56 protein-coding genes (1 of these 56 cut by a window edge) are annotated in these 55,339 nt (G+C 69.8%); 26 read left to right on the top strand and 30 right to left on the bottom strand.

Going from position 1 to position 55,339, the window contains the following annotated elements; translation table 11 throughout:
• The first annotated feature begins 72 nt into the window (after positions 1 to 72).
• Positions 73 to 378 carry a hypothetical protein gene (locus ACKOQ4_RS09965; protein WP_526291335.1) on the top strand — a complete coding sequence of 102 codons (306 nt, stop codon included), beginning with the start codon at positions 73 to 75 and terminating at the stop codon, positions 376 to 378.
• A gap of 103 nt (positions 379 to 481) precedes the next feature.
• On the opposite strand, the gene ACKOQ4_RS09970 is transcribed toward ACKOQ4_RS09965, so the two are convergent.
• From ACKOQ4_RS09970 to ACKOQ4_RS09980, 3 genes are read right to left on the bottom strand one after another with little or no spacing between them, the layout of a single operon-like run.
• Entirely contained in the window at positions 482 to 970 is a 489-nt protein-coding gene (locus tag ACKOQ4_RS09970; protein ID WP_526291337.1) for a hypothetical protein, read from the bottom strand.
• A gap of 20 nt (positions 971 to 990) precedes the next feature.
• Complete coding sequence (locus ACKOQ4_RS09975) at positions 991 to 1,791, bottom strand: 1-acyl-sn-glycerol-3-phosphate acyltransferase (protein WP_526291339.1); 801 nt, start codon at positions 1,789 to 1,791, stop codon at positions 991 to 993.
• A gap of 28 nt (positions 1,792 to 1,819) precedes the next feature.
• Positions 1,820 to 3,658: an AMP-dependent synthetase/ligase gene (locus tag ACKOQ4_RS09980; RefSeq protein ID WP_526291341.1), complete on the bottom strand. Its 1,839-nt coding sequence runs from the start codon at positions 3,656 to 3,658 to the stop codon at positions 1,820 to 1,822.
• 326 nt (positions 3,659 to 3,984) lie between these two features.
• Here ACKOQ4_RS09980 and ACKOQ4_RS09985 point away from each other — a divergent pair, with 326 nt between their 5' ends.
• A complete protein-coding gene (locus ACKOQ4_RS09985) occupies positions 3,985 to 4,515 on the top strand; it encodes a GNAT family N-acetyltransferase (RefSeq protein ID WP_526291343.1) in 531 nt (176 codons plus the stop codon).
• On the opposite strand, the gene zapE is transcribed toward ACKOQ4_RS09985, so the two are convergent.
• Positions 4,512 to 5,585, bottom strand: a complete 1,074-nt coding sequence (gene zapE / locus ACKOQ4_RS09990) for a cell division protein ZapE (RefSeq protein ID WP_526291345.1) — start codon at positions 5,583 to 5,585, stop codon at positions 4,512 to 4,514. The two genes, ACKOQ4_RS09985 and zapE, sit on opposite strands and share 4 nt — an antisense overlap.
• On the opposite strand from zapE, the gene ACKOQ4_RS09995 reads away from it, so the two are divergent.
• The 5 genes from ACKOQ4_RS09995 to ACKOQ4_RS10015 are packed head-to-tail and all read left to right on the top strand — an operon-like array spanning position 5,584 to position 11,084.
• A complete protein-coding gene (locus ACKOQ4_RS09995; RefSeq protein ID WP_526291347.1) occupies positions 5,584 to 6,345 on the top strand; it encodes a pyrimidine reductase family protein in 762 nt (253 codons plus the stop codon). The genes zapE and ACKOQ4_RS09995 overlap by 2 nt on opposite strands.
• A 32-nt stretch (positions 6,346 to 6,377) precedes the next feature.
• The gene (locus tag ACKOQ4_RS10000) at positions 6,378 to 7,946 is read left to right on the top strand and encodes an alpha/beta fold hydrolase (RefSeq protein ID WP_526291349.1); all 1,569 of its coding nucleotides are present in this window, start codon (positions 6,378 to 6,380) and stop codon (positions 7,944 to 7,946) included.
• Between the two features lie 54 nt (positions 7,947 to 8,000).
• Positions 8,001 to 9,230 carry an arabinofuranan 3-O-arabinosyltransferase gene (gene aftC, locus ACKOQ4_RS10005; RefSeq protein WP_526291471.1) on the top strand — a complete coding sequence of 410 codons (1,230 nt, stop codon included), beginning with the start codon at positions 8,001 to 8,003 and terminating at the stop codon, positions 9,228 to 9,230.
• Positions 9,227 to 9,643: a peptide-methionine (R)-S-oxide reductase MsrB gene (msrB, locus tag ACKOQ4_RS10010; RefSeq protein WP_526291351.1), complete on the top strand. Its 417-nt coding sequence runs from the start codon at positions 9,227 to 9,229 to the stop codon at positions 9,641 to 9,643. Before aftC ends, msrB begins: the two co-directional genes overlap by 4 nt.
• Before the next feature lie 31 nt (positions 9,644 to 9,674).
• Positions 9,675 to 11,084: an HNH endonuclease signature motif containing protein gene (locus ACKOQ4_RS10015; protein WP_526291353.1), complete on the top strand. Its 1,410-nt coding sequence runs from the start codon at positions 9,675 to 9,677 to the stop codon at positions 11,082 to 11,084.
• Here ACKOQ4_RS10015 and ACKOQ4_RS10020 read toward each other — a convergent pair.
• From ACKOQ4_RS10020 to hemE, 4 genes are read right to left on the bottom strand one after another with little or no spacing between them, the layout of a single operon-like run.
• Positions 11,081 to 13,348 carry a putative bifunctional diguanylate cyclase/phosphodiesterase gene (locus tag ACKOQ4_RS10020; RefSeq protein ID WP_526291355.1) on the bottom strand — a complete coding sequence of 756 codons (2,268 nt, stop codon included), beginning with the start codon at positions 13,346 to 13,348 and terminating at the stop codon, positions 11,081 to 11,083. The two genes, ACKOQ4_RS10015 and ACKOQ4_RS10020, sit on opposite strands and share 4 nt — an antisense overlap.
• Positions 13,345 to 14,049, bottom strand: a complete 705-nt coding sequence (hemQ, locus tag ACKOQ4_RS10025; protein WP_526291357.1) for a hydrogen peroxide-dependent heme synthase — start codon at positions 14,047 to 14,049, stop codon at positions 13,345 to 13,347. The genes ACKOQ4_RS10020 and hemQ overlap by 4 nt, the downstream gene beginning before the upstream one ends.
• A gap of 5 nt (positions 14,050 to 14,054) precedes the next feature.
• Positions 14,055 to 15,392, bottom strand: a complete 1,338-nt coding sequence (locus ACKOQ4_RS10030) for a protoporphyrinogen oxidase (RefSeq protein WP_526291359.1) — start codon at positions 15,390 to 15,392, stop codon at positions 14,055 to 14,057.
• A gap of 11 nt (positions 15,393 to 15,403) precedes the next feature.
• Complete coding sequence (gene hemE / locus ACKOQ4_RS10035) at positions 15,404 to 16,453, bottom strand: uroporphyrinogen decarboxylase (RefSeq protein ID WP_526291361.1); 1,050 nt, start codon at positions 16,451 to 16,453, stop codon at positions 15,404 to 15,406.
• Positions 16,454 to 16,589: 136 nt separating this feature from the next.
• Here hemE and ACKOQ4_RS10040 point away from each other — a divergent pair, with 136 nt between their 5' ends.
• A complete protein-coding gene (locus ACKOQ4_RS10040; RefSeq protein ID WP_526291473.1) occupies positions 16,590 to 17,126 on the top strand; it encodes a DUF3000 family protein in 537 nt (178 codons plus the stop codon).
• 1 nt (position 17,127) lies between these two features.
• Positions 17,128 to 18,396, top strand: coding sequence for an HRDC domain-containing protein (locus tag ACKOQ4_RS10045; protein WP_526291363.1), 1,269 nt, complete (start codon positions 17,128 to 17,130; stop codon positions 18,394 to 18,396).
• On the opposite strand, the gene dxs is transcribed toward ACKOQ4_RS10045, so the two are convergent.
• Genes dxs through ACKOQ4_RS10065 form a run of 4 tightly spaced genes read right to left on the bottom strand, consistent with a single transcriptional unit; the run spans position 18,393 to position 24,835 of the window.
• Positions 18,393 to 20,300: a 1-deoxy-D-xylulose-5-phosphate synthase gene (dxs, locus tag ACKOQ4_RS10050; RefSeq protein ID WP_526291365.1), complete on the bottom strand. Its 1,908-nt coding sequence runs from the start codon at positions 20,298 to 20,300 to the stop codon at positions 18,393 to 18,395. The two genes, ACKOQ4_RS10045 and dxs, sit on opposite strands and share 4 nt — an antisense overlap.
• 9 nt (positions 20,301 to 20,309) lie before the next feature.
• Positions 20,310 to 21,647 carry a Na+/H+ antiporter NhaA gene (nhaA, locus tag ACKOQ4_RS10055; protein WP_526291367.1) on the bottom strand — a complete coding sequence of 446 codons (1,338 nt, stop codon included), beginning with the start codon at positions 21,645 to 21,647 and terminating at the stop codon, positions 20,310 to 20,312.
• Between the two features lie 15 nt (positions 21,648 to 21,662).
• Positions 21,663 to 22,847, bottom strand: coding sequence for a class I SAM-dependent RNA methyltransferase (locus tag ACKOQ4_RS10060; protein WP_526291369.1), 1,185 nt, complete (start codon positions 22,845 to 22,847; stop codon positions 21,663 to 21,665).
• Positions 22,844 to 24,835 carry an amino acid permease gene (locus ACKOQ4_RS10065; protein WP_526291371.1) on the bottom strand — a complete coding sequence of 664 codons (1,992 nt, stop codon included), beginning with the start codon at positions 24,833 to 24,835 and terminating at the stop codon, positions 22,844 to 22,846. The genes ACKOQ4_RS10060 and ACKOQ4_RS10065 overlap by 4 nt, the downstream gene beginning before the upstream one ends.
• A gap of 95 nt (positions 24,836 to 24,930) precedes the next feature.
• Here ACKOQ4_RS10065 and ACKOQ4_RS10070 point away from each other — a divergent pair, with 95 nt between their 5' ends.
• Positions 24,931 to 25,602, top strand: coding sequence for a potassium channel family protein (locus ACKOQ4_RS10070; protein WP_526291373.1), 672 nt, complete (start codon positions 24,931 to 24,933; stop codon positions 25,600 to 25,602).
• Complete coding sequence (locus ACKOQ4_RS10075; RefSeq protein WP_526291375.1) at positions 25,599 to 26,258, top strand: potassium channel family protein; 660 nt, start codon at positions 25,599 to 25,601, stop codon at positions 26,256 to 26,258. Before ACKOQ4_RS10070 ends, ACKOQ4_RS10075 begins: the two co-directional genes overlap by 4 nt.
• Here ACKOQ4_RS10075 and ACKOQ4_RS10080 read toward each other — a convergent pair.
• Together ACKOQ4_RS10080 and ACKOQ4_RS10085 are read right to left on the bottom strand one after the other, a co-directional pair.
• Positions 26,255 to 26,848: a DUF3159 domain-containing protein gene (locus ACKOQ4_RS10080; protein WP_526291475.1), complete on the bottom strand. Its 594-nt coding sequence runs from the start codon at positions 26,846 to 26,848 to the stop codon at positions 26,255 to 26,257. The two genes, ACKOQ4_RS10075 and ACKOQ4_RS10080, sit on opposite strands and share 4 nt — an antisense overlap.
• 71 nt (positions 26,849 to 26,919) lie before the next feature.
• The gene (locus ACKOQ4_RS10085) at positions 26,920 to 27,291 is read right to left on the bottom strand and encodes an OB-fold nucleic acid binding domain-containing protein (protein ID WP_526291377.1); all 372 of its coding nucleotides are present in this window, start codon (positions 27,289 to 27,291) and stop codon (positions 26,920 to 26,922) included.
• A 96-nt stretch (positions 27,292 to 27,387) separates the two neighbouring features.
• Between ACKOQ4_RS10085 and ACKOQ4_RS10090 the strand changes: the two genes are divergently transcribed.
• Positions 27,388 to 28,083 carry an alpha/beta fold hydrolase gene (locus ACKOQ4_RS10090; RefSeq protein WP_526291379.1) on the top strand — a complete coding sequence of 232 codons (696 nt, stop codon included), beginning with the start codon at positions 27,388 to 27,390 and terminating at the stop codon, positions 28,081 to 28,083.
• 34 nt (positions 28,084 to 28,117) lie between these two features.
• Here the strand turns inward: ACKOQ4_RS10090 and ACKOQ4_RS10095 are convergent, their stop codons facing one another.
• Positions 28,118 to 28,885, bottom strand: a complete 768-nt coding sequence (locus ACKOQ4_RS10095) for a DUF3710 domain-containing protein (RefSeq protein WP_526291381.1) — start codon at positions 28,883 to 28,885, stop codon at positions 28,118 to 28,120.
• Positions 28,882 to 29,346: a dUTP diphosphatase gene (gene dut, locus ACKOQ4_RS10100; RefSeq protein WP_526291383.1), complete on the bottom strand. Its 465-nt coding sequence runs from the start codon at positions 29,344 to 29,346 to the stop codon at positions 28,882 to 28,884. Before dut ends, ACKOQ4_RS10095 begins: the two co-directional genes overlap by 4 nt.
• Positions 29,347 to 29,371: 25 nt before the next feature.
• Here dut and ACKOQ4_RS10105 point away from each other — a divergent pair, with 25 nt between their 5' ends.
• The gene (locus tag ACKOQ4_RS10105) at positions 29,372 to 29,848 is read left to right on the top strand and encodes a DUF3093 family protein (RefSeq protein ID WP_526291385.1); all 477 of its coding nucleotides are present in this window, start codon (positions 29,372 to 29,374) and stop codon (positions 29,846 to 29,848) included.
• A gap of 7 nt (positions 29,849 to 29,855) precedes the next feature.
• On the opposite strand, the gene ACKOQ4_RS10110 is transcribed toward ACKOQ4_RS10105, so the two are convergent.
• Entirely contained in the window at positions 29,856 to 30,158 is a 303-nt protein-coding gene (locus ACKOQ4_RS10110) for a DUF4193 family protein (RefSeq protein WP_526291387.1), read from the bottom strand.
• Between the two features lie 163 nt (positions 30,159 to 30,321).
• Between ACKOQ4_RS10110 and cei the strand changes: the two genes are divergently transcribed.
• The gene (gene cei / locus ACKOQ4_RS10115) at positions 30,322 to 30,972 is read left to right on the top strand and encodes an envelope integrity protein Cei (RefSeq protein ID WP_526291389.1); all 651 of its coding nucleotides are present in this window, start codon (positions 30,322 to 30,324) and stop codon (positions 30,970 to 30,972) included.
• A gap of 9 nt (positions 30,973 to 30,981) precedes the next feature.
• Here cei and ACKOQ4_RS10120 read toward each other — a convergent pair whose 3' ends face one another.
• Positions 30,982 to 31,809: an inositol monophosphatase family protein gene (locus ACKOQ4_RS10120; protein ID WP_526291391.1), complete on the bottom strand. Its 828-nt coding sequence runs from the start codon at positions 31,807 to 31,809 to the stop codon at positions 30,982 to 30,984.
• 100 nt (positions 31,810 to 31,909) lie between these two features.
• On the opposite strand from ACKOQ4_RS10120, the gene ppgK reads away from it, so the two are divergent.
• The 4 genes from ppgK (at position 31,910) to ACKOQ4_RS10140 (ending at position 37,174) form a co-directional block, all read left to right on the top strand.
• Complete coding sequence (gene ppgK / locus ACKOQ4_RS10125; protein ID WP_526291393.1) at positions 31,910 to 32,686, top strand: polyphosphate--glucose phosphotransferase; 777 nt, start codon at positions 31,910 to 31,912, stop codon at positions 32,684 to 32,686.
• Between the two features lie 482 nt (positions 32,687 to 33,168).
• Complete coding sequence (locus ACKOQ4_RS10130) at positions 33,169 to 34,752, top strand: RNA polymerase sigma factor (RefSeq protein ID WP_526291477.1); 1,584 nt, start codon at positions 33,169 to 33,171, stop codon at positions 34,750 to 34,752.
• Positions 34,753 to 35,000: 248 nt separating this feature from the next.
• On the top strand, positions 35,001 to 36,140 hold the full coding sequence (locus ACKOQ4_RS10135; protein WP_526291395.1) for a PE-PPE domain-containing protein: 1,140 nt from the start codon (positions 35,001 to 35,003) through the stop codon (positions 36,138 to 36,140).
• 47 nt (positions 36,141 to 36,187) lie between these two features.
• On the top strand, positions 36,188 to 37,174 hold the full coding sequence (locus tag ACKOQ4_RS10140; RefSeq protein WP_526291397.1) for a PE-PPE domain-containing protein: 987 nt from the start codon (positions 36,188 to 36,190) through the stop codon (positions 37,172 to 37,174).
• Positions 37,175 to 37,191: 17 nt separating this feature from the next.
• Here ACKOQ4_RS10140 and ACKOQ4_RS10145 read toward each other — a convergent pair whose 3' ends face one another.
• Entirely contained in the window at positions 37,192 to 38,034 is an 843-nt protein-coding gene (locus tag ACKOQ4_RS10145) for a YjiK family protein (protein ID WP_526291399.1), read from the bottom strand.
• 126 nt (positions 38,035 to 38,160) lie between these two features.
• Complete coding sequence (locus tag ACKOQ4_RS10150) at positions 38,161 to 38,529, bottom strand: DUF952 domain-containing protein (RefSeq protein ID WP_526291401.1); 369 nt, start codon at positions 38,527 to 38,529, stop codon at positions 38,161 to 38,163.
• 138 nt (positions 38,530 to 38,667) lie between these two features.
• On the opposite strand from ACKOQ4_RS10150, the gene ACKOQ4_RS10155 reads away from it, so the two are divergent.
• Both ACKOQ4_RS10155 and ACKOQ4_RS10160 read left to right on the top strand, forming a co-directional pair.
• Positions 38,668 to 38,859, top strand: a complete 192-nt coding sequence (locus ACKOQ4_RS10155) for a DUF7455 domain-containing protein (RefSeq protein ID WP_526291403.1) — start codon at positions 38,668 to 38,670, stop codon at positions 38,857 to 38,859.
• 38 nt (positions 38,860 to 38,897) lie between these two features.
• Entirely contained in the window at positions 38,898 to 39,854 is a 957-nt protein-coding gene (locus ACKOQ4_RS10160) for a YhjD/YihY/BrkB family envelope integrity protein (RefSeq protein ID WP_526291405.1), read from the top strand.
• Here ACKOQ4_RS10160 and ACKOQ4_RS10165 read toward each other — a convergent pair.
• Positions 39,841 to 40,080 carry a DUF3039 domain-containing protein gene (locus ACKOQ4_RS10165; protein WP_526291407.1) on the bottom strand — a complete coding sequence of 80 codons (240 nt, stop codon included), beginning with the start codon at positions 40,078 to 40,080 and terminating at the stop codon, positions 39,841 to 39,843. The genes ACKOQ4_RS10160 and ACKOQ4_RS10165 overlap by 14 nt on opposite strands.
• A gap of 94 nt (positions 40,081 to 40,174) precedes the next feature.
• Here ACKOQ4_RS10165 and ACKOQ4_RS10170 point away from each other — a divergent pair, with 94 nt between their 5' ends.
• The 3 genes from ACKOQ4_RS10170 to ACKOQ4_RS10180 all read left to right on the top strand — a co-directional run bounded on the left by ACKOQ4_RS10170 (position 40,175) and on the right by ACKOQ4_RS10180 (position 42,446).
• Positions 40,175 to 40,573 (top strand): DUF3099 domain-containing protein, encoded by a 399-nt coding sequence (locus tag ACKOQ4_RS10170; RefSeq protein ID WP_526291409.1) that lies wholly within the window; start codon positions 40,175 to 40,177, stop codon positions 40,571 to 40,573.
• A 136-nt stretch (positions 40,574 to 40,709) separates the two neighbouring features.
• Positions 40,710 to 41,669 (top strand): sigma-70 family RNA polymerase sigma factor, encoded by a 960-nt coding sequence (locus ACKOQ4_RS10175; RefSeq protein ID WP_526291411.1) that lies wholly within the window; start codon positions 40,710 to 40,712, stop codon positions 41,667 to 41,669.
• An 81-nt stretch (positions 41,670 to 41,750) separates the two neighbouring features.
• A complete protein-coding gene (locus ACKOQ4_RS10180) occupies positions 41,751 to 42,446 on the top strand; it encodes an iron-dependent transcriptional repressor DtxR (RefSeq protein ID WP_526291413.1) in 696 nt (231 codons plus the stop codon).
• On the opposite strand, the gene ACKOQ4_RS10185 is transcribed toward ACKOQ4_RS10180, so the two are convergent.
• Positions 42,443 to 43,498, bottom strand: coding sequence for a DUF4192 family protein (locus ACKOQ4_RS10185; RefSeq protein WP_526291415.1), 1,056 nt, complete (start codon positions 43,496 to 43,498; stop codon positions 42,443 to 42,445). The two genes, ACKOQ4_RS10180 and ACKOQ4_RS10185, sit on opposite strands and share 4 nt — an antisense overlap.
• Positions 43,499 to 43,718: 220 nt before the next feature.
• Here ACKOQ4_RS10185 and ACKOQ4_RS10190 point away from each other — a divergent pair, with 220 nt between their 5' ends.
• Positions 43,719 to 44,678 (top strand): proteasome assembly chaperone family protein, encoded by a 960-nt coding sequence (locus ACKOQ4_RS10190; protein ID WP_526291417.1) that lies wholly within the window; start codon positions 43,719 to 43,721, stop codon positions 44,676 to 44,678.
• Here the strand turns inward: ACKOQ4_RS10190 and nrdR are convergent.
• Together nrdR and ACKOQ4_RS10200 are read right to left on the bottom strand one after the other, a co-directional pair.
• On the bottom strand, positions 44,675 to 45,130 hold the full coding sequence (nrdR, locus tag ACKOQ4_RS10195; protein ID WP_526291419.1) for a transcriptional regulator NrdR: 456 nt from the start codon (positions 45,128 to 45,130) through the stop codon (positions 44,675 to 44,677). The genes ACKOQ4_RS10190 and nrdR overlap by 4 nt on opposite strands.
• Before the next feature lie 55 nt (positions 45,131 to 45,185).
• Positions 45,186 to 45,656, bottom strand: coding sequence for a LysM peptidoglycan-binding domain-containing protein (locus ACKOQ4_RS10200; protein ID WP_526291421.1), 471 nt, complete (start codon positions 45,654 to 45,656; stop codon positions 45,186 to 45,188).
• A gap of 246 nt (positions 45,657 to 45,902) precedes the next feature.
• On the opposite strand from ACKOQ4_RS10200, the gene lexA reads away from it, so the two are divergent.
• Entirely contained in the window at positions 45,903 to 46,583 is a 681-nt protein-coding gene (gene lexA / locus ACKOQ4_RS10205) for a transcriptional repressor LexA (protein ID WP_526291423.1), read from the top strand.
• 2 nt (positions 46,584 to 46,585) lie between these two features.
• Here lexA and ACKOQ4_RS10210 read toward each other — a convergent pair whose 3' ends face one another.
• The 6 genes from ACKOQ4_RS10210 to ACKOQ4_RS10235 all read right to left on the bottom strand — a co-directional run bounded on the left by ACKOQ4_RS10210 (position 46,586) and on the right by ACKOQ4_RS10235 (position 53,972).
• On the bottom strand, positions 46,586 to 48,565 hold the full coding sequence (locus ACKOQ4_RS10210; protein ID WP_526291479.1) for an LGFP repeat-containing protein: 1,980 nt from the start codon (positions 48,563 to 48,565) through the stop codon (positions 46,586 to 46,588).
• A gap of 223 nt (positions 48,566 to 48,788) precedes the next feature.
• Positions 48,789 to 49,949, bottom strand: a complete 1,161-nt coding sequence (locus ACKOQ4_RS10215) for an acyl-CoA dehydrogenase family protein (RefSeq protein WP_526291425.1) — start codon at positions 49,947 to 49,949, stop codon at positions 48,789 to 48,791.
• Between the two features lie 88 nt (positions 49,950 to 50,037).
• Positions 50,038 to 51,456: a GTPase HflX gene (gene hflX / locus ACKOQ4_RS10220; protein ID WP_526291427.1), complete on the bottom strand. Its 1,419-nt coding sequence runs from the start codon at positions 51,454 to 51,456 to the stop codon at positions 50,038 to 50,040.
• 16 nt (positions 51,457 to 51,472) lie between these two features.
• A complete protein-coding gene (gene dapF / locus ACKOQ4_RS10225; RefSeq protein ID WP_526291429.1) occupies positions 51,473 to 52,345 on the bottom strand; it encodes a diaminopimelate epimerase in 873 nt (290 codons plus the stop codon).
• A gap of 8 nt (positions 52,346 to 52,353) precedes the next feature.
• Complete coding sequence (miaA, locus tag ACKOQ4_RS10230; RefSeq protein ID WP_526291431.1) at positions 52,354 to 53,265, bottom strand: tRNA (adenosine(37)-N6)-dimethylallyltransferase MiaA; 912 nt, start codon at positions 53,263 to 53,265, stop codon at positions 52,354 to 52,356.
• Entirely contained in the window at positions 53,262 to 53,972 is a 711-nt protein-coding gene (locus ACKOQ4_RS10235; RefSeq protein ID WP_526291433.1) for a class III extradiol ring-cleavage dioxygenase family protein, read from the bottom strand. Before ACKOQ4_RS10235 ends, miaA begins: the two co-directional genes overlap by 4 nt.
• Before the next feature lie 101 nt (positions 53,973 to 54,073).
• Here ACKOQ4_RS10235 and ACKOQ4_RS10240 point away from each other — a divergent pair, with 101 nt between their 5' ends.
• Positions 54,074 to 55,339, top strand: partial view of a DUF349 domain-containing protein gene (locus ACKOQ4_RS10240; RefSeq protein ID WP_526291435.1) — the 5' portion only. The gene runs 117 nt beyond the window's last position; the window shows 1,266 of its 1,383 coding nt (coding positions 1–1,266); its start codon is at positions 54,074 to 54,076; its stop codon lies off the right edge, out of view.

A 55,339-nucleotide genomic window follows, 5' to 3' on the forward strand; every position in this document is an offset into this window, starting at 1 on the left:
CCCCCTTACCCCCCGCCCATCGCTGGAGTTGAATGGTAGGGACGCTCAGTCACTCGAACGGAGGAGTTCATCGTGGGGAACCTGACCCGAGGTATCGGTCTGGCAATCGGCACGACAGCCCTGGTCGGTATGACCCTGGCCGGCTGCGGTAAGGACGAGGGCAAGGACAACAAGGAGAAGCCGACCGAACCGGCCAAGAGTTCGAGCATGCCTTCGCCCTCGGCCAGTTCGCCGGCCCCGCAGCCCGGCGGGCAACCGCCGTCGCCGACCGAGAAGGCGCCGACGCTGACACCCGGCGGCCCGAACTCCTTCACGCCGTCGGTCCTGGCGCCCCCTGCACCGACCGCCCTGCCGGGCAACGTCGTCACCGGTCAGTAGTGCGCGACACCACAGGGCGATATCCCCGCGCGTGTAGTCCGTTTGACCGACGATGGCGCGTCGGCCCGTCGTGCCATCCCCCCGTGCTCGGCGGGCCGACCCGCTACGCCGTCTCCCACAGGCAATTGCCGGCCAGTTCGGCGTAGAACAGACTCGGCAGCATCCGGACCTGCATGGGCCTGCCCGGTTCGCCCTCGAGGACCTGCGGCGGCGCCAGTACTCCTGCCTCCACCACGGTGGTCTGCGTGACACGGCATGACGACTCGGGGTCCAGCGGCGTCGCCGTCCAGTCTCCGGAGGACAGATCGGGATTGCGCATGCCCTGGCCGTGCAGGGTGATGGGCGGTCCGTAGCTCAGCCAGGTGTCGTTGGGCGGGAACGGTGTCTGCACCGGCACCCAGGTGTGGGCCGGCCCGGACTGCCGGCAGGCCACGTAGGTCGTCTGGTCGTCCAACAGCGTCATGGCGCCGTCGAACTCCGCCGGGCACATCGCGCCCGCCTGAGGCGGGGTCTGGTCGGGCACCGGGTCCGCGAGGGCAACACCGGGAGCCATCACCCAGGTGGCGATCACCAAGCTGATTAAAACCCGCACGCCACAAACAGTACGACGGGTCAGCCGATGATCGGCAGCCGCCGGCGCCGGGCCATCCGGTCGAGTTCGGCCTGCATCACCCTGCGGATCCGGCCGTCGACCTTCTCGATGTCGGGATCGGGGCCCCACCGGGCCACGACGTCGATCGGGTCCAGCACCTGGCTGACGATCTTCGACGGCAGCGGCATGTTGACCGGAACCAGCACGCTGAGCCCGAACGGGAATCCGAAGGACACCGGAAGGATGTCGGTGTGCAGTAACCGGCGCTCCAGCTTGTCCAGTCGCAGAGCCCGCGCCAGCCAAGTCCCCCGGCTCAGGTACATCTGGGTCTCCTGGCCGCCGATCGACACCACCGGGACGATCGGGGCCCGCGCCGCCGCCGCGGTGCGCACATAGCCCGTGTGCCCGGCGAAGTCGATGGTGTTCTCCACCATGGTCGGCCGGTAGACCTCCCGGTCCCCGCCCGGGAACACCAGCACCGCGGCCTCGTCGGCCAGCGCCTCCGCGGCGTGCTCGGGGGTGGCCCGGATGATCCCCAGATGCGGGAGGAACTCGGCGGCCGGGCCGTGGAAGAGCGAGTCGTGCCCCAGCACATAGAGCGGCCGCTGGTAGCCGAAGCGGCCGTAGAAGTCGACCGCGAAGATCGCGAAGTCGGGGGTCGTCAGGCCACCGGAGTGGTTGCCCACCAACAGACATCGGCCCGGCGGGATGCGTTCAAGTCCCCGAACCTGGGAACGGTGGTAGACCTTGACCACCGGGCGCAACAGGTCGGCGACGTGCCGAGTCAGGCCGGGATCCCACCGCCCGACCTGGGATGTCATCGTGACCTGGTCCGGGCGGCCGGCCGGGCTAGGCGTACAGGCTGTCGATCGTGTCGTGGAAGTTGTCCACCACGACCTTGCGCTTGAGCTTGAGGCTCGGCGTCAGGTCGCCGGACTCCACGGTCAGTTCGCGGTCGATGATGGCGAACCGCTTGACCTGCTCCCACCGGTTGAGGTGCTTGTTGAGTTCCTCGACGTATCCGGCGACGGCGTCGTAGGTCTTCGGGTCCCGCGCGATCTCGGAGAAGGACTTGTCGCCCAAGCCGTGCGAATCGGCCCATTCCCTGGTGCCGTCGGCGTCCAGGCTGACAAGCGCCACGCAGTACGGCTTACCCTCGCCGTAGACGATGATCTCGCTGGCGAACGGGCAGATCCCCTTGAAGTGGGCCGAAATCGCCGACGGCGCAACGTATTTGCCCTGCGCAGTCTTGAACATGTCCTTCTTGCGGTCGGTGATCCGCAGGAAGCCTTCGGCGTCGAGTTCGCCGATGTCACCGGTGTGGAACCAGCCGTCGGCCTCGATCGCCTCCGCGGTCGCCTCGGGCATGTTGTGGTAGCCGTTCATGATGCCCGGACCCTTGAGCAGAATCTCCCCGTCCTCGGCGATCATGACGTCGGTCTGCGGGAGCGTCCAGCCGACGGTGCCGAAGCGGTAGGCGGTGGGCCGGTTGATCGAGGAGGCCGCCGAAGTCTCGGTCAGACCGTAGCCCTCGAGGACCACGACTCCGATGGCGTCGAACCACTGGGCGATCTCGCGGTCCAGTGCGGCCGACCCCGAGATGAAGAACCTCAGACGCCCCCCGAAGCGTTCACGGATCTTGGACAGCACCAGCTTGTCGGCCAGCTTGTGCTGGGCGGCCAGCACCGGGGAGACCCGCTCGCCGGCCTGTTTGGCCCGGGAAACCTGCAAGCCGACGCCGATGGCCCAGTCGAACATGCTCTTCTTGAGCCCGCCCTCCTTGACCATTGTCTCGTTGATGCGGCTGTGCACCTTCTCGAAGATGCGCGGCACCGCACCCATGATGGTGGGCCGGATCACGGCGAGGTTCTCGACGATCTTGTCGACCCGGCCGTCGACCACCGTCGGGAAGCCGATCGCCAGCGGCAGTGCCAACATCACCTTGCCGAAGGAGTGCGACAGCGGCAGCCACAGGTAGTTCAGATCCTTGTCCGACAACACGCCCAGGGCGTCCATGGCTGCCGCGGTGTAGGTCCAGGACTGCTGCAGCAGCCGCACGCCTTTGGGCTTTCCGGTGGTGCCGGAGGTGTAGATCAGGGTGGCCAGCTGGTCGGGGCGGATGGCGTCGATCCGGTCGCTGACGGTGGAGGGCTCCTCGGAGAGCAACTCCGCACCGAGCGCCTCGAGTTCCTTGAGGGTCATCACCCAGTCCCCGTCGCCGTCGCCGTCGATGACGACGATCTTCTCCACCGCCGGGACCTCGTCGCGGTGGGCGCGCAGCTTGTCGACCTGTGTCTGGTCCTCGGCGATGACGATGCGGCTGCCCGAGTTGGCCACGATGTAGGCGACGTCCTCGGCGTTGGTGCTCGGGTACACGGTGGTGGTGGCCGCGCCCGCCGCCAGGATCCCGAAGTCGGCCACCACCCACTCGTAACGGGTGCCCGAGGCCAGCGCCACCCGATCCTCGGGATGGATGCCCAGCGCGACCAGCCCGGCGGCGATGTTGTCCACCCGGATTCCCAGTTGCTGCCAGGTCACTCCTTCCCAGCCGCCACCCTTGGGGTAGCGGAACGCCTCGGCGGTGGGTGTCGCCGCGACACGCGCGCGGAACATCTCCGGAACCGAGCCGAGCCGGGAGTCGATCCTGCCGATGTCGAGGCGTTCTTGGGATTTATGCAGGCCTGCCATGGCCCGAGTCTATGAAACGCCCGTCCGGCCGGTTGACGCGACGCCCCTAATCGGGGTCCGGCGGCGGGACACCCGGCGCGGCGACGCAGGTACCGGTGACTCCGTCCAGCAGCGTGCCCGTTGGGCACCACCCCGGCACACACTGGAAACCAGGGGTCTGGGCGTCTTCGTGCTGACCGATCGGACAGCCCTGATCGACCGGGCCCGGGGAGGCCGGCGGGAGACCGAAGAGGACTGCGGCGGCGAGGGCGGCCAACACCTGCCCGATGCTAGCGACGGGCCGGGAGCCCCGGGCGCAGGCGCACCGGTGTGCCAGCATGACTGAGATGGCGATCTCGGTCTCCCCCGCCGGCGGCGCGGACGCCGCGGAAATCGCCGATCTCGCCGCGGCGACGTTCCCGTTGGCCTGCCCGCCGTCCGCGGCAGCCGACGACATCGCCGCGTTCGTCGGCGCGCAACTGTCGGCGCGATGTTTCGGCGACTATCTCGCCGACCCCGACCGAGTCGTGCTGATCGCCTCAGACGACGGCCGGATGGTCGGCTACACCATGCTCGTCCGCGGCATCGGCGAGGATCCCGGAATAGCCCGCGCGGTCCCGCACCGTCCTGCCGTGGAAGTGTCGAAGATGTACGTCGCGGCCGGCCACCACGGCACCGGGGCGGCCGGCGCGCTGATGCGGTCCGGGATCTCCTGGGCCGCCGGCGACGGGGCGGCGGCGGTGTGGCTCGGGGTGACCCGCACCAACGCGCGCGCGCAACGCTTCTACAGCAAGCACGGATTCGCCGTGGCGGGGACGCGGACCTTCAGGCTGGGTTCGGCGCTCGAAGACGACTTCGTGATGGTGCGCGCACTCTAGGCGGCGGCGCCGGCGCTGGTCAGCGCCAGCAGCCGGGAGGTGGCCCGAAGGTATTTCTTGCGGTACCCGCCGGCGAGCATCTCCTCGGAGAAGATGGCGTCGAGCTTCTCCCCCGACGCCACCACCGGAATACCCGCGTCGTAGAGACGGTCGGTCAGCGACACCAGCCGCAGGGCGACGCTCTGGTCCTCGATGCGGTGCACCCCGGTGATGTGCACCGCCGATACCCCCTCGATCAGGGTGAGATAGCGCGACGGGTGCATGGTCGCCAAGTGCGCGCACAGCGCGTCGAAGTCGTCGATCGTGGCACCGGGCAACCGCCCGGCGCTCGCCCGCACCTCCTCGTCGGACAACGGCTGCGGGGCCGGCGGCAGACCGCGATGCCGGTAGTCCGGCCCCTCGATCCGCACGGTGGTGAAAATGCTTGCCAGCGTGTTGATCTCGCGCAGGAAGTCCTGCGCGGCGAACCGTCCCTCGCCGAGTTGCTCGGGCAGCGTGTTGGAGGTGGCCGCGATCGAGACGCCACGCTCGACGAGCTGCGAGAGCATCCGCGAGATCAGTGTGGTGTTGCCCGGGTCGTCCAGTTCGAACTCGTCGATGCAGACGACGGTGTAGTCGGCGAGCAGGTCGATGCACTCGACGAACCCGAACACCCCGGCCAGCTGGGTCAGCTCGCCGAAGGTCGCGAATGCCCTGGGGTTCGCGGCCGTGTCGGGCAGCCGCCAGAACGCCGATGCCAGCAGATGGGTCTTGCCCACCCCGAAACCGCCGTCGAGGTAGAGCCCGACACCCGGCAGCGGTTCACGCTTGCCGAACATCCTGCGCCGGCCGGCGCGGCGGCGAACCGCCTCGTCGCAGAAACCCACACACGACACCACCGCGGCGGCCTGCGAAGGCTCCTGCGGATCCGGCCGGTAGCTCTCGAAGCTCACATCGGCGAACGTCGGCGGCGGCACCAGTTGGGCGATCAGCCGCTGCGGCGAGACTGTCGGGTATCGGTCCACCAGATGCCCGGCCATTTCAGGACTGTATCGACGCGCGCGCGGGCGCCGTGTTGCAATCGTCGTCATGGACGACGCCGACGCAGTCCGGCTGCAACTGCTGGAGGGCTCGGCGCCGGTGAGCGACGACGACCTCCGGCGGCTCTACGCCTATCCGGGCGGGCGTGTGGTGCGGGGCAACGCCATTGCCAGCCTCGACGGCGCGGCCGCAACCGGAGGCACCTCGGGCGGCCTCGGCGGTCCGGGCGACCGCCGGTTGTTCGCGCTTCAGCGCGAGTTGTCCGACGTGGTCGTCGTCGGCGCGGGCACCGCCCGGGCCGAGAACTACGGCGGCGCCCGGATGACGGTGGCCCAGCGCCGGCGCCGGCAGTCCCGCGGTCAGAGCGAGGTTCCGCCCATCGCGCTGGTAACCCGCTCGGCGTCCCTCGAGCGCGACCTGCCGGTGCTGACCGGAAGCGAGACGCCGCCGTTGGTGATGACCTGCGGCGATTCGGTGACAACCGGGCGTGAACGGGTGGGCGCTTCGGCCGAGGTGGTGGACTGCTCGGGCCGCGACGCGGCCCGGGTCGATCTGGGGGTGCTCGTGGAACGGCTGGCCGAGCGCGGACTGTTTCGGGTGCTCTGCGAGGGCGGACCCAGCCTGATGGGTGCATTCGTCGCCGCCGGGCTGCTCGACGAGTTGTGCCTGACCACCTCCCCGATGCTGGTCGGCGGCCCGGCCGCCAGGATCTCCTCCGGCGGACCCGACCTGCCCGCCCGGATGCGCCGGGCGCACGTGCTGGCCGATGACGAGGGCTACCTCTACTCGCGCTACGTCCGCGTGAACTAAGGTCCCGGCCGCGGCTCGCTACTGTGGTGGGCATGCGTCGGCAGGCTCGGACCAGGACCGCGGTCACCGCGGGTGTCGCGGTGCTGACGTTTCTCACCGGCTGCGCTCCCGGTTTGGCCGCCAACCCGAAGTTCGCCACCGATTCGGCGAGCAACCCCGGCGCCGCCCCGACGACCGGCAACTCCGCCGCGGGCGCACCGGAGTTCCTCGCACCGAAAAGCGATCTGGTGTGGAACAACTGCAGCGCCAAGGGATTCAGGGATGCCGGCGCCAAGCCGATGCCCGGGGTCTCGCTGGAGTGCGCCGAGTACGAAGCCGATCTCGACCCGGTGACGGGCGCCACCGGCACCGTCACCATCGGCGCCATGCGGGCCCGTTCCGCGCAGACCCCGCCGGATGCCTCGCCACTGGTCTTCACCACCGGCTCGGACCTGCCCTCGTCACTGCAGCTTCCGGTCTGGCTGACCCGCTCGGGCGGCGACGTGCTGGCCCAGCACCCCATCGTGGCGGTGGACCGTCGCGGTATCGGACTGTCCAGCCCGATCGACTGCCGCGACGAGTTCGACCGCAAGCAGATGCGCGATCAGGCCCAGTTCGATCCGGGCGACGACCCGGTGGCCAACCTCGGGGCGGCCACGCTGACGGCGACGACCGGTTGCACCGACGCGCTGGCCCCGGGGGATTCGGCCTACGACAACGCCCGCGCCGCCGAGGACCTCGAGCGTCTGCGCAGCACCTGGGAGGTCCCGGCGCTGGCCCTGGTCGGCATCGGCAACGGCGCCCAGGTGGCACTGGCCTACGCGGGCTCGCACCCGGAGAAGGTCGCCCGTCTGGTGCTGGACTCCCCCGTCCCGCCCGGCGCCGGCGCCGAGGCGTTCGCCGAGGATCAGGTCAAGGCCCAGCAGAGTTCCCTCGACGCGTTCGCCGCCCAGTGCTCGGCGGCCAACTGCGTGCTCGGGCCCGACCCGAAGGGCGCCGTCGACGCGCTGCTGTCGGCCGCCCGGGCGGGACGCGGACCCGGCGGGCTGTCGGTGGCAGTGCTGACCGACGCCATCACCACCGCGCTGGGCTATCCCTCCGGTGACCCGATCACCAGCACCGTCAAACTCGCCGACGCGCTGGCAGCCGCCCGCGGCGGCGACATCAACCAACTCAACAGCCTGGTCAACCAGGCCAATGCGTTGCGTGGCACCGACGGCCAGTTCGTCAACTCCTGCAGCGACTCGCTCAACCGGCCCAGCCCCGACCGGGTCCGCGAACTCGTCGTCGCCTGGGGCAAGACCTACCCGCAGTTCGGGACGGTGGCGGCGCTGAATCTGGTGAAGTGCCTCAACTGGCCCAGTGGCACGGCACCCAAGGATCCCAAGGACCTCAAGACGAACGCCCTTCTGCTGGGTGTGCAGAACGATCCGATCGCCGGGTCGCAGGGGGTGGCCGCGGCGGCGGCGACGATGCTCAACGCCGGCGCCACCAGCAAACGGGTGATGTGGCAGGGCACCGGTCACGGCGCCATGATCTACACGTCGTGCGCGATGCCGCCGTTGCTGTCCTACCTCGGCAGCGGCGCCCTGCCGCAGACCGACACCTTCTGCCCCGCCTGACCGGCGCGGCCGCCCGGCCGGTGTACGGTGCGGATCGTGGCACGAAACGGCCCGATGAGCACCCAGGACGTGGTGCGGACGGCATTGTGGCCGATCGCGATCATGTCGATCATCCACCGCAGTTACGTGCTGACCTCCAATGGCTACATCACCGATGACTGGGCGCCGGTCTACTGGGCGCTGCGGCACTTCCGCGCGGGCGAACCCGTCTACACCGACGTTTTCGTCGAGGTCGACCCGCACTACCTCTACCCGCCCGGCGGGACCCTGCTGATGGCCCCGTTCGGCTACTTCGACAGCATCTTCGCCGCCCGCAACTGGTTCATCGTGCTCAACACCGTCGCCATCATCGCCGCCTGCTGCCTGCTGGTGCGCCTGTTCAAGTTCGCGCTGAGTTCGGTTGCGCTGCCGGCCCTGCTGGCGGCGACGTTCGTCACCGAGTCGGTGACCAACACTCTGGTGTTCACCAACATCAACGGCTGCATCCTGCTGTGCGAGGTGCTGTTCTTCCGCTGGCTGCTCGACGGCCGGGTGAGCCGGGAGTGGTTGGCGGGCATAGCTATCGGGCTCTCTCTGGTGGTCAAACCGGTGCTGGCCGTTCTGCTGCTGCTGCCGCTGCTCAACCGGCAGTGGCGGGCACTGATCGCGGCGGTGGCGATGCCGGTCGCGTTCAATGTGGTGGCCTGGCCGCTGGTGGTCGACCGCGGCAGCTTCATCCACCGCACGCTGCCCTACATCCTGTCCACCCGGGACTACTTCAACTCCTCGGTGCTGGGCAACGGGGTGTACTACGGACTTCCGATGTGGCTCATCACGGCGCTTCGGCTGATGTTCCTCGCCCTTGCCGTCGGCAGCCTGTGGCTGCTGTACCGCTACTACGCCAAGCGCGATCCGTTCTTCTGGATGCTCACCTCCTCGGGCGTGCTACTGATCGCCTCGTGGCTGGTGCTGTCGCTGGCACAGGGCTACTACTCGATGATGTTGTTCCCGTTCCTGATGACGGTCGTGCTGCCGAACTCGGTGCTGCGCAACTGGCCGGCCTGGCTTGCCACCTACGGGTTCTTGACGCTGGACCGCTGGCTGATGTGGCGCTGGCCCACCACCGGCCGCTTCCTGGAATACATGAAGATCACCTACGGCTGGTCGCTGATGCTGATCGTGGTGTTCTGCGTGCTCTACTTCCGCTACCTCGACGCACGCTCCGACGACCGGCTCGACGACGGGATCGACCCCGCGTGGATGACTCGCCGTCCACCCGCGGACCGCGCTAGCGTTGACGCGTGAGCACGACACCCAGGCTTCAGCTGTCCGACGACGAGTGGCGCCGGCGGCTGTCCCCGGCCGAATTCCATGTGCTGCGCCAGGCCGGAACCGAGCCGCCGTTCACCGGCGAGTACACCGACACCAAGACCGACGGCGTCTACCAGTGCCGCGCGTGCGGCGCCGAACTCTTCCGCAGCACGGAGAAGTTCGAGTCGCACTGCGGATGGCCGTCGTTCTTCGACCCGGCCGACTCCGAGGCGGTCATCCTGCGAACGGATGACTCGATGGGCATGCGCAGGGTGGAGGTGCTGTGCGCCGCCTGCCACAGCCACCTCGGCCACGTCTTCAGCGGGGAGGGCTACCCGACCCCGACCGACCAGCGGTATTGCATCAACTCCATCTCACTGAATCTGATTCCGGACACAACGCCCTGATCTGTCGGACCCGTGGGCCATAATCGAACACATGTTCGATACTGCGATCCATGAGCACTGGGATCCGCCCGATACCCCCGGGTCGAGGTCAATCATCGAGGGCATCTGCGACGCGGGCCGCTCGGAGAACCGGGCCGCCGCCCGCCGGCTCGGATTGATCGGGGAACTGTTCGAGATGAGGCGCCTCGAGCGCGGCGAGGAGGAGCACTGGGCGGTGGACACCTGGGCCGCCACCGGTGCCGAGATCGCCGCCGCCCTGCGCATCAGCGTGGGCAGGGCGGGCAGCTACATCAGCTACGCCCGGGCCATGGGCCGACTGCCCGGAGTGGCCGCGGTTTTCGCCGCGGGCGACATCGACATGTCCGCCTTCCAAGCCATCGTCTACCGCACCGACCTGATCACCGACGACGCCGTGATGGCAGTCGTCGATGAACGCATCGCCGAGTGGGCGGTGGGCCGGCCGTCGATGAGCCGTACCAGGCTGAGCCGGGAGATCGACGGCATCATCGCCGCCTACGATCCGGATGCCGTCCGGCGGACCAGCGAGCGTGCCCGCGGCCGCGACGTCACGATCTGGGACAACAAGGACGGGACGGCTGACGTTTCCGGACGGTTGTTCAGCGCCGACGCCCATCTGCTCGACAAACGTCTCGATCAACTGGCCGATACCGTCTGCACGGCCGATCCCCGCTCACGCGACAACCGGCGAGCTGATGCAATGGGCGTCCTGGCTACCGGTGGCGACAGGTTGATGTGCCGCTGCGGACAGTCCCAGTGCCCGGCAGTCGCACCCACCCGTTCCGGGGTGGTCATCCACGTCGTCGCCGAGCAGGCTTCTCTGGAGGGCCGTTCACAGCGGCCGGCCTATCTCATGGGCGCGGACAGCCTGATCTCCGCGGAGGTGCTACGCGAGTTGGCGGCCACCGCCAAGCTCCGACCCCTGATCCATCCCGCCGAGGATGCCCCCGAGCCCGGCTACCGGCCCTCTAAGGCCTTGGCCGACTTCGTCCGAGCCCGGGACCTGACCTGCCGGGCACCGGGGTGTGACCGGCCGGCGATCGACTGCGACCTCGACCACACCATCCCCTATCCCCGGGGCGCCACATGCGCGTCAAACACCAAGGCGCTCTGCCGTTTTCATCACTTATTGAAAACGTTCTGGGGCTGGCAGGACCTCCAGCTCCCGGACGGCACCGTGATCTGGAGGCTTCCAGGCGGACAGACCTGTGTCACCAGGCCGGGCAGCGCCCTGCTCTTTCCCGATCTGACGAGACCAACCGGAGCCGGCGAGCGGACCGCGATGATGCCCCGGCGGAAGACCACCCGTTCGGCAAACCGCGCCCACCGCATCAGCGCCGAACGCTCCCGCAACCGCCGGATCAGACTGGGCCTGCGGTCGTCGGCGATCCCCAATCCCGACGCCGAGGATCCGCCTTTTTAGGCGTGCACTTCATGCCTCGCCAGCTCGAGCACCTGATCAGCGGTCAACGGCTGGCTGTAGAAGTAGCCCTGCACGAAGTCGCAGCCGAACTCCCTCAGGCAGTTCACCGTCTCGATGTCCTCGACGCCCTCGGCGACGGTGGTCAGACACAGAACCCGGGCAACGTCGATCACCGCGCGGGCCACCGCCGCCGCCCGCGGATCACGCGTGATCGGCGCGATGAAGTCCCGGTCCAGCTTGACCTCGTCGACCGGAAGGTCGCGCAGGTAGCTCAGCGCCGAGTAGCCGCTGCCGAAATCGTCGATGGCAACCAGGATTCCGCGTCCGCGTAGTTCGCTCAGGACGGTGCGGGTGCGGGCGAGGTTGTCCAGCACCATGTCCTCGGTGATCTCGACGGTCAACGCCGAGGGACTCAGGTTCCGGTCCGCCAGTTCCCGCCTGATCCGCTCCGGCAGGTTCGGCATGGCCAGCGACGGCGGGAACAGGTTGATCGCGACCGGAACCTGCGCGCCGGCCGCGTACCAGCGTGCCGCGTCGTCCAGTGCCCGGGTGAGCACGAAGTCGGTGACCGGCCCGATCAGTCCGTGCCGCCGGACCATCGGCAGAAATTCGTCGGGGCCGAGTAGTTCCCCTTCCTGGCGCGGCCAGCGCAGGAGCGCCTCCACTCCCACCAGGCCCGAGCTCTTCAGGTCGAACTTGGGCTGGTAGACCATGGTCAGTTTCTGCTGCTCAACGGCATCCCGCAGTTCGGCCAGCAGTTCATCCCCGGCGGACGGATTCTCCTGCGATCGCCACAGCGTCGACCGGTCCGCCCGGGACCGCTTGGCCGCGTACATCGCCTCGTCGGCGCGCTTGAGCAGATCCTCGACTTCGCGCCCGGTTCTGGGGCCGGCGGTCTGCGCGACGGCGAAGCCGACACTCGGCCGCACCATCACCTCATGTCCGTCGATGACGAACGGCGCATTGAACGCTTCGGCCACCTTGCGCGCGAGGGGCTCGGCGGTGTGCGGTGCGCCCTCGAGGATGACCCCGAACTCATCCCCGCCGAGCCGGGAGACGGTGTCACCGGCGCGGACGGCGCCGCGCAACCGGTCGGCGACGGCGACCAGCAACTCGTCGCCGGCGGCGTGCCCGAGTGTGTCGTTGACCAGCTTGAACTCGTCGAGGTCGATCGCCAGCACACCCAGGGACTGGCCGTCACGCGCGCGCAGGGTCATCGCGTGGTTGAGCCGGTCGCCGAACAACGCCCGGTTGGCGAGTCCGGTGAGCGGATCGCGCAGCGCCTGATCGGCGACCACCGCTAGCAACCGCCGGTTCTCCCGGACCGCCAGGAACTGCCGGCCCAGGACGGTGAACACCAGAACCAGGCCGACGGCCAGCACCGGCCCCGCCGAGGACTGTTCGGGAGGGCTGATCGCCAGCACCCCGGCCGCCAGCATCAGCGGGGCGTAGGGCAGCCACACCGAGGCCCAGCCCGGCATGTCGGCCGCCTGGAACCGGTGCGGCGGCGCGTCCCTGCCCGCGGCCGCGGCCACCGTCAGCAGTAGCAGCCCGGCCACCCAGCCGATGTCGATCAGGTCTCCGCTTACGTACTCGCGCTGGGCGGAGAGGTAGGCATAGCCGCTGTCGGCGATCGCCATGCACGCCAGGCCCACGGTCAGCAGCGTCATCGACAGTCGTTGCGGGGCCTGGGCGCTGACCAGGACCACAGCCGACATTGTCAGCAGGATCAGGTCGGTCACCGGATAGGCAAGGGAGAGAATGAATTCCAGTGTGCTGGCCTCGCGCGTCTCGTTGAGCCGGCTCATGACGAGCAACCAGGACACGATGAACAGCGAACCGGCCACGATCAGCGCGTCCAGCAGGATCCGCCCGCGCGACTCGCCTCTGCGGGGATTCCAGAACAGCAGCAGGGCGGCTCCCGCGCCGATCGGGAACAGCAGGAAGAACACGTCGGCCAGCGACGGGAAGGGGACCTCCCGCAGCACGAGTTCGTAGTAGGTCCACAGCACCTCGGCTATCGTCCACACCGTCAGCCCGGCCGCCAGGCACGACCACCCCGCACGCAGGCGGCCCTGCGTCGAACGGGCCGCCAGGACGGCGAAGACCAGAGCCGGAACCGACACCGCGACGAGCGCGATGTCGTCGATCGCCTTCAGCGCGTAACCCTGCGACACTCCGCTGAGCAGCCACCCCGTGAAGACCGCGAACACCACGGCGGCCGCTACGGCGACCCGGCGGGTTGAAGGCGTCGGCGCTGTCACGGCAGCCGGCTGACAAGCTCCTCGACACCCACCCGCGGGCCGGTGAAGAACGGGATCTCCTCGCGCACGTGCCGGCGCGCCTCCGTCGCCCGGAGGTCGCGCATCAGGTCCACGATGCGGTGCAGCTCGGGAGCCTCGAAAGCCAGGATCCACTCGTAGTCGCCGAGCGCGAAGGCCGGAACGGTGTTGGCCCGCACGTCCTTGTAACTCCGGGCGGCCATGCCGTGGTCGGCCAGCATCTTGCGTCGCTCGTCGTCGGGCAGCAGGTACCAGTCCAGGGACCTGACGAACGGGTAGACGCAGACGTAGTTGCCGGGCTCCTCGCCGGCCAGGAACGCCGGCACGTGACTCTTGTTGAACTCCGCCGGCCGGTGCAGAGCGACGCTGCTCCACACCGGGTTGCACGCCCGGCCGAGGGCGGTGGCGCGCCGGAAGTCGCTGTAGGTCCCCTGCAGGGCTTCAACATGTTCGGCGTGGGTCCAGATCATGAACTCCGCATCGGCCCGCATTCCGGCCACGTCGTAGAAGCCGCGGACCACCACACCGCGCTCCTCCTGCTGCTTGAGGAACATCGCGGTCTCGTCGGCGACCGCGGCACGGGAATCCTCGTCGTAGCCCAGCACCCCGGGACGCACCGCAAAAGCCGAGAACATCACGTAGCGCACGGTGGCATTGAGAGCGTCGTAATCCAGTCGCGCCATGGCAACTATGGTGCCACGCGGGCCGCCGCCGCCCCAGCCGCGGCCACACAGGCCGGCACACCGACCCCGTCGAGGAAGTTGCCGGCGACGGCCAGCCCGGGCGGCAAACCGGCGCGTATCTCGGCGGCCAGCTGCGCGTGGCCCGGACCGTACTGGGGCAGCGCGTCGATCCAGCGGTGCACCAGCACCGCGACCGGGTCGACGCTGATCCCGAACACGGTCCGCAGATCCTCCAGCGCCCAGGTTCGCAACTCCTCGTCGGAGGCGCCTGCGGCGATATCGTCGCCGTACCGCCCGAAGGACATCCGCAGCAGCTCGGCGCCGCCATCGGCACCCCACTTGCGGCTGGACAGCGTGATCGCCTTGCAGTGCAGGTTCTCCCCGCCGGCCACCAGCACCCCGGACTGCGGCGGGAAGGGCGTGCCGGCGGGAACGGCCATGACCAGCACCGCCGAGGAGGCCACCGGGATCCTGGCCGCCGCCGCGGCGGACCGCGGTGCGATGTCCTCGAGAAGCGCCGCCGTCGCCCGCGCCGGGAGGGCGACCACCACGGCGTCGGCCCGCCAGGTCCGGCCGGAGCCGTCGGCCACTGTCCATCCGTCGACGTCGGCGTACATGTGGTCGACCGCCGCCGGAACCCACTCCAGCGCGCCGCGGGCGGTCAACTCCTCCAGCAGCACGCAGTATCCCCCGGCCACGGCCCCGAACACCGGTCCGCCGGTACTGGCCGGCCGGGCGCGGCGCACCGCCGCGGTGAGACTCCCGGCCCCGTCGTCCAGGGCGGCCGCCACGGTCGGGGCCGCCGAGCGGATGCCTATGGTGGCCGCCGATCCGGCGTACACCCCCGACAGCATCGGGTCCACCGAACGGGCGACGACCTGCTCGCCGAACCGGTCACCGACCAGCTCGGCGACCGACGGGTCGTCGCCGGGCTGCCAGGGCATCGGACGGTCCGGTTCGGCGGCCATCCGGGAGACGGTGGCCTGGTCCACCAGCCCGGTCACCGACTCCGGGGAACCGGGGATGCCGTTGACGGCATCCGGCGGGAGCGGATGCAACCGGTCCCGGCTGTAGATGGCGGGCCGCACCCCGGTTGTGGTGATCTGCCGGCCGGCCAGGCCCAACTCGGCCAGCAGCGCGGGCACCTCAGGCCGCCGGGCGACGAATGCCTCGGCGCCGATGTCCACCGGCCGGCCGCAGAGCGTCTCGGTTCGCAGCGCCCCGCCGAGCCGGTCGGCGGGGTCGAACAGCCGGATCGAAGCGCCCGGGCCGGCGGCGGCACGGATGCGGTAGGCGGCCACCAGCCCCGAAATGCCGCCGCCCACAACAACATAGGAGCTCACGGCATAGGAGCTCACAACGAGTGCACCAGCGCCACCAGTTCGGTGATCACGCCGGGATCGGTGGCGGGCAGCACTCCGTGGCCGAGGTTGAAGATGTGCCCGGAGGCGCCGGCGTCGACGGCCAGCCGGCCGTCGTCGACCACCGCCCGCGCTGCCTTCTCCACGGCCTGCCACCCGGCCAGCAGCACCACCGGGTCGAGGTTCCCCTGCAGGGCCTTGCCCGGTTCGACCCGCGCGGCCGCGTCGGCCAGCGAGGTGCGCCAGTCCACCCCGACGACGGTCGCGCCCGCCTGCCCCATCGCCCCGAGCAACTCGGCGGTGTTGACCCCGAAGTGGGTCATCGGGACTCCGTAGCCGGACAGCGCGTCGAACACGCGCGCGCTGTGCGGCAGCACGAAGCTGCGGTAGTCGGCCAGCGACAGCGTGCCGGCCCAGGAGTCGAACAGCTGGATGGCGTCCACCCCGGCATCGAGCTGGACCCGCAGGAAGTCGATGGTCAACTCGGCGAGGACGTCCATCAGCGCGTGCCAGGTGGACGGCTCGGCGAACATCATCGTCTTGGTGCGCTCGTGCAGCTTGCTGGGGCCGCCTTCGACCAGGTAGGACGCCATCGTGAACGGCGCGCCGGCGAATCCGATCAGCGGCACCTCGCCCAGCGCCCCGATCAGCAGCCCGACGGCGTCGCCGACCGCACCGACCCGTTGCAGGCAGAGGTCTTTCAGCGCCCTGACGTCGGCCTCGGTACGCACCGGATTGGCGATCACCGGGCCGACGTCGGGCACGATGTCCAGGTCGACCCCGGCGCCGCGCAGCGGGACCACGATGTCGGAGAACAGGATCGCCGCGTCGACACCGTGCCGCCGCACCGGCTGGAGGGTGATCTCACAGATCAGCTCCGGGTCGAAGCAGGCCTGCATCATGGTGCTCGCGGCCCGCAGCTTGCGGTATTCCGGCAGCGAACGGCCGGCCTGGCGCATGAACCAGACCGGGATCCGGCTGGGTTTGCGGCCGCCCGCGGCGGCCAGGTAGGGCGCCTCGGGCAGCTGACGGCGGGAGCTCACGGTTGACATGCTGCCACGGTCCCGGCCGGCCGGGCCCCCGGCACGGCGCGCCTGTCCGCGAGACCCGCCCGATGGGTCTACCGTCGAATAAGTGACCAGTGCGGAGCCCACGCAGTTCCGCGAGGCAGTAGCGGCCATGAACGCCGCCGAGGTCCGGCCGGAGATCGAACTCGGCCCTATCCGCCCACCTCAGCGCCTCGCGCCATACAGCTATGCGCTGGGAGCGGAGGTGCGCCGGCCGGAGCCCGACATCATCCCGGAGAACGCCGAGGGCGACGCGTTCGGCCGGCTGATCCTGCTGCACGACCCAGACGGGGCCGAGGCCTGGGACGGCACCATGCGGCTGGTGGCGTTCATCCAGGCCGACCTCGACCCCAGCGAGGCGGTGGACCCGCTGCTGCCGGAGGTGGCCTGGAGTTGGCTGGTGGACGCCCTGGAGGCCCGCTCCGGGCACGTCACGGCGCTGGGCGGGACGGTCACCGCCACCACCTCGGTGCGCTACGGCGACATCTCCGGGCCGCCGCGTGCCCATCAGCTGGAGATGAGGGCATCGTGGACGGCCACCACACCGGCCCTCGGCACGCATGTGCAGGCGTTCTGCGAGGTGCTCGAGCATGCGGCCGGACTGCCGCCTGCCGGAGTCACCGACCTGGGCTCCCGCTCGCGCGCCTGACATGCCGGAACCCGACGACGCTCCGCAACCCGACGACGCGCCGCAACCCGTCCCGTTGCTCAGTCCCGCCGAGGGCGTTCCCCCGGTGGCGGTCAGCGCGGCCGAGATCGCGTCGGCCGCGGACAAACTGGCCTCCGGCGCCGGGCCGTTCGCGGTCGATGCCGAGCGGGCGTCGGGCTTTCGCTACTCCAACCGCGCCTATCTGATCCAGATCCGCCGCAGCGGGGCCGGCACGGTGCTGATCGACCCGGTCAACCACGGCGGCAGCCCGATCGACACACTCAGGCCGCTCGCCGAGGTGCTCGACACCGACGAGTGGATCCTGCACGCCGCCGACCAGGACCTGCCCTGCCTTGCCGAGGTGGGTCTGCGCCCGCCCCGCCTCTACGACACCGAACTGGCCGGCCGGCTGGCCGGTTTCGAGCGCGTCAACCTCGCCGCGATGGTCGAGCGTCTGCTGGGGCTCGGTCTGGTCAAGGGACACGGCGCCGCGGACTGGTCGAAACGCCCGCTGCCGGCGGCCTGGCTGAACTACGCCGCCCTGGACGTCGAGGTGCTGCTGGAGTTGCGTTCGGCGGTGGCGTCGGTGCTGCACGAGCAGAGCAAAACCGACTGGGCCACCGAGGAATTCGAGCATCTGCGCTGCGCCGAGAGCACGCCAACCCGGCGGGACCGGTGGCGGCGCACCTCGGGCCTGCACAAGATCCGCAACCCGGCGGGGCTGGCTGCGGTGCGCGAACTGTGGACCGTTCGGGACCGCATCGCCCGCACCCGCGACATCGCCCCCGGGCGGATCCTGCCCGACTCGGCGATCATCGCCGCGGCGGTGGCCGATCCCAAGACCGTCGAGGAACTCACCGCCCTCCCGGTCTTCGGCGGCCCCAAGCAGCGGCGCAGCGCCCAGATCTGGCTCGACGCGCTGGCGGCCGCCCGCAGCGACCGCGAGCCGCCGGAAACCTCCGAACAGCTCACCGGGCCCCCGCCGCCGGTGCGCTGGGCCAAGCGCAAGCCCGAGGCGGCCGCGCGCCTGGAAGCCGGCCGCGCGGTACTGGTCGAGCTGTCCGGGCAGGTGGGAGTGCCGACCGAGAACCTGCTGTCACCGGAACTGATGCGCCGGCTGTGCTGGGAGTGGCAGGACGGCGACGCCGCCGCCGGGGAGTCGGCGCTCGACGAGTTCCTGCGCGACGGCGGTGCGCGCGACTGGCAGCGCGCTCTGGTGGTGCCACTGCTCGCGGGAGCGTTCACCCGCGCCCGGCAGCCTCCGGGCTAGTCGAACCGCTCGGCGGCCGTCTCCTCGACCGCGCCGAGGGCGGCCACCCACCCGGTGACCTGACGGGCCACGTTCTGCTCGGTCAAGCCGACGTCGTCGAGCACCTGGTCACGGCTGGCGTGCTCGAGGAAGGCCTGCGGCACGGCGACGTCGCGGCAGGGCGTGTCGACCGCCGCGGCGCGCAGCGCCGCCGAGACGGCCGAGCCGACGCCGCCCCGCACACCCCCGTCCTCACACGTCACCACCAGCTTGTGCTCGCCGGCCCGCGCGATCAGCGCGTCGGCCACCGGCAGCACCCAGCGCGGGTCGACCACCGTCACGCCGATGCCCTGCCCCCGCAGCCGATCAGCCACCTTCAGCGCCATCGACGCGAACGGGCCCACCGCGACCAGCAGCACGTCATTGCCCAACCCGGTCGCCGGGCGGGCCAGCACGTCGATACCGCCGACTCGCTCGAGCGCCGGAATATCCTCGCCCACTTCACCTTTCGGGAATCGGAGCGCGGTCGGCCCGTCATCGGTCTCGAGTGCCTCGCCGAGTTCCTCGCGCAGCCGGGTGCCGTCCCGGGGCGCGGCGACCCGGATGCCCGGCACGATGTTGAGCACCGACAGATCCCAGATCCCGTTGTGGGAGGCCCCGTCGTTACCGGTGATGCCGGCCCGGTCGAGCACCAGCGTGACGGGAAGCCGGTGCAGGGCGACGTCCATCAGGATCTGGTCGAAGGCCCGATTGAGGAAGGTGGAGTAGATGGCGACGACCGGGTGCAGTCCGCCCATGGCCAGGCCGGCCGCCGAGGTCACCGCGTGCTGCTCGGCGATGCCGACGTCGAAGAGCCGGTCGGCGAAGCGTTCGCCGAAGGCCGCCAGACCGGTCGGACCGGGCATGGCCGCGGTGATCGCGACGATGTCCCGGCGCGCACCGGCGTAGGCGATCAGCGCGTCGGAGAACACCGACGTCCAGCCGGGTGCCGGGATCTTCGTGGCGAGACCGGTTTTGGGGTCGATGACGCCGCAGGCGTGCATCTGCTCGGCCTCGTCGTTCTCCGCGGGCGGATAGCCCATGCCCTTGCGGGTCACGACGTGGACGATGACCGGCGCGTTGTAGCCGCGGGCGTGGCGCAGCGCGTTCTCCACCGCATGCTCGTCGTGTCCGTCGATCGGGCCGACGTACTTCAGGCCGAGGTCGGCGAACATCACCTGGGGGGCCACCGCGTCCTTCACACCGACCTTGACGCTGTGCATCGCCTGGTAGCAGACCTCGCCGATCACGGGCAGGCCGCGCAGCGCCCGCTTGCCGCGGTCGAGCAGCCGCTCGTACCCGGGTTGCAGCCGCAGCCCGGCCAGGTGGTCGGCCAGCCCGCCGATGGTCGGGGCGTAGCTGCGGCCGTTGTCGTTCACGACGATCACCACCGGCCGTTTGCCGGCGGCGATGTTGTTCAGCGCCTCCCAGCACATGCCGCCGGTCATCGCGCCGTCACCGACGACGGCCACCACGTGGCGGTTGTGCTGCCCGGTCAGTTCGAAGGCCTTCGCCAGGCCGTCGGCATACGACAGCGCCGCCGAGGCATGGCTGGACTCGACCCAGTCGTGGTCGCTCTCCGCCCGCGACGGGTAACCCGACAGGCCGCCCTTCATTCGCAGCGTGTCGAAGTCCGCGCTGCGACCGGTGAGCATCTTGTGCACGTACGCCTGGTGGCCGGTGTCGAAGATGATCGGGTCGTGCGGGGAGTCGAACACCCGGTGCAGCGCCAGGGTGAGTTCGACCACGCCGAGGTTGGGACCCAGGTGACCGCCGGTGGCGGCCACCTTGTGGATCAGGAACTGGCGGATCTCCTCGGCGAGATCGGAGAGCTGATCCTGCGAGAGCCGCTGCAGATCAGCAGGACCGCGGACCTTCTCAAGCATCCGCTCAGTCTACGCAGGGGTGCCGTCGGCCCCGGGTCCCGCCACCGGTCGCGCGACGTAGACGTCGGGCACCCCGTCCTGGTTGGCGTCGACGGTCTCCAACTCGAAAACGGCCCGGTAGTGCCGGTTGCGGGCCCGCAGCACGACGGCTGCCAGAGCGGCGGCCAGCAAAGACCCGGTGAGGACGGCGACCTTGACGACCTCCTGCCGGCCGGGGTCGGATCCGTACGCCAAATCCCCGATCAGCAGGGACACCGTGAACCCGATCCCGGCCAGCATGGACACCCCGAGGACGTCGATCCAGCGCAGTGACGGGTCGAGGTCGGCGCGGGTGACGGCGGCCATCAGCCGGGTGGTGCCGAACACGCCGGCGGTCTTGCCGACCACCAGTCCCGCGACGACGCCGAGCGCGATCGGGTCCCTCAGCGCGGTCACCAAACCGTCATAGCCGCCGAAGGTCACCCCGGCGGCGAAGAAGGCGAACACCGGGACCGCGAAACCGGCCGAAACCGGGCGGATCAGATGCTCGAAGTACTCGGCCAGCCCCGGACCGTCCGGGCCGGCCCGGCCGGCGTCCCGGGCGTTGCGCAGCACCGGCACGGTGAACCCCAGCAGCACACCCGCGACGGTGGCGTGCACGCCCGACTCGTGGACCAGCGCCCAGGTGACCACCGCGATCGGGACCAGCACCCACGGGGAACGGACCCGTCGCTGCACCAGGACCGCGAAGAGTGCCAGCGGGATCAGCGCGAGCAGCAACGCCGTCACGTTGAGCTTCGCGGTGTAGAACACCGCTATGACGGTGATCGCCAGCAGGTCGTCGACCACCGCCAGGGTGAGCAGGAAGGTGCGCAGCGCCGACGGCAGATGGGTGGACAACACCGCGAGCACGGCCACCGCGAAGGCGATGTCGGTGGCGGTCGGGGTGGCCCAGCCCCGGGCCGCACCGTCGCCGACGCCGGCGGTGAAGCCCAGGAAGATCGCGGCGGGCACCGCCATTCCGCCCACCGCCGCGGCGATCGGCAGCGCGGCCCGGGCGGGGTCGCGGAGGTCACCGGCGACGAACTCGCGCTTGAGTTCCAGACCCACCACGAAGAAGAAGATCGCCAGCAGCCCGTCGGCGGCCCACGCGCCCAGCGACAGGTTCAGGTGCAGGCCGAGGCCGTCGGTCCCGACCCGGGTGGCCGTCAGCGCGTGGTAGGACGCCGCCCAGGGCGAGTTCGCCCAGATCAGCGCTACAGCCGCGGCGGCGAGCAGGATCGCCCCGCCGACGGTCTCCTTCTGCAGGATCCGGATGACGCGCCGGGTCTCCGGCCACGAGCCGCGGCTGAGGAGTTGGTCGGCCATGACTTCAGAACCTACTCACCGAAGCAGCAGCGCCGCGCCCTCGACGTGATGGGTGAGCGGAAAGGCGTCGAACACCCGGATCCGCTCCACCCGGTAACCGTGGCCGCGGTAGAGGCCGATGTCGCGGGCGAAGGACGCGGCCTCGCAACCGATGTGGATGACCCGCGGCACGCCCGCGCGGGCCAGCAGGTCGATGACGTCGCGGCCGGCGCCGGCCCGGGGCGGGTCGAGCACGGCCACGTCGGCGGGCCCGGACTGGCCGGCGAGGAACCCGCGCACCGAACCCGGCACCACGGTCACCGTCGCCAGGTCCGCCAGCGCCGATCGGGCGGCGCCGGACGCGCTGCGCGCGGTGTCGACGGTGTGCACGCGGCCCCGCTCCCCGACCACCTCGGCCAGCGCCGCCGCGAACAGTCCGGCACCGCCGTAGAGGTCCCAGGCCCGTCGCACACCCGGTGCGTCGGACCACTGCCGCACCAGCGCACTGTAGGTGGCAGCCGCGTCGCGGTGGGCCTGCCAGAACGCCGTCACCGGTAGCCGCCACACCCGCCCGCCGACCCGCTGCACCGTCCTGGCCCCGCCCTCGACCACGGTGCTCCCCCGCCGGCCCCGGGTCGTCGTGACCACGTGCCGCCGGCCGTCGTCGTCGATGACCACGTGCAGCCGGTCACCGGGACGCCAGCGCGGGCCGTCCAGCCCGGCCACCATGCCGGCCGGAAGCTGCGCACAGCGCAGGTCGGTGACCAGTTCAGCGCTGTGGTAGCGGTGCAGGCCGGCGCGACCGTCGGCCCCGACATCGAGTTGCAGCCGGGTCCGCCAGCCCAGCGCCGAACCGGGACCGACCGGTTCCGCCACCCCGTCCCAGGAGTAATCACCAAGTCGCGCAAGCTGATTGGCCACCACCTGCGCTTTGATCGCGCGCACGGCAGCCGGCTCGGCGAAGGCCAGGTCGCAGCATCCCGCACCGTCCACCCCGGCCACCGGACACAGCGAGGGGATCCGGTCCCGCGAAGCCTCGAGCACCTCGACGGCGTCGGCATGCCAGTAGGAGCCGCGTTCCCCGGTGACCCGGACCCGTACCAGTTCTCCGGGCAGCGCGTAGCGGACGAACACCACCCGGCCGTCGTGCCGGGCGACACAACTGCCCCCGTTCGCCGGCGCATCGGTGCGCAACACCGGTCCGGCTCCGGCGGCGGTCACTCCCCGAAGCCGCGGCGGACGTCACCCGGAGCGCTGAGTTCCTCGAACTGCCTGACCCGCTCGGAGGAATTGAGCTGCCAGGGAACGGAGGTCATCATCACGTTGGGGATGAACAGCAGCCGGGTCTTCAGCCGCAGCGCACTCTGGTTGTGCAGCAGGCCTTCCCACCAGTGACCGACGACGTACTCGGGGATGAACACCGTGACCACCGTGCGCGGGGCTTCCTTGCTGATCCGCTTGACGTAGTCCAGGACCGGCCCGGTCACCTCGCGGTATGGCGAGGCCACCACCTTCAGCGGGACCTTGATGTCGCTGTCCTCCCAGGCCGCGGTGAGCTTGCGGGTCTCGATGTCGTCGACGTTGACGGTGAGCGCCTCGAGCACGTCGGGCCGTGTCGCCCGGGCGTAGGCCAGCGCACGCAGGGTCGGCAGCTGCATGTTGGACACCAGCACCACCGCGTGGTTGCGGCTGGGCAGCACGATCTCGCGCTCCTCCTCGACCGGGGTGAGCTCCCGCGCGACGGTGTCGTAGTGCCGGTTGATCGCCTTCATCAGCAGGAACAGGCTGCCCATCGCCAGGATCGCGATCCACGCGCCGGCCATGAACTTCGTCGCCAGCACGATGACCAACACCGTCCCGGTGGCGACGAACCCGATGGTGTTGATGACCCTGGAGCGGATCATCCGGCGGCGCTCGGTCGGGTCGTCCTCGGTGCGCAGCAGCCGGGTCCAGTGCCGCACCATCCCGATCTGGCTGAGGGTGAACGAGATGAACACCCCGACGATGTACAGCTGGATCAGCGCGGTGACCTCGGCGTTGAAGGCGACCACGAACGCGATCGCGGCGCAGGCGAGGAACACGATGCCGTTGGAGAACGCCAGCCGGTCGCCGCGGGTGTGCAGCTGGCGGGGCAGATAGCGGTCCTGGGCGAGGATCGAGCCCAGCACCGGAAAACCGTTGAACGCGGTGTTGGCCGCGAGCACCAGGATCAGCGCGGTGACACCGGTGATCAGGAACAGACCGGGCTTGAAGTCGTGGAAGACGGCGTCGGCGAGTTGGGCGACCAGTGTCTTCTGGTGGTAGTCGGCCGGCGCGCCGCCGAGTTGTTCGGCCGGCCGCTCGGCGATCTTCACCCCGGTGTCCACCGCCAGCAGGATGATGCCCATCAGCAGGGTGACGGCGATGCCGCCCAGCATCAGCAGCGTGGTTGCGGCGTTGCGGGACTTCGGTTTACGGAACGCCGGCACGCCGTTGCTGATCGCCTCGACGCCGGTCAGCGCGGCGCAGCCCGACGAGAAGGCCCGGGCGACCAGGAACATCAGTGCGAAGCCGGTGATGTCGCCGTGCTCGGCATGCAGCTCGAATCCGGCCGACTCGGCCCGCAGCGGGTGGTCGAGCACGTGGATCTGGAACAGCCCCCAGAGCAGCATGATGAACATGCCGACGATGAAGGCGTAGGTCGGTATCGCGAACGCGGTGCCGGACTCGCGGATGCCCCGCAGGTTCATCGCGGTCAGCAGCACGATCGCGACCACCGCGAAGATCACCTTGTGCTGGGCGATGAACGGCACCGCGGAGCCGATGTTGGACATCGCCGAGGCCATCGACACCGCGACCGTCAGCACGTAGTCGACCAGCAATGCGCTGGCGACCGTCAGGCCGGCAGTGGGGCCGAGGTTGGTGGTCACCACCTCGTAGTCGCCGCCGCCGGAGGGGTAGGCGTGCACGTTCTGGCGGTAGGACGCCACCACCACCAGCATGACGAAGGCGACCGCGACGCCGATCCAGGGCGCCATCGTGTACGCCGACAGTCCGGCGACCGAGAGCACCAGGAAGATCTCCTCGGGCGCGTAGGCCACCGACGACATCGCGTCCGAGGCGAAAACCGGCAGAGCGACGCGCTTGGGCAGCAGCGTGTGGGCCAGCCTGTCGCTGCGGAACGGCTGCCCGATGAGCAGCCTGCGCATGCCGGTCGAAACCTTGGACACGAGTGCCAAGGGTAAGCCTTCCCGGCGGTGGCGGTAGCGTTCCCCATACCGCACGGCCCTCTCCCGGGCCGGACCAGCAGCCGAAAGGACGACAGGTGCGGGTAGTGGTGATGGGGTGCGGCCGGGTGGGCGCCTCACTGGCCGAGGCGCTGTCCAGGCTCGAACACGACGTGGCGATCATCGACCGCGACCCGACCGCCTTCCACCGGCTCTCCACGGAGTTCACCGGCGAGCAGATCACCGGCATGGGTTTCGACCGGGAAGTGTTGCTGCGGGCAGGGATTGAACATGCCGATGCGTTCGCCGCGGTGTCCTCCGGGGACAACTCCAACATCATCTCCGCCCGGGTGGCCAGGGAGATGTTCGGGGTGCGGCGGGTGGTCGCCCGGATCTACGACGCCAAACGGGCCGCCGTCTACGAGCGGCTGGGCATTCCGACCATCGCGACCGTGCCGTGGACCACCGACCGACTGCTCAACACCCTGACCCACGACACCGAAACCGCGCGCTGGCGCGACCCGACCGGGACGGTCGCGGTGGCAGAGGCGCCGCTGGACGAGGGCTGGATCGGACACCGCGTCACCAGCCTCGAGGAGGCGACCGGGGCGCGGGTGGCGTTCCTGATCAGGTTCGGCACCGGGGTGCTGCCGGAGGCCAAGACGGTCGTCCAGGCCGGCGACCAGGTGTACCTGGCCGCGGTGTCGGGCAGCGCCGCGGAGGCGCTGGCCATCGCGGCGCTGCCGCCGGCCGACGGGGTCGGCGAATGAGGGTCGCGATCGCCGGGGCGGGCGCGGTCGGCCGGTCCATCGCCCGCGAACTGGTCGACAACCAGCACGACGTCACGCTGATAGAACGCAATCCCGGCCACTTCGACGTCGAGGCGATCCCGGCCGCGCACTGGTGTTTCGGCGACGCCTGCGAACTGAGCCTGCTGGAGGCGGTCCAGTTGCAGGACTTCGACGTGGTGATCGCCGCGACCGGCGACGACAAGGTCAACGTCGTGCTCTCGCTGCTGGCCAAGACCGAGTTCGCGGTGCCCCGGGTGGTGGCCCGCGTCAACGATCCGCGAAATGAGTGGCTCTTCGACAACAGCTGGGGCGTCGACGTCGCGGTGTCCACCCCGCGGATGCTGGCCTCGCTGGTGGAAGAGGCCTTCGCCGTCGGCGACGTGGTGCGGTTGCTGGAGTTCCGTCAGGGCAATGCCAACCTGGTCGAGATCACCCTGCCCGAGGACACCCCGTGGGGCGGACGGCCGGTGCGCAAGCTCGACCTGCCCCGCGATGTCGCCCTGGTGACGATCCTGAGGGGTGCCCGGGTGATCGTGCCGGAGCCCGACCAGCCCCTGGAGGGCGGGGACGAACTGCTGTTCGTCGCCTCCCCCGACGTGGAGGGCGACCTGCGCACCCTGCTGGCAGGCGGCTAGTTGTCCGCCGCGGCCGCGTGCTCGGCGTGCATCGCGCGCTGGGCGGCCCGGATCGCCAGATAGGTGATCAGGGCGGCGATGGCCGTCAGCGGCCAGCCCATTGCGATGCGGGCCACCCCGAGCCATCCGGTCTTGTCCGCGTCGTAGAGGTGGTGCTGGACCAGGAATCGCGCGCTGAACACCGCCACCCAGGTCAGTGTCGCGAGGTCGAAGGCCAGCACCGCCCGGCGTGAGGCGCGCCACGCGCGGTCGTGGCCGTTGACCCAGCTCCAGATGTATCCCACCACCGGCCTGCGGATCAGCACCGACGCCGCGAAGACCGTCGCCCACAGCAGCGAGGTCCAGATGCCCAGCAGGAAGTACCCCTTGGAGGCTCCGACCGCCCAGGCGATCAGGGCACTGATGCCCACGCCGACGAAGCCGGTGACCGCCGGCTGCACCGAGTCCCGCCGCACCAGCCGCCACACCAGGATCGCCGCGGCCACGGCGAGGGCGGACAGCAGCGCCGGCAGCAGCCCGAAGGCGGTGTTGACCGGCACCAGCACCGCGACCGGCAGGGCCGAGTAGACCAGGCCGCTGACGCCGCCCATCTGACCCAGCAGCGCCTGGCCAGGGGTGGGCTTGGCCTCAGCCGCGTCCTGAGCCGGGGTACCGGCGGCGGTCAACGCTGGATCTCGTAGTGCGGGTTGTAGATCGCCTTGCCGCCGTTGTCGAGCATGCCCAGCCGGCCGCGCACACGCAGGGTACGGCCGCACTCGATGCCGGGAATCCTGCGCTGGCCGAGCCACACCAGCGTGACCGTGTCGGTGCCGTCGAACAGCTCGGCGCGCACACCGCCGGCGCAGCCTTTCGCGTTGGTCTCCACGCTGCGAAGCGTGCCGACCATGGTCACTTCCTGGCCCCGGCAGCAGTCCACGGCCCGGTGTGCGCCGGTGTTGACGGCCTCCCCTGTCAGCTCCTCGGCATCGCGATCCTCGGGGTTCTCCGTGAGTTTGCGGGTCAGACGCCGCACAAAGCCTTCGGCCGTGGCCATGATGTCTCCTGAAGTTCCGGTCTCCTGAAGTTCCGGTCAACCACCGCCACGGTAGCCCTCTTGGTTCGGCTTGGCTACGACGGGCACGATCATGGGGTGGCGGTCAGCCTGCGCGATGTGGTCACGGTCCTGCTACCGGGCACCGGGTCCGATGACGACTACCTGCGCCGGGCCCTCGCCGGCCCGCTCGAGCAGGTCGGCGCGCGGGTCGTCGCGGTGGCGCCGGAGCCCGGCCGGCTGGTGGACGGCTGCCTGCAGGCCCTGGACCGGGCCGGCGGGCGGATCGCCGTCGGCGGGGTGTCGCTGGGGGCGGTCCTGGCGGCCCGCTGGGCGCTGGCCCACCCGGACCGCGCCGTGGCGGTGCTGGCGGTGCTCCCGCCCTGGACCGGAGAGCCCGGCGAGGCCCCGGCCGCGTCCTCGGCCCGCCACACCGCCGAACTGCTGCGCAGGGACGGACTGGCGGCCACCACGGCGGCGATGCGCGCGTCGAGCCCGCCCTGGCTGGCTGACGAATTGGCCCGGTCCTGGCAACGGCAGTGGCCGTTGCTGCCCGATGCCATGGAGGAGGCGGCGGGCTGCGTCGCGCCGACCCGGGCCGAGTTGCGCCGGCTGACCGCACCCCTGGCCGTGGTGGCGGCGGCCGACGACCCGGTTCATCCCGCGGCGGTCGCCGCCGACTGGGCGGCCTGCGCGCCGCGCGCCGCCCTGCGCACGGTACGACTCGACCAGTTCGGTCCCGACCCGGCGCTGCTGGGGCGGGCGTGCGTCGACGCCCTGCGTGCGATCGGCTAGCGCCCTGCGCGCGACAGATCCGGCGCCCGGCGGCTTACGTGGCCTGCTGACGTTGCTGCTCGGCGAGGAACGCCTGCTGGGCGGCCATCATGGCCTGCTGCGCCTGCTGCGCCGCCGCTGCGCGCATCTGTGCGGCCAGCTCCTCGGGTAACTGCACCGGCAGTGGCGTGCGCACCGGCAGCGGGGTTTCGCCGCGACGAATCACTGTGTCCGCCAGCGCTTCTCGCGCCTCGAGTACCAGAGCCGGCATGGACTGCAACATCCCGTTGACGACGCAGCGGACCATCCAGCGATATCCGTCAACTCCGATGAATCGGACCGCGCCGGCGCCGACGCCCACCACCTCGCGGCCCCACGGGCCGGATTCGATGGAGACCGCGGCGTTGTCGTTGCGCAGCGCCTCGGCCAGCTCGGCGGCCACCTCCCGCCACAGCCCGGGAGATTTGGGAGCGGCATAGGCGGCGATGGTGAACCGGCCGTTGGGGGTCACCACCCAGATAGCGGTCGGCACGCCCTCCTGGTTGAACTCGACCTGGATCTGGCCGCCTGGCGGCATCGGGATCAGCACCGAGCCGAGGTCGAGACGGGCCAGCGCGGCCTGCTCGGGATCCTCGAAATCCTCGATGTCGAACGGGCCGTCCGGCTCGTCGCCGGCGTAGGCCGCCGGTTCCTGCTCTTCGACCGCGTCCTCGTACACCGCGTCGGCCGCTGCTCCGGCGGCGGTCTCGTCGGCCTCAGCCGGGTCAGCCGCCGCGGCCGTGTCCCCGTCCCGGTCCCGTTTACGTCTGCCGAATGCCATCACAAACTCGCATGTCCGCCGGAGGAACCGTGACCGCCCTGGCCACGGGTGGTGTCGGCCAGGCCCGCCTCGTCGAATGACGCCACCTCGACCAGGTCGGGCAGTTCGACGCGCTGTAGGACCAACTGGGCGATGCGGTCACCGCGCCGCAGCGCGATCGGCGTCGCCGGGTCAAGGTTGATCAGCGCTACTTTGATCTCCCCGCGATACCCGGCGTCGATGGTTCCCGGGGAGTTGACGATCGAAAGACCCAGACGCGCAGCCAAACCCGAGCGCGGATGGACCAGTCCCACCATGCCCTGCGGGATGGCGACCGCTATCCCGGTGGGGACCAGCGCCCGCTGCCCGGGACCGAGTTCGACATCCTGCGCGCTGTAGAGATCGACGCCGGCGTCACCCTCGTGGGCACGCGCGGGAAGCGGGAGGTCGCGGTCCAGGCGGACCACCGCGAGACTCGTGGACACGATCGCAAAGACTACCCTTGGCCGCGTGTCTGGATCGCGCGTCGTGACGCAAACCGTGCGTTACCGGGAGCGCCTGTGGGTGCCGTGGTGGTGGTGGCCCGTCGGCATCGGCTTGTCGGCGGTACTGGCCGCCGAGGTCAACATGGGAGTGCGGAACCTCCCGGACTGGTTGGCCTACGTAGTGCTCGCGGCGGTGGCCGTCGGCGTGCTGCTGTGGCTGAGCCGGGTCGAGGTGCGCGTGGTCGGCACCGGCCCGGACGCGGAACTGTGGGCCGGGCAGGCCCATCTGCCGGCGTCCGTGGTGACCCGTTCAGCCGTTGTCCCGCGCGGCGCCAAGTCCGCCGCGCTGGGACGGCAGTTCGACCCCGCCGCGTTCGTTCTGCACCGCAACTGGGTGGGGCCGATGGCCCTGGTGGTCCTCGACGATCCGGACGACCCGACCCCCTATTGGCTCGTGAGCACCCGGCACCCCGACCGGGTGCTCGCGGCGCTGCGCGCCTGAATCCCCGTCAGGCGGCGCAGTCGGTGCAGATCATCTCGCCCTTCTTCTCCCTGGCGAGGCGACTGCGGTGATGCACCAGAAAGCAGCTCGAGCAGGTGAATTCGTCGGCCTGCTTGGGGATGACCCGGACCGAGAGCTCCTCGCCGGAGAGGTCCGCACCCGGCAGTTCGAACGATTCGGCGGACTCGGTCTCGTCGACGTCGACAACCGCCGACTGCACCTCGTTGCGGCGGGCAGTCAGCTCCTCGAGCGAGTCCTCGGACACCTCGTCGGTCTCGGTCCGCCGCGGGGCGTCGTAGTCAGTAGCCATCGTCGTAGTCCCCTCGTCACACCTCAGCAGTGCTTTGTACCAGCGTGGAACGCCCCCGCCAAACGATTCGTGCCCCGTTCATCGAGAGTTCGGCTGTGAATTACCTCACAATCGATCATCCCGGTGTCCTGTCGCGCTGAACCAGTGCCTCTACAGTGCACAGGTGGTCGCTCACATAAGCCAGGGCTCTCCCGTGGACAAGGACGGGCAGCCGTTCGTGCGGCGCAGTTACCGGCCGGGGCTAGTCGCGGTCGCGGTCCTGGCGGTCGTGGCGGCGCTCTGCTGGGCCTTCGTCCTGTCCCGGCCGGTCCAGGTCGCCCAGGCCGCCGGCTGCAACGCCCCGCCGACCCAGGCCGACTCCGGCGCGACGAAGCTGGGGCAGCTGGTGTCCGGATCGTCCTTGGCCGACGTCGCCCCGGCCAAGCTCGCCGACACCAAGATCCGCGTCCTCAACGCCAGTGGCCAGGGCGGCCAGGCCGGCGAGGTGGCCGGCGCGCTGCGCGACCTGGGCTTCGCCGCGCCGACCGCTGCCAACGACCCGATCTACGCGGGCAGCCGGCTCAGCTGCCAGGGCCAGATCCGGTTCGGGCAGGCGGGCCGCGCGAACGCGGCGGCGGCCTGGCTGGTGGCCCCGTGTGTGGAGCTCTACCGCGACGACCGGTCCGACGATTCGGTGGATCTGGTGATCGGCACCGATTTCACCTCGCTGGCCAACAGCGACGACATCGCGGCGGTGCTCTCCGGCCTGCGGCCCGGGGCGACCGAGCCTGCGGATTCGGCCCTGATCACCAAGATTCACAACGGGACCTGCTGAAGGCCCGGGTCACGGCAGCGGCCCCAGACCGCCGCACCGCTCGAGCGCCTCGATCAGGTGGGCGGCGACCCCCGGCGCCGCAGCCAGCAGCAGACCCGCCCCCGGGCCGTCGGCCGGGAGCAACACCACCGCACCCGCCTCCGATGCGATCAGCGCACCGGCCGCCCAGTCCCATTCGTGCAATCCGTGTTCGTAGTGCGCGTCGAGCCGGCCGGCGGCCACCATGCACAGGTCCAGTGCAGCCGAGCCCAGCCGGCGCAGGTCGCGAACCTCGGGCATCAGCTTCGCCAGTAACGCCGCCTGTGCGGCGCGCCGCGGTGGCGAATAGCCGAAACCGGTACCCAGCAGTGCCATGGACAAGTCGTCCACATCGTTGCAGCGCAACCGCCGCCGCCCGCTCTCCGAGGAGACGTGCGCGCCCAATCCCGCAGCGGCCGAATAGATCTGGCCGCCGGCGACATCGGCGACCGCCCCCGCCACCGACACACCGTCGACCTGGGCGGCAAGTGAGATCGCATAGGCCGGGATGCCGTAGAGGAAGTTGACCGTGCCGTCTATCGGGTCCACCACCCACCGCACGGCGCCACCGGACGGCGCGCCCCCGCCCTCCTCGCCCAGGATTCCGTCGCCCGGACGCAGCCGGCTCAGCCGTTCGCGCACCAGTCGCTCGGTCTCGGTGTCGGCGAGGGTCACCGGATCGGTCGGGCTGCTCTTCGTGCGCACGGCCGCCGAACCCGCGCCGATGATCTCGGCCCGCCGGCCGCGCACGAAGTCGGCCGCCTCTGCGACCAGACGCTCGGCTACCTCGCGCAGCTGTTCGGGCCGGTCGTCGTTCACACTGCTATCGCAACACAATCGCGCCCTCAATCCGCACGTCGGGGGTGCCCCGAACCACTACTGTTTGACTACGCTGCTCACGACAGGGAGGACCCAGCAAATGGATGCGACCCAGCCAGGCAACGCTCGCCGGGCGCTCGGTGTGGACGTCGGCGGCAGCGGCGTCAAGGGCGCCATCGTCGACCTCGACACCGGCCAGCTCGTCGGCGACCGGTTCCGGCTGGAGACACCGCAGCCCGCGACACCCGAAGCCGTCACCAAGACCGTCGCCGAGGTGGTGCGGCATTTCGACTGGACCGGCCCGCTGGGCGTGACCTATCCGGGAGTCGTGGTCAACGGGGTGGTGCAGACCGCGGCGAACGTCGACAGCAGCTGGATCGGCCGCAACGCCGCGCAAGAGATGAGCGCCGCACTGGGCGGTCAGCCCGTCACCGTGCTCAACGACGCCGACGCGGCCGGACTGGCCGAACAGCGCTACGGCGCCGGGCGCAACAAGGACGGCGTGGTAGTGCTGCTGACCTTCGGAACCGGCATCGGCTCGGCGGTGATCCATCACGGAATTCTGCTGCCCAACACCGAGTTCGGTCACCTGGAGGTAGGCGGCAAGGAGGCTGAAGCCCGGGCGGCGTCTTCAGTCATGGAACGCAAGGGGTGGAGTTACCGCAAGTGGACCAAACAGGTCACCTGGGTGCTCGTGGCGGTCGAGAACGCCATCTGGCCGGACTTGTTCATCGCCGGCGGCGGGATCAGCCGGAAGGCCGACAAGTGGATCCCGCTGCTGAAGAACCGCACGCCGGTCGTGCCAGCCGAGCTGCTCAACTCCGCCGGAATGGTCGGCGCGGCGATGGCCGCCGCCCGGGAACAGGCAGGCGACTGAGGCGGACCGCCGGATCCGCGATGCCGGGATGGGGCCGAACAGTCGTTACAATGGCACGCGGCGGCCGCGGAACCCAGCGGTGAGGATCTACCCCGATCACCGCCGATATTTCCCATAATCGACGCTTTCCGGTGGCGCATGTGCGTGCCCCGCCGAAGCCCGCAGACAGTCCAGGAAGGGTGTACGTGGCCGCCAGAACAAGCCAGGCAACCGCGAAACCGGCCAAGCGCACCGCCACGAAGACGCCCGCCAAGGCTGCCAAGGCGACCGCCCCAGCCCCCGCACAGAAGAGCACGGCCGGCAAGACCGCCCGAAACATGCTGGCGAAGGTGGCCGCAAAGGCCACCGGACGGACTGCACCCAAGGCCCCGGCCACGGCGAAGGCGGCCCCGGCGAAGGCCGCCAAAGCCCCTACCAAGGCCGTCAAGACAGCAAAGGCACCGGTCAAGGCCCCGGCCGGCCGGAAGCCCCCGGCCAAGCCGGTGCCGGCGAGGAAGGCACCGGCCGGCACGACACCGGCCAAGAAAGCCACCGCACCCGCCAAAAAAGCACCGGCCACCAAAACCACCGCCAAAGCCCCCGCCAAGGCGGTAGCGCCCGCCAAGGCCGCGCCGACCAGGAAGACACCGGCCAAGAAAGCCGCCGCACCCGCACCCGCCAGAAAAGCACCGGCCACCAAAACCACCGCCAAAACCACCGCCAAAACCACCGCCAAGCCAGCGCCGGCAAAGGCAGCCCCGGCCAAAAAAGCCGCCGCACCCGCCAGAAAAGCACCGACCACCAAAACCACCGCCAAAACCACCGCCAAAGCCCCCGCCAAGCCAGCGCCGGCAAAGGCAGCCCCGGCAAAGAGGGCGGCCAAGGGCACCGAGGCCAAGACCAAAGTCCTCACCGAGGACGCCGAGATCCTCGCGCCGGCCGAGGCCGATATCGACGTCGTGGAGATCGACCTGGAGGACCTCGAGGTCGTCGTCGACGACGTGGTCGCCGCGGCGGTGGCCGGTGAGCCAGGCGCCGTCGCGGAGGTCGTGGACGACGAAGACATCGCCGAGCCGTCCGAGAACGACAAGGCCTCCGGCGACTTCGTCTGGGACGAGGAGGAGTCGGAGGCCCTGCGCCAGGCCCGCAAGGACGCCGAGCTCACCGCGTCGGCCGACTCGGTCCGTGCCTACCTCAAGCAGATCGGCAAGGTCGCGCTGCTCAACGCCGAGGAAGAGGTGGAGCTGGCCAAACGCATCGAGGCGGGCCTGTACGCCACCCAGAAGATGGCCGAACTGACCGAGGGCGGCACCAAGCTTCCGGTCCAGCAGCGCCGGGATATGCAGTGGATCTGCCGCGACGGCGAACGAGCGAAAAACCATCTGCTGGAAGCGAATCTGCGTCTGGTGGTCTCGCTTGCCAAGCGCTACACCGGCCGCGGCATGGCGTTCCTGGACCTCATCCAGGAAGGCAACCTCGGCCTGATCCGCGCCGTCGAGAAGTTCGACTACACCAAGGGCTACAAGTTCTCCACCTACGCGACCTGGTGGATCCGCCAGGCCATCACCCGGGCGATGGCCGATCAGGCCCGCACCATCCGGATCCCGGTCCACATGGTTGAGGTCATCAACAAGCTCGGCCGCATCCAGCGCGAGCTGCTCCAGGATCTGGGCCGCGAGGCCACCCCGGAGGAGCTGGCCAAGGAAATGGACATCACCCCGGAGAAGGTGCTGGAGATCCAGCAGTACGCGCGTGAGCCGATCTCCCTGGACCAGACCATCGGCGATGAGGGCGACAGCCAGCTGGGCGACTTCATCGAGGACTCGGAGGCGGTCGTCGCCGTCGACGCGGTGTCGTTCACCCTGCTTCAGGATCAGCTGCAGTCCGTGCTGGAAACCCTCTCCGAGCGCGAAGCCGGCGTGGTCCGGCTGCGTTTCGGCCTCACCGACGGCCAACCGCGCACCCTCGACGAGATCGGCCAGGTGTACGGGGTCACCCGGGAGCGGATCCGGCAGATCGAGTCCAAGACCATGTCCAAACTGCGCCACCCGAGCCGGTCGCAGGTGCTGCGCGACTACTTGGACTGAGTGCCTACTTCCTGAACGAACCTGAGCGTCCCGTGAAAATCGGGCCCGGTTCCCCGAGTGGAGGTTTCGCGACCGGCGAACGTCTCGAAATCCGGTGCCTTGAGGCCACAGAGCAGCGTGAACCTTTGATTTCTCGGCTCGGCGCGGATTCGGCGCGCTGAACTATTTCCGTTACGCGTGGTTGCGGGTATATGATCGCACCGTTACGGAAACGAAAGTTTCTCAGGCTTGGGACGGGGATTTCTAAGGTGCGGACACTCACACGAACCATCGGTACTTTCGCCGCATCGGCCGGCTGCGCGGCGGCACTGCTGTTCTCCACGGCGACGGCGGCCGAAGCGGCCAACAAAGCCCTGATGATCAACGGGATCGCCGGCAACACCCAACTGTCCGACGTCGTCATGGCGAACGTCCTGGGCGGCATGTTCAAGACCTACGACCGGCGCAACGTGGTGTGGCCGCAGCAGGCCAACCCGATCACCGGCCCCAACAGCCTCCGGCTGGACCAGTCCATCGCCCAGGGCGTCGTCAACCTCGACGCCGACCTCAACACCGCGCTGTCACAGCTGAAGCCGGGCGAGCACGTCACCATCGTCGGCCTCTCGGCGGGCTCGCTGGTCGCCGACGCGCAGATGGCCAAACTGGCCTCCGACCCGAACGCCCCCGACAAGAGCAAGCTGAAGTTCGTGGTGGTCTCCGACTCCAGCCGGATCCTGTTCAACAAGAACCGCTACGACGCCATCATCAAGTACCAGTACCGCCCCCCGGTGGACACCAAGTACGACACCACGGTCGTCGCCGCGGAGTACGACGGCTTCGCCGACTTCCCGGACCGGCCGCTGAACTTCCTCGCCGTGGCCAACGCACTCGCCGGCGAGATCATCCAGCATGTGCCGAACATGCTGACCGACCTGTCCACGGTGCCGGCCTCGAACATCACCGTTAAGACCAACTCGCTCGGCGGCGTCACGACCAGCTACCTGATCCCGGCCGCCCGCCTGCCGCTGGTCGTGCTGGTCCCGTCCCTGGCGCCCCAGGAAGCCGCGCTCAAGGCCAAGATCGACACCGCCTACGTCCGCAACGACGGTAAGAAGGCCGCCGCCGCAACTCCTGCGGACGGCGTCGAGACTCCTGCGGCCGCCGTCGAGACTCCCGTGGCCGCAAAGGCCGTGGCCCCAAAGACCACAGCCTCCCCGGCCAAGCCGGGTGCGGCGGTCAGGGCCGCCCTGAAGAGGCGCGCCGATGCCGCCGCGGCCGCCGCCCAGGGTCCTGCCGCAGCCCAGCAGGCGCAGACCGGCGGACCGGACACTGCCGGCTCTGCTCGGCAGTCCAAGGCCCCGCGCGCCGCTGCCGCCGCCCGCGGCGGCAAGCGGTTCTCGGCGCAGTGATCAGTCGGTAGAGTCAGCAGCCAACGGAACTTAGGGGCTTGGGAAAAATGAACGGATTCACCCGATCGGTGGGACTCGCACTCGCGGCGGCCGGTACCGCCGCCGGACTGGCGCTGTCGACGGCGGCCGCGGCGGAGGCGGCCAACAAGGCGCTGATGGTCAACGGCCTGGGCGCCGGCAACCTCACCGACATCGCCATGGCCAACCTCCTGGGCGGCATGTTCGGCAGCTACCAGCGTCAGAACGTGCCGTGGCCGCAGCAGGCCCGGCCGGTCACCGGCAAGGACAGCATGACGCTGACCCAGTCGATCAATATCGGTGTCACCAACCTCGACGCGGCGATCTTCAGTTCGCTGGCCCAGCTCGGCCCGGGAGAGCACATCACCGTCGTCGGCTTGTCGGCCGGAGCGCTGGTGGTCGACGAGGAGATCCGGCGGCTGGCGGCCAATCCGAAGGCTCCCGACAAGAGCAAGATCAACTTCGTGGTGGTCGCCGACTCCAGCCGGATCCTGTTCAACAAGAACCGCTACGACCCCACCATCGGGTACCAGTACCGCGTGCCGGCTGAGACGAAGTACAACACCAAGGTGGTGACCGGCGAGTACGACGGTTACGCCGACTTCCCCGACCGGCCCTCCAACACGCTGGCGGTCACCAACGCCATAGCCGGCTCCCAGCTCGTGCACATCCCCTCGATGCTGACCAACCTCAACACGGTTCCGGCGAAGAACATCAAGACGACCACCAACGTCCTCGGCGGTGTGACCACGAGCTACCTGGTTCCGACCCCCACGCTTCCGATCGTGATACTGAACCCGAAGCTCAAACCGCAGGAAGCCGCGCTGCGCAAGCAGATCGACGCCGCCTACGTGCGCAACGACCCGAAGAAGGCATCGGCCGCCACCACGGTTGCGCCTGACGCGGGCGCGGCCCCCGCGGCGTCGGCGGCGGCTGAAGCCGCCCCGGCAGCCCCCGCGCGCAAGACCGGACCCGCCGCCAGGGCTGCGCGAGTGGCCGCGGCCGCTCGCGGCTAGGACCCGCCCGGGCCGGGTCAAGGCTTGAGAGGCAGTGCCTCCAGACGGAGCAGATTGCGACGCGGCGACTTGGTGTCGAGGCCGACCAGAGGCGTGCCGTCGGCAAGAATCGCCAGCCCTTCGGGGTTTTCCGGGTGGCCGGCGATCCGCCACACCTCCTCCGCATCGACCGTGCCGCCCGCCGGGTCGAGGCTGTCGGGCAGCCGGGCGATCGCGGTGCCCTGATCCGACAACAGGTACAGACACCCGTCGGGCCCGATGGTCGCGTCACTGATGTCGGGAAGTCTCTTGCTGAGAGCCTCGCCCAGCCACCACGTCGCCAGCACGGTGAGGGTGGCATCGGACGGAGTCGGCGCTGCGGTCGGACCACCCCGGCGCCAGCCGACCGGGGCCTCGCCCGGCGGCCCGAACTCCAGGATGGCCGCGGGATCCTTCTCCTTGACCACCAGCAGGTGGCCGCGGTCGGCCAGGAGCAGCGACTCGCCCCGCGACGTCCGGTCGCCGAGCCAGGCCTGGCGCAACCGGTGGCCCTCCGGCACCTCGAGTAACACGGTCGCCAGCAGCGCAGGAGTCTGCAGGTCGATGTGCAGCACCCGGGCCGGTTGTTCCTGCATGATCAGCACGGTGTGCTCGCCGGTGGGGACCAGCGCCTCGAACTGAGTTCCGCCTTCGGGCAGTTTCAGGCCGGCCAGGTCGATCCCGCGCCACCGCAGCGGCCACTGCCCCACCGGCGCCGTGAACAGGACGGGTTCACGATCGCCGACCGCGAGCAGTTCGCCCCCATGCAGGGTGAACCCCGATACCTCGCGCAGGGGGACGTCGGCCACATCAAGGACATCGAGCTTCGGCGGCTTGCTCACGCGATCAGACTAGGCAAGGGTGACCGGGCGCTGCTCCCGGTTCCGCGGATGGGGGGTCCGCGCTCGAAATCCGGCGCCCGGTCACCATGGGGCCAAGCTAGCAACAGAACGGCGTCGACGACGGCGTCATTCCGCAGGGGTGTGGATAAGCGGGGCGAAGCGGCCGTCGGGTTGGGGGCGGTAGGGCTTGACCTTCACGACTGCGGCGACCGGCAGCGGCCCGTACAGGTGCGGGAAGAGCATGCCCTCCGGATCGCCGGGGACACCGGGCTCCCAGCGCACCGGAGCCTCGAGGACGCGCCGGTCGACCATGAGCGCCACCAGATCCGTGCTTCCCGCAAAGATCCGATTGGCCGGCAGATGGACCTGCCGCGGGGCCGACAGGTGAATGAATCCCGCGGGTCCCGGGCGCACTTCGCCCGCGGCCAGAGCGTCGCGCCACTGCCGCTCGGAGCACAGATGAACCAGCGGGTCCCACTCCCCCGTCCCTGCCACGAACCCAGCATGCACCAGCGCACGGGTGAGACACGACACATCATTGGCGGCAGGGAACAAGCCCGCGGCCCGGAACGTCTGAGACAGTAGACGTACCCCGGGTCGCCGCGGGGGCGCTGAGCACCTTTGGAGGAGCCCATGAACGCAACGCTGACCAGTCCGGAACTGACCAGGGCTGATCGCTGCGACCGCTGCGGGGCTGCCGCGCGGGTGCGTGCCAAGCTCCCCTCCGGTGCCGAGCTGCTCTTCTGCCAGCACCACGCCAACGAGCACCAGGCCAGACTGCTCGAACTCGACGCCGTGCTCGAAATCAGCCCGGCAGACGCCTAGAGCGACCACCACAGCCGTGCCGCAGTACGGCCCAGGCCATGACGGACCGACCCCCGCTCCCCCCGACGCGGCACCACGTCTGGCACATCGCCAAGCGGACGCTGGCCAAGAGTTGGGATGACTCCATCTTCTCGGAGTCGGCACAGGCCGGGTTCTGGTCGGTGCTCTCGCTGCCGCCGCTTCTGCTCGGGATGCTGGGCAGTCTGGCCTATGTCGCGCCATTGTTCGGGCCGGACACTCTTGCCGCCATCCAGAGCCAACTGATCAGCACGTCCAACAGTTTCTTCTCCAGGAACATCGTCAACGAGATCATCGAGCCGACCGTCCGCGACATCGTGCAGGGTGCGCGAGGCGAGGTGGTATCGCTCGGTTTCATCATCAGCCTCTGGGCCGGCTCGTCGGCGATCTCGGCCTTTGTCGACTCAGTAGTGGAGGCCCACGACCAGACTCCGTTGAGACACCCTGTGCGCCAACGGTTTTTCGCTCTCGGCATCTATGTGGTGATGCTGCTTGTCGTCATCGCGTCGGCACCGCTGCTGGCGCTCGGACCGCGCAAGATCGCCGAGTACATCCCGCAAAGCTGGGACAACGTCCTGCAGTTCGGTTACTACCCGATGCTCGCCCTGGGTCTCGTCGTGGCCGTGACGGTGCTCTATCGCGTCGCGCTGCCCGTGCCGCTGCCGACCCACCGGCTGATCTGGGGTGCGATTCTGGCCACCACGGTGTTCGTGGTCGCCACCGCAGGACTGCGGGTCTACCTGCAGTACATCACCCGCACGGGCTACACCTACGGAGCGCTGGCAACCCCGATCGCGTTCCTGCTGTTCGCCTTCTTCCTCGGCTTCGCGATCATGATCGGAGCCGAACTCAACGCCGCGATCCAGGAGGAGTGGCCGGCTCCCGAGCCGCACCTGGCCCGCTGGCTGGCGCGGTGGCGGGGCCGCCCGGCGGCCGACCAGCAGCCGGCCCCCCCGGTTACCGTCAGCCCCTCTTGAGCGATTCGTAGATGCGCTTGCAGTCCGGGCACACCGGAGAACCCGGCTTGGCCGCCCGGGTCACCGGAAAAACCTCTCCGCACAGGGCGACCACATGGGTGCCCATCACCGCGCTCTCGGCGATCTTGTCCTTCTTGACGTAGTGGAAGTGCTTGGGCCTGTCGGCGTCCGAACCGTCGTCGACCCGTTCGTCGCTGTCGGTGCGTTCGATCGTATCGGTCTGCATGACACATATTGTGCCCGGCGAAGCGCGTACTCGGTCAGACAGCCGTAAGAAAACGGCCCTCGCCTGAGCCGCCGGGGTGTGGAAAGGTAGGTCCATGGAGCGGGATCTGGGTTTCGACGACGAAGGCCGGCCCGTGCTCATCACCCGGGCGGCCCACTCCTATGAAGAGCAACACCGCGCCCGGGTGCGTAAGTACCTGTCACTGATGTTCTGGCGAATCCCGGCGTTCATCGCCGCGGCCGTGGCCTACGGGATCTGGCACAACGGAGTCCTCTCGCTGGCGATCCTCGCCGCATCGATTCCACTGCCGTGGATCGCGGTTCTGATCGCCAACGACCGGCCGCCCCGGCGTGCGGAGGAACCCCGGCGCTTTCCCGACGCGCCCGAGCGCACCGCCCTGTTCCCGCGGGCTGAGCACCGCGCGCTCGAGTCCGGCTACACCTCTGCCAGACAACACCGCACCGCCGCCCCCGACGAGGAACGCACCCGCTGAGCGCTTTCTCAACGCTTTCTTAAAGCGCGCGCCTATTCCCGCTGTTCGAGGGGTGTGAGATCTCCGACGGGTGGGAACTCCTGCCTGCAGTCGCACGTTGGACGTTTCGACAGCAGGAGCCGATCAGGAGGCACCCATGGCTAACGCCACCATCACCCGGTTCGACACCGACCTGGACGCTCAGAGCCCAGCCGCGGACCTCGTGCGCGTGTATCTCAACGGCATCGGTAAGACCGCCCTTCTCACCGCCGAGGACGAGGTCGAACTCGCCAAGCGCATCGAGGCCGGCCTGTACGCCCAGCACCTGCTCGAGACCCGCAAGCGTCTGGGCGAGAACCGCAAGCGCGACCTCGCCGTCCTGGTGCGCGACGGCCAGGCGGCTCGCCGGCATCTGCTGGAGGCCAACCTCCGCCTGGTGGTGTCGCTGGCCAAGCGTTACACCGGCCGCGGCATGCCCCTGCTGGACCTCATCCAGGAGGGCAACCTTGGCCTGATCCGCGCGATGGAGAAGTTCGACTACACCAAGGGCTTCAAGTTCTCCACTTACGCGACCTGGTGGATCCGTCAGGCCATCACCCGCGGCATGGCTGACCAGAGCCGCACCATCCGGCTGCCCGTGCACCTGGTGGAGCAGGTCAACAAACTGGCCCGGATCAAGCGGGAGATGCACCAGAACCTTGGCCGGGAGGCCACCGACGAGGAACTGGCCGAGGAGTCGGGCATCCCGGTGGAGAAGATCAACGACCTGCTGGAGCACAGCCGTGACCCGGTGAGCCTGGACATGCCGGTGGGTAGCGACGAGGAAGCCCCGCTCGGTGACTTCATCGAGGATTCCGAGGCGATGTCGGCTGAGAACGCGGTGATCGCCGAGTTGCTGCACACCGATATCCGCCATGTGCTGGCAACTCTCGACGAGCGCGAGCAGCAGGTGATCCGGCTGCGTTTCGGCCTTGACGACGGCCAGCCCCGGACCCTGGACCAGATCGGAAAGCTGTTCGGACTGTCCCGCGAGCGGGTGCGCCAGATCGAGCGCGAGGTGATGACCAAGCTGCGCAACGGCGAGCGGGCCGAGAAGCTGAGGTCCTACGCCAGCTGAGCGCCTCCCGCCGGGTCTTCCGGCACCCGTTCCCGCAGCTAGGCGTATAGACTCGCAGAGCGAACGGAGGGTGCCCTGACAATGAATGACCTGGTCGACACCACCGAGATGTACCTGCGCACGATCTACGACCTCGAAGAGGAAGGCGTGGTGCCGCTGCGGGCGCGCATCGCCGAGCGGCTCGAGCAGAGCGGCCCGACGGTGAGCCAGACGGTGTCGCGGATGGAGCGCGACGGCCTGTTGCGGGTGGCCGGCGACCGACACCTGGAGCTGACCGAGAAGGGCCGCCGGCTGGCGACGTCGGTGATGCGCAAGCACCGCCTCGCCGAACGGCTGTTGGTCGACATCATCGGAGTGCCCTGGGAAGAGGTGCATGCCGAAGCATGCCGGTGGGAGCACGTCATGAGCGAAGACGTCGAGCGCCGTCTGATGCAGGTTCTCGACCACCCCACGGTCTCCCCGTTCGGCAACCCGATCCCCGGGCTGGCCCTGCTGGGGCTGCCGTCGGACGGCGTCGAGCCCGACAGCGCCGATCTGGTCCGGCTCACCGAACTCCCGGTCGGCGACTCGGTGGCGGTGGTGGTACGCCAGTTGACCGAGCACGTCCAGGGCGATGTCGCCCTGATCGGCCGGCTCAAGGAGGCCGGCGTCGTGCCCAACGCCAGGGTGCTGGTGCAGACCGGATCGGACGGTGACGTGACCATCGTCGTCGGCGGCCACGAGAATGTCGAACTTCCGCACGAGATGGCCCACGCGGTCAAGGTCGAGAAGGTCTAAACGGCCCAGCCCGACACCCGCCGCGTCGGCAGCTGTACGCCGAGCCTTCTGGCGAGCCGGTACCCGGTGGAGGCGAGTTCCCTGATCTGTTCGGGCCGCATTCCGGATTGCAGCGCGGTATCGAGCATCCCCGCCATCCTATGGTCGGGGTCGCTGCGCAACGCCGCCTCGAGGGAGATTCCGGCAAGCGGGCCATCCCCACGTGCGTACGCCGAAAACGCCAGCAGCACAAGGGCTTCCAGCCGCCACGGATCCGGCAACGTGCGGGCCAGCAGCGCCCACAACGCCTCGGCGGCAGCGGCGTGCGCACCGACCGCCAGCGCGTACAGGGTATCGCGTACGGCGATGTCGGAAAGGCTGCAGGCCAGGGCGGGAAGTTCGTCCTCGGAGGGCGCGGTGCCGTCGAGAACACGCAACGCCACGGCGATGGCCGTCTCGACGTCGCGGCGGCCGCGACCGTCAGGATCGGCCTGCCATTCGGTCCGGCGGGCCTCCGCTTCTGCGCGGATGGGACCGATCAGCGTGGCGGCCCGCTCCGGATCGCCGACCGCTATGACGGCCTGCAGGTCGGCGCGGCTGCCGTAGAGCCGCCGGCCGTCGAGCACTGCTGCGACGGCCAGCGGTGATGCCGAGGGATCCTCCACGGCGCCGCGGGCGCCGCATCCGTCGACGCAACGCCACCGGCCTCCGGGTTCGACCCGATCGACGACGTGCGCCCCGTACAGGGCGACGGAGCGCTCCCCGAGTTCCGCGGCCAGCGTGTCGCACAACCGCCGGTGGTCGTCGTCGCACATCGGGCACAGCGCGCCGTCGGCGTCCACGATCACCGCGACCACGTTCTCGGCCCCCGAATTGGCAGCGATCTCAGCGAGGCGATCGAGGTTGCCGGGCAGGTCGCAGCTCAGGTCGGCCCGCATGACAGCTCCGATCCGGCCGTGCTCGAGGGTTACCAGGACCAGTGATTTCTCCGGCACGAATCCCAGAGCGGCGGGAAGGGCCGCGATGAGGGCGCCGGGGCGGGTGAATCGGAATTCGGGACGATGTTGGGTCATGCCCGCGACGCTCCCAGCCAGCGGTGTCACCAGCCGGCCACCAGGCCGCCCCGCAACGGGTCGGCTGTGCATAAATCCGGCACTGGGGACGAGAATGGACTGAAAAGCGCACGAAGCGGGAACGTACCTCGCCGCCCACGCGTTATCAGCAGTGGTGAAATAAGCGGGTCGCATAAGCGCAGCAGAATCAGGCGCAGGCGGATCGAGCGAGGAGGCGAACATGGCTGACGAGCAAGGCCACAGGCCCGACGGGATGTACGAACTGGAGTTCCCGGCACCGCAGCTGTCGTCGTCGGACGGCCGCGGCCCGGTCCTCATCCACGCCCTGGAGGGATTTTCCGACGCCGGGCACGCCGTCCGGCTGGCCGCCCAGCACCTGAGCGACTCGCTGGAATCGGAACTGGTGGCGTCGTTCGCGATCGATGACCTGCTCGACTACCGGGCCAGGCGGCCGACGATGACGTTCAAGACCGACCATTTCACCGCCTACGACGACCCGCAGCTCAATCTCTACGCCCTGCGCGACAGCGTTGGCACACCGTTCCTGCTGCTCGCAGGCTTGGAACCCGACCTGCAGTGGGAACGTTTCGTCGGTGCGGTCCGGCTGCTCGCCGAACGCCTCGGTGTGCGGCGGACCATCGGGCTGGGCACCATCCCGATGGCGGTACCCCACACCCGGCCGGTGTCGCTCACCGCGCACTCCAACGACCGCGCGCTGATCGCCGACCACGAGCCCTGGGTCGGGGAGGTGCAGGTGCCGGGCAGCGCGTCGAACCTTCTGGAGTTCCGGATGGCCCAGCACGGACACGAAGCGGTCGGTTTCACCGCGCACGTCCCGCACTACCTGGCGCAGACCGACTATCCCGCCGCGGCGCAGGCTCTGCTGGAGCAGGTCTCGAAGTCGGCTGCGCTGGACCTGCCGCTCGACGCTCTCGGCGAGGCCGCTGCGAGCGTGCGGAAGAAGATCGACGAGCAGGTCGAGGCATCCGCCGAGATCGCCCAGGTGGTCGACGCGCTGGAACGCCAGTACGACGCTTTCGTTGCCGCACAACAGAACAGGTCGTTACTCGCCCGCGACGAGGACCTGCCCAGCGGCGAGGAGTTGGGGGCGGAGTTCGAACGCTTCCTGGCCCAGCATGCCGACGATTTCAAGGACGGTCTGCCGGAGGACGAGAGCTAGCCGACGCCTCGGTTGGCGCGCAGCGCCTCGATCTCCCTCTCGAAATCCTCGGCCGAGGAGAACGACCGGTAGACCGAGGCGAAACGCAGGTATGCAACCTCGTCGAGTTCCCGCAGCGGACCCAGAATCGCCAGGCCGACATCGTGACTGGGAACTTCGGCGGACCCGTCGGCCCGGATGCTGTCCTCGACCTGTTGAGCCAGCAGGTACAGGGCGTCGTCGTCGACCTGCCGGCCCTGACAGGCCCGGCGCACACCGCGAACCACCTTCTCCCGGCTGAACGGTTCGGTCACGCCACTGCGCTTGACGACGGCCAGAACGGCGGTTTCGACGGTGGTGAACCGGCGGCCGCATTCCGGACACGACCGGCGGCGCCTGATGGCCTGCCCCTCGTCGGTCTCGCGGGAGTCCACCACCCTCGAGTCGGGGTGCCGGCAGAAAGGACAGTGCATGAGCGCTCCCCGTCTCCCGGCTTGAACTGCGACGACCGACACGAAGCCTACCCGCTCAGCCGATCGGCGCGATCAGCGTCTGGCCTGCGTCGACGGACGCCGAGTCGAGACGATTGAGTTCACGGATCCGCGCGACCACCGGCCCCGCGGGCGCATCCGGGGCGACCCGGCCGGCCAACTGCTGCAGCGACTCCCCGGCCTGGACCTGCACCACCGCGAGGCGGTCGGGCAACTGGGCGGGGGCCGGGTCCCCGCTGACATGGGCGAGCAGGCCGAGCCAGAACGTGACCGCTGCCGCGGCCGCGGCGACCGCCAGGCTGGCCGCCGTGCTCACCGGCTGCCGACGGGAGTGCACGGCCCGCGAGGTGCGGGCACCGTAGCCCCGATAGGCCAGCGGTGCCACCGCAGGACGGGCGGGCGCCGGCCGGTACGCCCGGGGCCGGACGGTCCCGCGGTAGGCGGTTCCCGCCGGCCGTACCCAGACCGCGCTCCACTCCACCGGCTGCCTGTCGTCGAGGACTGTCATCGTGTGTTCCTTCCTCAGTCATTCGCTCTGATGTTCGAACTGTACTCGATCACACGTTCGATTTCCGAACATTTGATCGAGCGTGTCCGACGATAGATCGAGCCACCGACAGGGCGTGGCGACACGCTCGAACACATGTTTGATTACTGGTCACTTTCGGGCTACATTCGCCTCCATGAGCGAAAGCGCAAAACAACCTATGAGCGAAAGCGCAAAACGACCCATTAGCGAAAGCGCAAAACGACTATGAGCGACAGCACCAAACAACCGGCCGGCCGAACCGGCGCCTCCGGCCTGACCGAGCGCCAGCGGAGGATTCTCGAGGTGATCCGGGCGTCGGTCACCACCCGCGGCTATCCCCCGAGCATCCGGGAGATCGGTGATGCGGTAGGCCTGACATCGACGTCCTCGGTCGCGCACCAGCTACGCACACTGGAGCGCAAGGGGTTCCTCCGGCGTGATCCCAATCGTCCGCGCGCGGTCGATGTGCGCGGGGTCGACGACGCTGCCGCGGCGGTGGCCACCGACGTGGCCGGCTCCGACGCACTGCCCGAGCCCACATTCGTGCCGGTTCTCGGGCGCATCGCAGCAGGCGGGCCGATCCTCGCAGAGGAGGCCGTCGAGGACGTCTTCCCGCTGCCCCGTGAGCTGGTCGGAGAGGGTTCGCTCTTCCTGCTCAGGGTCGTCGGGGAGTCGATGGTCGACGCAGCCATCTGCGACGGCGACTGGGTCGTGGTCCGTCAGCAGAATGTCGCCGACAGCGGCGACATCGTCGCCGCGATGATCGACGGCGAAGCCACTGTCAAAACCTTCAAACGATCAGCCGGTCAGGTGTGGCTGATGCCGCACAACCCGGCCTTCGACCCGATCCCCGGGAACGACGCCACGATCCTGGGCAAGGTCGTCACAGTGATCAGAAAGATCTGATCCTATTCGGGCGCTTTGACGAAACCGTTGGCCTGGGCCAGTTCCTCGCTGGCGAACCACACCTCCGGGATCGTGTTGTCGTAGAGCACCGAATCCGGTGTGTAGTACAGACCTGAGTGGGTGTTGCCCTTGATCGAGTAGCCCTCCGGCGCCTGGAACGGGTCGGCCAGGGGCAGGTGGATGGCGGGCCGCCAAGGATCCTCGTCGCTCAATTCGGCCGCGTACTCGGTCTCGGCCACAGGTTCGGCCTCGAACTCGAACGGGACCTGTCCCGGCGCCTCCTCGACGACCACGTCGTCGACCACCACATCGATCTCCTCGGTCCAGTAGTCCTCGACCGCGTGCCGGCGCCGCGGTGCGGCGGCCAGCTCGTCGAGCTCGAGACGCCAGGCCGACGACGAGGTTCCCAGCGACCCGGCGGCGTGCCGCCCGAGTCCCGAATCCGCCAGCAGCGCGTCGAATTCCGGCGTCGACGACTCTTCGAGCTCGGCCTCGGTGGGGATGCGCGTCGGCGCCGTGTCGATGGCGTCCTCGTCGGAATCGAGTCCGGACTCGATCTCCTCGGCGACCGGGGGCGGCGACCACATGTCGCGGTCGGTGTCGGCACTGCGGGTGCCGGGCCAGAAGTCATCCTCGGAGTCGGTGCTGAAGTAGTCCCGGCGAACCGGGACGGTCTCGCGGGCGTCCGTCGCGCCCTGGCGCTGGACCCGGCGGGCCAGCAACCCGAGCAACGCCAGGACCGGCAGGATGATCGCCAGCCACCACCACCGCCAGCCGCCGCTCTCGGAACCTGTGCCGGTGGCCGGGGTGGCGGGGGCCTGGGCCACCGCGTCAGGCATTTCCAGCCCGGACAGCTGCGACTTCAGTTCCGCCGGGTCGGTGCTGAACTCTTTGGTCGCCTTGTTCCAGGTGATCTCGCCGCCGGTGAAGTCCTGCGAGACGGTGTCACCCTTCGCGGTCTGCTCGCCGGTCGGGACGCCCAGGGTTCCGGTTGCGCCGCCCAGTTTCGCCCAGGCGGCGTTGATCGGACCCCGGACGACGATCGCGCCGGTGTCCGGGGTCCAGAAGATCACCGGTTTGTCGGGTGCGCTGAAGGAGTTGACCCGGCTGTTGGGCACGCCGCCGTCGGCCTCGCCGCCCACCGGAAAGCCGAGGTCGCCGGTCGGGCCGCCGAGCGACTCGTATTTGGACAGGATCGCGCCGGTGACGGCGTGCGCGCCGGTCTGCGGCGAGTAGAAGATCTTCCCGCCGGCGTAGCCCTGTGCCGCGGCGTTGTCCCCGATCGTGGCCTGCTGGCCCTGCCGCGCCCCCAGCGGACCGCCGAGGCCGCCGCCGGACCGCCAGGCCAGGTTGATCATCGTGGTCGGATCCAGGGGCACCTCCAGGCCGGCAAGGCTGTCGGCCAGTCCCGGAGGGTCGGAGGTGAAGGTGTTGGTGGCGAGGTTCCAGGACAGCTCCCCGCCGGTGAACCGCTGGCTCACCACGTCGCCGTTGTAGCGCTCGTCCTCGACGGGAACACCCAGCACGCCCGCCGAGCCTCCGAGTTTGTCCCAGGCCGCGTTCAGAGCGCCCCGGACCGACCAGGCGCCGGTGTCGGGGGTCCAGAACACCGCGGGTCTGTCGGTCGCGCTGAATGTGCTGACCCGGCTGTCGGGACTGACCAGACCGGTGACCACGTCGATGTTCGGGAAGCCGAGGTCGCTGTCGGCGGGGCCGCCCAGCGACTCGTACTTGTCCAGGATCGCGCCATAGATCAGATGCGCCCCGGTCGCCGGGGTGAAGTAGATCTTCCCGCCGCTGAACTGCTGCCCGAAGCCGTCACCGACCCCGAACACCTCGCCGTCCCGGCCGCCCACCGGCGAGTCGGCCCCGCCGGCGGCCTGCCAGGCCTGGTCGATCGCGTCGACCGCGTCCGATTCCGGAGTGGCCAGCGCCGAGGGCACGACGAGTGCCGCCACGGCGGCGGACGCCACGGCGCCCATCGCCAGTCGCCGCACGGTCCGGCCGAGCCGGTTGCCTACCGAGGTCATGCACTGTCCTCCCGCATCAGGACGAGACATCTCTGGTCATATTCCGAAAACAACGGTCTCACCATGTCGGGAAAAGCTTGCCACGACACGCGGGGATTTCCTGAAAGCGGATTCCGAACCGAGATACAACCCGAATTCCAATGTGATGAAAGAACACGGCGCCTTTTCGCGCCTTTCACACCCCCAGGCTGCGCCCGATTATCTCCTTCATGATCTCCGTGGTGCCGCCGTAGATGGTCTGCACCCGGGCGTCGAGGAAGGCCCGCGCGACGGTGTATTCGCGCATATAGCCGTAGCCCCCGTGCAACTGCAGGCAGCGGTCGACCAGCTTCACCTGAGCCTCGGTGGTCCACCATTTGGCCATCGCGGCCTGATCGGCGGTCAGTTTGTCCTCCATGAGAAGGCGGATGAATTCGTCGACCATGATTCGCACCGCGGTGGTCTCGGTCGCCAATTCCGCGAGCAGGAAACGGCTGTTCTGGAATGAGCCGATCGGTTTGCCGAAAGCCTTTCGCTGCGACACGTACTCGATCGTCTCCTCGAGGACGGCCTCCATTGCCGCGGCAGCCATGATCGCGATGGAAAGGCGTTCCTGCGGCAGGTTCTGCATCAGGTAGATGAAACCCATGCCCTCCTCACCGATGAGGTTCTCCACCGGGACCCTGACGTCGGTGAAGGACAGTTCGGCGGTGTCCTGGGCGTCGAGACCGATTTTGTCGAGGTGGCGGCCGCGCTCGAAGCCGGGCATGCCGCGCTCAACGCCCAGCAGGGAGAATCCCTGCGCTCCCTTGTCCGGGTTGGTCTGGGCCACCACAAGCACCAGGTCGGCGTTGATGCCGTTGGTGATGAACGTCTTGGAGCCGTTGAGCACGTAGTGGTCGCCGTCGCGGACCGCGCGGGTCTTGATGCCCTGCAGGTCGCTGCCGGTGCCGGGCTCGGTCATCGCTATCGCGGTGATCATCTCGCCGGTGCAGAACTGCGGCAGCCAGCGCTGCTTCTGCTCCTCGCTGGTCTGGTGCAGCAGGTAGGGGGCGACGACGTCGTTGTGCAACGAGAAGCCCAGCCCGCTGTAGCGGCCGGCGACGGTCTCCTCGACGACGACGGTGTTGTAGCGGAAGTCGGGGTTACCGCCGCCGCCGTACTCCTCGGGCACGGCCATCCCCAGGAAGCCCTGCTTGCCGGCTTCCAGCCACACCCCGCGGTCGACGATCTTGTCCTTCTCCCACTGGTCGTGATACGGCGCCACGTGCTTGTCGAGAAAGCCGCGGTAGGACTCGCGGAACAGATCGTGTTCCGGTTCGAACAGGGTGCGGGTGTACTTGACGGCTTTACCCATGGGTGACCTCCGAAGGCTCGAGCGGATCTACTCCAGAGGATAGACCAACCGGGCGGTTGGTCGGCCCGGACCTGCTCCGCGTGCCGCGCTAAGCGGTCGCGTACCGGCCGATCGCGGCCGCCAGGGCCGCCGGCACGCGGGCCTTCACCCGGGTCCCCTCCGGTGTGTGCTCGGTGGCATCGACGCGGCCCTCGTCGTGCAGTCGGGCGACCAGATCGCCGCGGGAGTAGGGAATTGTCACGTCGACGGCGACCTCCCTGGGCTCGACCAGTTCCGCCAGCCGGCCACGAAGCCGGTCCAGACCCTCGCCGGTGCGGGCCGAGACGAACGCGGCTCCCGGCAGCGCCCGGCGCAGCTGCGCCAGCGTCAGGTCGCTCGCCGCGTCAATCTTGTTGACCACCAGCAACTCCGGCGCGGGCGCGGCATGGTGGTCGATCTGGACCTCGCGGATCACCTGGCGGACGGCCTCGATCTGCGCCAGCGGGTTGGCGTCGGAACCGTCGACGACATGGACCAGCAGGTCGGCGTCGAGCACCTCCTCGAGGGTCGAGCGGAAGGCCTCGACCAGCTGGGTGGGCAGGTGCCGGACGAAGCCGACGGTGTCAGTCAGCACGAATGGGCGGCCCCGTTCGCCGGGGGGCCCGAACTCGCCGCGCCGGGTGGTCGGTTCCAGGGTGGCGAACAGAGCGTTCTGAACCAGGACCCCCGCCCCGGTCAGGGCGTTGAGCAGACTGGATTTGCCGGCATTGGTGTAGCCGACGATCGCAATCGACGGCACATCGCTGGTCCGCCGGCGGCTGCGCTGGGTGTCGCGGACCTGCTTCATGTCCTTGATCTCCCGGCGCAGCTTGGACATCCGCTCCCGGATGCGGCGACGGTCCGTCTCGATCTTGGTCTCCCCTGGACCGCGGGTGCCGACGCCGCCGCCGGACCCGCCGGCGCGCCCGCCCGCCTGCCGGGACATCGACTCGCCCCAGCCCCGCAGCCGCGGCAGCATGTACTCCATCTGGGCCAACGCCACCTGCGCCTTGCCCTCCCTGCTGGTGGCGTGCTGGGCGAAGATGTCCAGGATCAGGGCGGTGCGGTCGATGACCTTGACCTTCACCACCTTCTCCAGCGCGGTCAGCTGAGCCGGACTCAGTTCGCCGTCGCAGATGACCGTGTCGGCACCGGTGGCGATGACGATCTGGCGCAACTCGAGGGCCTTCCCGGAGCCGATGTAGGTGGCCGGGTCGGGCTTGTCACGACGCTGGATGAGGCCCTCGAGCACCTCCGATCCGGCGGTCTCGGCCAGGGCGGCCAGCTCGGCCAGGCTCGCGTCGGCGTCGGCGGCGCTGCCCTCGGTCCAGACACCGACCAGCACCACGCGCTCCAGTCGCAGCTGGCGGTACTCGACCTCGGAGACGTCGGCGAGTTCGGTGGAGAGCCCGGCGACGCGACGCAGCGCGGAGCGGTCTTCGAGGGCGAGTTCGCCGAGGCTGGGCTCGGGGAGGTCGGGTTCAGTCATGTGCTGTTCGATGGTGTCACGACCCCTGGGCCGCCCACCAGTCGCCGGCCAGTTCTCCCCGCGCCACCAGCACCGACGGTCCGCGCAGATAGCTGGTGGTATCGGCGATCTCGACGTCGACCTCGCCGCCGGGCACCCGGACCAGGACCGTGCCGGTGGCGGCGCCCCGGTGATCCAGTGCGGCGAAGGCGGCGGCGACGGTGCCCGTGCCGCAGGAGCGGGTTTCCCCGACCCCGCGCTCGTGGACCCGCATCCGCACGGCACCGTCGCGAATCGGCGTCAGCACCTCGACGTTGACTCCGGCCGGGAACTGCCGGGGATCGAATCGCACCGGGCCGCCGACGTCCAGGGCGGCCAGCGCCTGATCGCTGAGGTCCTCGACCACGCAGGCCAGGTGCGGGTTGCCGACGTCGACGCCCAGACCGGTCAGCCGCCGCCCGCCGACGGTCGCGGTACCCGCGCCGAGCCGGTTCACCTTGCCCATCTCGACGGTGACGTCGGCACGGTGGCCGTCGACCCGGTGTACGACGACCGGCCGCGGGCCGGCCAGTGACCCGACCACGAATTCGTCGCGGTCCTCCAGTCCGGTGGCGCGAAGGTAGTGCGCGAACACCCGGACCCCGTTGCCGCACATCTGCGCCACCGATCCGTCGGCGTTGCGGTAGTCCATGTACCAGTCACCGGAGTCCACACCGTCGGGCAACCGCTCCAGAACCCCGGCGCCGAGCGCAGCCCCGGCGGTGATGACCCGCAGGACACCATCGGCGCCCAGTCCGCGCCGGCGGTCGCACAGTGCGGACACCGCCGGACGGGGCAGATCGAGTCGCCCCTCGAGATCGGGCAGGACGACGAAGTCGTTCTCCGTGCCGTGGCCCTTAGCGAAGATCATGATGGGCTTCAGGATACGTGTCTCCAGTGTTCCAGCACGGCGTCGGAGAGCCTGCCCGAGGCTCCGTCGAGCCAGCGTATGCGGTGGTCGCGGCGGAACCAGGACCGCTGCCGGCGCACGTAACGCCGGGTGCCGCGCAACGTCGACTCGTGGGCCGCGGCGATGTCCGCGCCGGTGTCGAGCGCCTCGACCACCTGCGCGTAGCCCAGCGCGCGGGCGGCGGTGACGCCGTGGCGGAGGCCGGCGTCCAGCAGGGCGCGCACCTCGGCAACCAGACCGGCGTCGAACATCGCGTCGGTGCGCAGGGCGAGTCTGTGGTCGAGAACCTCTGTCTCCCAATCTAATCCGATGATCGCGGTGTCCCAGCGCGGTGCCCCGATACCCGGCGCGGAAGCCGCGAAGGGACGGCCGGTGATTTCGATGACCTCCAGGGCACGCACGATCCGGCGGCCGTCGGTGGCCAGGATCGCCGTTGCGGCGGCGGGGTCCCGGCGTGCGAGCTCCCCGTGCAGGGCGGCTGCCCCGACTTCGGCCAGGCGCTCTTCCCAGCGGGCCCGGACCGCGGGATCGGTGGCCGGGAAGGCCCAGTCGTCCAGCAGCGACTGGACGTACATCATCGACCCTCCGACGATGATCGCAACGGCGTCGCGGGCGGCGATCGCCTCGATGTCGGCGACTGCGGCCTGCTGGTAGCGCGCGACCGTGGCGGTGGCGGTGACCTCGAGAACGTCGATCTGGTGGTGCGGCACGCCACGCCGTTGCGGCAGTGGGACTTTGGCGGTGCCGATGTCCATACCGCGGTACTGCTGCATGGCGTCGGCGTTGACGATCTCGCCGCCGACGCGCTCGGCGACGTCCAGGGCCAGCTGGGACTTACCCGTCCCGGTCGGCCCGATGATCGCGATGGGCCGCGATGTCAATCGCTTCCGCCCGCCGCGGGGAACCCCGTCCAGGTACCCACGAAGTAGCCGACGCCGTACGGCGCCGCGCGGGCCAGTTCGGTGGCGTGGTGCCGGCCCGGACCGGCCAGCCCGGCCAGCACCTGATAGGCGACCCGGCCTACGATCCCGTCGGGGAGAACGGCCAGCGCCGCGGAGTCACCGGTCGCCAGCGCATCGTCGAGGGCATCCTGCGCGCCCCGGGCGGCCGGGTCGTGTCCGCCGGGAGCCGAGGCGGTGAGCGTGTTGGCGCCGTCGGCGACGACGAGCACGCCGACCGGTTCGGCGGCCGCGTCGATCTCGGCGCGCAACGCCCGGCCGCGGTCCAGCGCGGTGGCCGGGTCGTGATCGGCGGCGTACACCCGGACCTGCACGCGGGCATCGGGTCCGGCCCGGTCGCGCAGCCAGCCCGCGAACAACGCGCACAGCGGCAGGTCTGCGATCGCAGCCGGGGCGTCCGGCGCCAGCGACACCGCAACATCCGCCCCGTACCCGGCGAAGGTGCCGCGGGTCTCCGGTTCGATGGTGCGGTCGGCGGTCCCGACACCGATGGCGATCCAGCGTCTCGGCAGGACCGCGGCGGCGGACTTCGCCGCGTCGCCGATCCCCGCGACCTCGTCGGCGGCCGCCCCGGCGAGTTCGGGCACCAGGACCGGCGCCGAGGGTGTCAGTGCGATCGCCGTCAACACCACTGCAACGCTAGACCGCCGTCCAGACGCCGAACTCCGGCCCCCGCGATCGGCGGAACTGGTTCAATACCGTGGTGGCCGGCTAGCAGTCAACGGCCCTGATGCAACGGCGCCGCTTCGCGCGGCAGGGGCGCGGTCAGACCGCGCGGAGGGTAGGTGATCCGGTGACGAGCGAAGACACCAGCACCGGGCCGGCACCCAGGCCCGGTCCGCGGCCCGGGGTGCCGAGGCCGGTTCCCCGCCCGCATCCCGCCACCCATCCGGGGCCGGCGCGCAACGATCCGCGGCGCTTCGGCCGGGTTGCCGACGACGGCACGGTGTATCTGGTCACCGCCGACGGCGAACGGGTGATCGGCTCGTGGCAGGCCGGCGAGCCCGACGCAGCGTTCGAACACTTCGGCCGGCGCTTCGACGATGTGGCCACCGAAGTCACCCTGATGGAGACCAGGCTGGCGTCCGGGACCGCGGATGCGCGCAAGGTGAAGGCCGCCGCGGCCGCCCTTGCCGAAACGCTGCCCACCGCAAGCGTTCTCGGCGATGTCGGCGCGCTGGCCGTACGGCTGGCGGCGATCGCCGATCACGCCGAGGAGGCGGCCCAGGCCGAACGCGCCCGCCGCGAGGAGCATCGCGCCGAGTTGACCGCGCGCAAGGAGGCGCTCGCCGTCGAGGCCGAGGATCTGGCCGCGAACTCCACCCAGTGGAAGGCGGCCGGCGAGCGGATACGGGCCATCCTCGACGAGTGGCGCTCGATCACCGGACTGGACCGCAAGACCGACGACGCGCTGTGGAAGCGCTACTCGGCGGCCCGCGACGCGTTCAACCGGCGCCGCGGTGCCCACTTCGCCGAACTGGACCGGGAACGAGCCGGCGCCCGGGAGGCCAAGGAGCGGCTGTGCGCGCGGGCCGAGGAACTGTCCGCATCCACCGAATGGGCTGCCACCGCCGCGGCATTCCGCGACCTGCTCAGCGAGTGGAAGGGGGCAGGCCGGGCATCCAAGGACGTCGACGACGCACTCTGGCAGCGGTTCAAGGCGGCTCAGGACAGCTTCTTTGCCGCGCGCAACGCGGTCAACGCCGAACGGGAGGCGGAGTTCACCGCCAACGCCGCGGTCAAGGAGAAGCTGCTCGCCGAGGCGGAGAAGATCGACGTGTCCAACCTCAAGGCGGCCCAGGCGGCGCTTCGCGTCATCACCGACAAGTGGGACGCGGTCGGCAAGGCTCCCCGCGAGAGCTCCGCGGAGCTGGATCGACGGCTGCGGGCGGTGGAGAAGCGGATCCGCGATGCCGCCGACGCCGGTCGCATCGACCCGGAGGCGCAGGCCCGGGCCGAGCAGTTCAAATCCCGCGCAGAACAGTTCGAGCGTCAG

Origin of the sequence: Mycobacterium sp. (assembly GCF_046095365.1) — a bacterium.
Taxonomy (GTDB): domain Bacteria; phylum Actinomycetota; class Actinomycetes; order Mycobacteriales; family Mycobacteriaceae; genus Mycobacterium.

Excerpts from the sequence above, each read along its gene's own strand:
- ACKOQ4_RS09975 (WP_526291339.1), bottom strand. The coding sequence starts at position 1,791 with ATGACATCCCAGGTCGGGCGGTGGGATCCCGGCCTGACTCGGCACGTC.
- ACKOQ4_RS09980 (WP_526291341.1), bottom strand. The coding sequence starts at position 3,658 with ATGGCAGGCCTGCATAAATCCCAAGAACGCCTCGACATCGGCAGGATC.
- ACKOQ4_RS09985 (WP_526291343.1), top strand. The coding sequence starts at position 3,985 with ATGGCGATCTCGGTCTCCCCCGCCGGCGGCGCGGACGCCGCGGAAATC.
- ACKOQ4_RS09995 (WP_526291347.1), top strand. The coding sequence starts at position 5,584 with ATGGACGACGCCGACGCAGTCCGGCTGCAACTGCTGGAGGGCTCGGCG.
- zapE (WP_526291345.1), bottom strand. The coding sequence starts at position 5,585 with ATGACGACGATTGCAACACGGCGCCCGCGCGCGCGTCGATACAGTCCT.
- ACKOQ4_RS10000 (WP_526291349.1), top strand. The coding sequence starts at position 6,378 with ATGCGTCGGCAGGCTCGGACCAGGACCGCGGTCACCGCGGGTGTCGCG.
- aftC (WP_526291471.1), top strand. The coding sequence starts at position 8,001 with ATGAGCACCCAGGACGTGGTGCGGACGGCATTGTGGCCGATCGCGATC.
- ACKOQ4_RS10015 (WP_526291353.1), top strand. The coding sequence starts at position 9,675 with ATGTTCGATACTGCGATCCATGAGCACTGGGATCCGCCCGATACCCCC.
- hemQ (WP_526291357.1), bottom strand. The coding sequence starts at position 14,049 with ATGGCGCGACTGGATTACGACGCTCTCAATGCCACCGTGCGCTACGTG.
- ACKOQ4_RS10040 (WP_526291473.1), top strand. The coding sequence starts at position 16,590 with ATGAACGCCGCCGAGGTCCGGCCGGAGATCGAACTCGGCCCTATCCGC.
- ACKOQ4_RS10045 (WP_526291363.1), top strand. The coding sequence starts at position 17,128 with ATGCCGGAACCCGACGACGCTCCGCAACCCGACGACGCGCCGCAACCC.
- dxs (WP_526291365.1), bottom strand. The coding sequence starts at position 20,300 with ATGCTTGAGAAGGTCCGCGGTCCTGCTGATCTGCAGCGGCTCTCGCAG.
- nhaA (WP_526291367.1), bottom strand. The coding sequence starts at position 21,647 with ATGGCCGACCAACTCCTCAGCCGCGGCTCGTGGCCGGAGACCCGGCGC.
- ACKOQ4_RS10075 (WP_526291375.1), top strand. The coding sequence starts at position 25,599 with ATGAGGGTCGCGATCGCCGGGGCGGGCGCGGTCGGCCGGTCCATCGCC.
- ACKOQ4_RS10080 (WP_526291475.1), bottom strand. The coding sequence starts at position 26,848 with ATGGGCGGCGTCAGCGGCCTGGTCTACTCGGCCCTGCCGGTCGCGGTG.
- ACKOQ4_RS10085 (WP_526291377.1), bottom strand. The coding sequence starts at position 27,291 with ATGGCCACGGCCGAAGGCTTTGTGCGGCGTCTGACCCGCAAACTCACG.
- ACKOQ4_RS10110 (WP_526291387.1), bottom strand. The coding sequence starts at position 30,158 with ATGGCTACTGACTACGACGCCCCGCGGCGGACCGAGACCGACGAGGTG.
- ppgK (WP_526291393.1), top strand. The coding sequence starts at position 31,910 with ATGGATGCGACCCAGCCAGGCAACGCTCGCCGGGCGCTCGGTGTGGAC.
- ACKOQ4_RS10140 (WP_526291397.1), top strand. The coding sequence starts at position 36,188 with ATGAACGGATTCACCCGATCGGTGGGACTCGCACTCGCGGCGGCCGGT.
- ACKOQ4_RS10155 (WP_526291403.1), top strand. The coding sequence starts at position 38,668 with ATGAACGCAACGCTGACCAGTCCGGAACTGACCAGGGCTGATCGCTGC.
- ACKOQ4_RS10160 (WP_526291405.1), top strand. The coding sequence starts at position 38,898 with ATGACGGACCGACCCCCGCTCCCCCCGACGCGGCACCACGTCTGGCAC.
- ACKOQ4_RS10165 (WP_526291407.1), bottom strand. The coding sequence starts at position 40,080 with ATGCAGACCGATACGATCGAACGCACCGACAGCGACGAACGGGTCGAC.
- ACKOQ4_RS10170 (WP_526291409.1), top strand. The coding sequence starts at position 40,175 with ATGGAGCGGGATCTGGGTTTCGACGACGAAGGCCGGCCCGTGCTCATC.
- ACKOQ4_RS10175 (WP_526291411.1), top strand. The coding sequence starts at position 40,710 with ATGGCTAACGCCACCATCACCCGGTTCGACACCGACCTGGACGCTCAG.
- ACKOQ4_RS10180 (WP_526291413.1), top strand. The coding sequence starts at position 41,751 with ATGAATGACCTGGTCGACACCACCGAGATGTACCTGCGCACGATCTAC.
- ACKOQ4_RS10185 (WP_526291415.1), bottom strand. The coding sequence starts at position 43,498 with ATGACCCAACATCGTCCCGAATTCCGATTCACCCGCCCCGGCGCCCTC.
- ACKOQ4_RS10190 (WP_526291417.1), top strand. The coding sequence starts at position 43,719 with ATGGCTGACGAGCAAGGCCACAGGCCCGACGGGATGTACGAACTGGAG.
- nrdR (WP_526291419.1), bottom strand. The coding sequence starts at position 45,130 with ATGCACTGTCCTTTCTGCCGGCACCCCGACTCGAGGGTGGTGGACTCC.
- ACKOQ4_RS10200 (WP_526291421.1), bottom strand. The coding sequence starts at position 45,656 with ATGACAGTCCTCGACGACAGGCAGCCGGTGGAGTGGAGCGCGGTCTGG.
- lexA (WP_526291423.1), top strand. The coding sequence starts at position 45,903 with ATGAGCGACAGCACCAAACAACCGGCCGGCCGAACCGGCGCCTCCGGC.
- ACKOQ4_RS10210 (WP_526291479.1), bottom strand. The coding sequence starts at position 48,565 with ATGGGCGCCGTGGCGTCCGCCGCCGTGGCGGCACTCGTCGTGCCCTCG.
- ACKOQ4_RS10215 (WP_526291425.1), bottom strand. The coding sequence starts at position 49,949 with ATGGGTAAAGCCGTCAAGTACACCCGCACCCTGTTCGAACCGGAACAC.
- hflX (WP_526291427.1), bottom strand. The coding sequence starts at position 51,456 with ATGACTGAACCCGACCTCCCCGAGCCCAGCCTCGGCGAACTCGCCCTC.
- dapF (WP_526291429.1), bottom strand. The coding sequence starts at position 52,345 with ATGATCTTCGCTAAGGGCCACGGCACGGAGAACGACTTCGTCGTCCTG.